The 57,671-nt window shown below is 65.7% G+C and carries 51 protein-coding genes and 1 tRNA gene (2 of these 52 only partly in view); 27 read left to right on the top strand and 25 right to left on the bottom strand.

Features of this window, described 5'->3' with window-relative positions; translation table 11 throughout:
• The 3 genes in view from CH262_RS21215 to CH262_RS21220 are tightly spaced (each overlapping or abutting the next) and all read left to right on the top strand, a layout consistent with a single transcriptional unit that may run on beyond the window.
• Nucleotides 1-905, top strand: partial view of a serine/threonine protein kinase gene (locus CH262_RS21215; protein WP_094718382.1) — the 3' end only. The gene continues 1,321 nt to the left of window position 1, outside the view; the window shows 905 of its 2,226 coding nt (coding positions 1,322-2,226); its start codon lies beyond the left edge, outside the window; it ends in the stop codon at nt 903-905.
• Entirely contained in the window at nt 902-1,129 is a 228-nt protein-coding gene (locus tag CH262_RS27805; RefSeq protein WP_179275074.1) for a hypothetical protein, read from the top strand. The genes CH262_RS21215 and CH262_RS27805 overlap by 4 nt, the downstream gene beginning before the upstream one ends.
• Nucleotides 1,126-2,019 (top strand): glycoside hydrolase family 16 protein, encoded by an 894-nt coding sequence (locus CH262_RS21220; protein ID WP_179275075.1) that lies wholly within the window; start codon nt 1,126-1,128, stop codon nt 2,017-2,019. The genes CH262_RS27805 and CH262_RS21220 overlap by 4 nt, the downstream gene beginning before the upstream one ends.
• A gap of 9 nt (nt 2,020-2,028) precedes the next feature.
• Here CH262_RS21220 and CH262_RS21225 read toward each other — a convergent pair whose 3' ends face one another.
• The 6 genes from CH262_RS21225 to CH262_RS21250 all read right to left on the bottom strand — a co-directional run bounded on the left by CH262_RS21225 (nt 2,029) and on the right by CH262_RS21250 (nt 11,753).
• A complete protein-coding gene (locus CH262_RS21225) occupies nt 2,029-3,081 on the bottom strand; it encodes a S1 family peptidase (RefSeq protein WP_179275076.1) in 1,053 nt (350 codons plus the stop codon).
• A 139-nt stretch (nt 3,082-3,220) separates the two neighbouring features.
• Entirely contained in the window at nt 3,221-4,519 is a 1,299-nt protein-coding gene (locus CH262_RS21230) for a S1 family peptidase (protein ID WP_179275077.1), read from the bottom strand.
• Between the two features lie 75 nt (nt 4,520-4,594).
• Entirely contained in the window at nt 4,595-6,244 is a 1,650-nt protein-coding gene (locus tag CH262_RS21235; protein ID WP_032406186.1) for an Hsp70 family protein, read from the bottom strand.
• Nucleotides 6,241-7,407 carry a hypothetical protein gene (locus CH262_RS21240; RefSeq protein WP_094718385.1) on the bottom strand — a complete coding sequence of 389 codons (1,167 nt, stop codon included), beginning with the start codon at nt 7,405-7,407 and terminating at the stop codon, nt 6,241-6,243. Before CH262_RS21240 ends, CH262_RS21235 begins: the two co-directional genes overlap by 4 nt.
• A 121-nt stretch (nt 7,408-7,528) precedes the next feature.
• Entirely contained in the window at nt 7,529-10,000 is a 2,472-nt protein-coding gene (locus CH262_RS21245) for a helix-turn-helix transcriptional regulator (protein WP_256988898.1), read from the bottom strand.
• 7 nt (nt 10,001-10,007) lie between these two features.
• On the bottom strand, nt 10,008-11,753 hold the full coding sequence (locus CH262_RS21250) for an Hsp70 family protein (RefSeq protein ID WP_094718386.1): 1,746 nt from the start codon (nt 11,751-11,753) through the stop codon (nt 10,008-10,010).
• 256 nt (nt 11,754-12,009) lie between these two features.
• On the opposite strand from CH262_RS21250, the gene CH262_RS21255 reads away from it, so the two are divergent.
• From CH262_RS21255 to CH262_RS21265, 3 genes are all read left to right on the top strand, one after another.
• On the top strand, nt 12,010-14,598 hold the full coding sequence (locus CH262_RS21255; protein ID WP_032386777.1) for an IniB N-terminal domain-containing protein: 2,589 nt from the start codon (nt 12,010-12,012) through the stop codon (nt 14,596-14,598).
• A 152-nt stretch (nt 14,599-14,750) separates the two neighbouring features.
• Entirely contained in the window at nt 14,751-16,559 is a 1,809-nt protein-coding gene (locus tag CH262_RS21260) for a dynamin family protein (protein WP_032386484.1), read from the top strand.
• Nucleotides 16,556-18,016 (top strand): dynamin family protein, encoded by a 1,461-nt coding sequence (locus CH262_RS21265; protein ID WP_027495651.1) that lies wholly within the window; start codon nt 16,556-16,558, stop codon nt 18,014-18,016. The genes CH262_RS21260 and CH262_RS21265 overlap by 4 nt, the downstream gene beginning before the upstream one ends.
• Here the strand turns inward: CH262_RS21265 and CH262_RS21270 are convergent.
• Both CH262_RS21270 and treS read right to left on the bottom strand, forming a co-directional pair.
• A complete protein-coding gene (locus CH262_RS21270; RefSeq protein WP_094718387.1) occupies nt 18,005-18,568 on the bottom strand; it encodes a hypothetical protein in 564 nt (187 codons plus the stop codon). The two genes, CH262_RS21265 and CH262_RS21270, sit on opposite strands and share 12 nt — an antisense overlap.
• Nucleotides 18,569-18,608: 40 nt before the next feature.
• Nucleotides 18,609-20,789, bottom strand: a complete 2,181-nt coding sequence (treS, locus tag CH262_RS21275; RefSeq protein ID WP_027495653.1) for a maltose alpha-D-glucosyltransferase — start codon at nt 20,787-20,789, stop codon at nt 18,609-18,611.
• 316 nt (nt 20,790-21,105) lie between these two features.
• On the opposite strand from treS, the gene CH262_RS21280 reads away from it, so the two are divergent.
• The 6 genes from CH262_RS21280 (at nt 21,106) to CH262_RS21305 (ending at nt 27,064) form a co-directional block, all read left to right on the top strand.
• Nucleotides 21,106-21,606, top strand: a complete 501-nt coding sequence (locus CH262_RS21280) for a hypothetical protein (protein ID WP_032366878.1) — start codon at nt 21,106-21,108, stop codon at nt 21,604-21,606.
• A 336-nt stretch (nt 21,607-21,942) separates the two neighbouring features.
• Nucleotides 21,943-23,787: a molecular chaperone DnaK gene (gene dnaK, locus CH262_RS21285; protein ID WP_094718388.1), complete on the top strand. Its 1,845-nt coding sequence runs from the start codon at nt 21,943-21,945 to the stop codon at nt 23,785-23,787.
• Nucleotides 23,784-24,443, top strand: a complete 660-nt coding sequence (gene grpE / locus CH262_RS21290) for a nucleotide exchange factor GrpE (protein WP_032371877.1) — start codon at nt 23,784-23,786, stop codon at nt 24,441-24,443. Before dnaK ends, grpE begins: the two co-directional genes overlap by 4 nt.
• Nucleotides 24,444-24,474: 31 nt before the next feature.
• On the top strand, nt 24,475-25,653 hold the full coding sequence (dnaJ, locus tag CH262_RS21295; RefSeq protein WP_032371878.1) for a molecular chaperone DnaJ: 1,179 nt from the start codon (nt 24,475-24,477) through the stop codon (nt 25,651-25,653).
• On the top strand, nt 25,653-26,069 hold the full coding sequence (locus tag CH262_RS21300) for a heat shock protein transcriptional repressor HspR (RefSeq protein ID WP_094718389.1): 417 nt from the start codon (nt 25,653-25,655) through the stop codon (nt 26,067-26,069). Before dnaJ ends, CH262_RS21300 begins: the two co-directional genes overlap by 1 nt.
• 248 nt (nt 26,070-26,317) lie before the next feature.
• The gene (locus tag CH262_RS21305; protein ID WP_032386480.1) at nt 26,318-27,064 is read left to right on the top strand and encodes an FAD-binding oxidoreductase; all 747 of its coding nucleotides are present in this window, start codon (nt 26,318-26,320) and stop codon (nt 27,062-27,064) included.
• Nucleotides 27,065-27,111: 47 nt separating this feature from the next.
• Here the strand turns inward: CH262_RS21305 and CH262_RS21310 are convergent, their stop codons facing one another.
• Together CH262_RS21310 and CH262_RS21315 are read right to left on the bottom strand one after the other, a co-directional pair.
• Nucleotides 27,112-27,513, bottom strand: a complete 402-nt coding sequence (locus CH262_RS21310; protein ID WP_032386479.1) for a MarR family winged helix-turn-helix transcriptional regulator — start codon at nt 27,511-27,513, stop codon at nt 27,112-27,114.
• Nucleotides 27,510-28,925 (bottom strand): MFS transporter, encoded by a 1,416-nt coding sequence (locus CH262_RS21315; RefSeq protein WP_032386775.1) that lies wholly within the window; start codon nt 28,923-28,925, stop codon nt 27,510-27,512. The genes CH262_RS21310 and CH262_RS21315 overlap by 4 nt, the downstream gene beginning before the upstream one ends.
• Nucleotides 28,926-29,083: 158 nt before the next feature.
• Here CH262_RS21315 and CH262_RS21320 point away from each other — a divergent pair, with 158 nt between their 5' ends.
• The gene (locus tag CH262_RS21320; protein WP_027495662.1) at nt 29,084-29,314 is read left to right on the top strand and encodes a hypothetical protein; all 231 of its coding nucleotides are present in this window, start codon (nt 29,084-29,086) and stop codon (nt 29,312-29,314) included.
• A gap of 1 nt (nt 29,315) precedes the next feature.
• Here the strand turns inward: CH262_RS21320 and rsgA are convergent, their stop codons facing one another.
• The 3 genes from rsgA to CH262_RS27810 all read right to left on the bottom strand — a co-directional run bounded on the left by rsgA (nt 29,316) and on the right by CH262_RS27810 (nt 32,180).
• Nucleotides 29,316-30,365, bottom strand: coding sequence for a ribosome small subunit-dependent GTPase A (gene rsgA / locus CH262_RS21325; protein WP_032386478.1), 1,050 nt, complete (start codon nt 30,363-30,365; stop codon nt 29,316-29,318).
• Between the two features lie 140 nt (nt 30,366-30,505).
• The gene (locus tag CH262_RS21330) at nt 30,506-31,954 is read right to left on the bottom strand and encodes an alpha,alpha-trehalose-phosphate synthase (UDP-forming) (protein WP_027495664.1); all 1,449 of its coding nucleotides are present in this window, start codon (nt 31,952-31,954) and stop codon (nt 30,506-30,508) included.
• 52 nt (nt 31,955-32,006) lie between these two features.
• Nucleotides 32,007-32,180, bottom strand: coding sequence for a hypothetical protein (locus CH262_RS27810; RefSeq protein ID WP_008710019.1), 174 nt, complete (start codon nt 32,178-32,180; stop codon nt 32,007-32,009).
• Between the two features lie 105 nt (nt 32,181-32,285).
• On the opposite strand from CH262_RS27810, the gene CH262_RS21335 reads away from it, so the two are divergent.
• The 5 genes from CH262_RS21335 (at nt 32,286) to CH262_RS21360 (ending at nt 38,803) form a co-directional block, all read left to right on the top strand.
• The gene (locus tag CH262_RS21335; protein ID WP_179275078.1) at nt 32,286-34,034 is read left to right on the top strand and encodes an ABC transporter ATP-binding protein; all 1,749 of its coding nucleotides are present in this window, start codon (nt 32,286-32,288) and stop codon (nt 34,032-34,034) included.
• Complete coding sequence (locus tag CH262_RS21340; protein ID WP_027495666.1) at nt 34,031-35,779, top strand: ABC transporter ATP-binding protein; 1,749 nt, start codon at nt 34,031-34,033, stop codon at nt 35,777-35,779. Before CH262_RS21335 ends, CH262_RS21340 begins: the two co-directional genes overlap by 4 nt.
• Before the next feature lie 69 nt (nt 35,780-35,848).
• Nucleotides 35,849-36,421 (top strand): TetR/AcrR family transcriptional regulator, encoded by a 573-nt coding sequence (locus tag CH262_RS21345; RefSeq protein ID WP_032367331.1) that lies wholly within the window; start codon nt 35,849-35,851, stop codon nt 36,419-36,421.
• Nucleotides 36,418-36,906, top strand: coding sequence for an FBP domain-containing protein (locus CH262_RS21350; protein ID WP_032386773.1), 489 nt, complete (start codon nt 36,418-36,420; stop codon nt 36,904-36,906). Before CH262_RS21345 ends, CH262_RS21350 begins: the two co-directional genes overlap by 4 nt.
• Before the next feature lie 475 nt (nt 36,907-37,381).
• Nucleotides 37,382-38,803 carry an HNH endonuclease signature motif containing protein gene (locus tag CH262_RS21360; RefSeq protein ID WP_052057056.1) on the top strand — a complete coding sequence of 474 codons (1,422 nt, stop codon included), beginning with the start codon at nt 37,382-37,384 and terminating at the stop codon, nt 38,801-38,803.
• Between the two features lie 107 nt (nt 38,804-38,910).
• Here CH262_RS21360 and CH262_RS21365 read toward each other — a convergent pair whose 3' ends face one another.
• Both CH262_RS21365 and CH262_RS21370 read right to left on the bottom strand, forming a co-directional pair.
• The gene (locus CH262_RS21365; protein WP_032375015.1) at nt 38,911-39,564 is read right to left on the bottom strand and encodes a hypothetical protein; all 654 of its coding nucleotides are present in this window, start codon (nt 39,562-39,564) and stop codon (nt 38,911-38,913) included.
• Between the two features lie 31 nt (nt 39,565-39,595).
• Nucleotides 39,596-40,123: a hypothetical protein gene (locus CH262_RS21370; protein ID WP_032367327.1), complete on the bottom strand. Its 528-nt coding sequence runs from the start codon at nt 40,121-40,123 to the stop codon at nt 39,596-39,598.
• Nucleotides 40,124-40,215: 92 nt separating this feature from the next.
• On the opposite strand from CH262_RS21370, the gene CH262_RS21375 reads away from it, so the two are divergent.
• Nucleotides 40,216-41,025 carry an alpha/beta fold hydrolase gene (locus CH262_RS21375; RefSeq protein ID WP_032386477.1) on the top strand — a complete coding sequence of 270 codons (810 nt, stop codon included), beginning with the start codon at nt 40,216-40,218 and terminating at the stop codon, nt 41,023-41,025.
• A gap of 90 nt (nt 41,026-41,115) precedes the next feature.
• The gene (locus CH262_RS21380; RefSeq protein ID WP_027495672.1) at nt 41,116-41,376 is read left to right on the top strand and encodes an MbtH family protein; all 261 of its coding nucleotides are present in this window, start codon (nt 41,116-41,118) and stop codon (nt 41,374-41,376) included.
• A gap of 10 nt (nt 41,377-41,386) precedes the next feature.
• Here CH262_RS21380 and CH262_RS21385 read toward each other — a convergent pair whose 3' ends face one another.
• Nucleotides 41,387-42,850: a threonine/serine ThrE exporter family protein gene (locus CH262_RS21385; protein WP_027495673.1), complete on the bottom strand. Its 1,464-nt coding sequence runs from the start codon at nt 42,848-42,850 to the stop codon at nt 41,387-41,389.
• Nucleotides 42,851-42,939: 89 nt separating this feature from the next.
• Here CH262_RS21385 and CH262_RS21390 point away from each other — a divergent pair.
• Nucleotides 42,940-43,011: transfer RNA gene (locus tag CH262_RS21390), tRNA-Thr, on the top strand.
• A gap of 367 nt (nt 43,012-43,378) precedes the next feature.
• Here the strand turns inward: CH262_RS21390 and CH262_RS21395 are convergent.
• Nucleotides 43,379-43,789, bottom strand: coding sequence for a nuclear transport factor 2 family protein (locus CH262_RS21395; RefSeq protein WP_032386476.1), 411 nt, complete (start codon nt 43,787-43,789; stop codon nt 43,379-43,381).
• Between the two features lie 95 nt (nt 43,790-43,884).
• Nucleotides 43,885-44,445, bottom strand: coding sequence for a PadR family transcriptional regulator (locus CH262_RS21400; protein WP_032386475.1), 561 nt, complete (start codon nt 44,443-44,445; stop codon nt 43,885-43,887).
• Between the two features lie 93 nt (nt 44,446-44,538).
• Between CH262_RS21400 and CH262_RS21405 the strand changes: the two genes are divergently transcribed.
• A complete protein-coding gene (locus CH262_RS21405; protein WP_032386771.1) occupies nt 44,539-45,315 on the top strand; it encodes an SGNH/GDSL hydrolase family protein in 777 nt (258 codons plus the stop codon).
• Between the two features lie 34 nt (nt 45,316-45,349).
• On the opposite strand, the gene CH262_RS21410 is transcribed toward CH262_RS21405, so the two are convergent.
• The 3 genes from CH262_RS21410 to CH262_RS21420 are packed head-to-tail and all read right to left on the bottom strand — an operon-like array spanning nt 45,350 to nt 48,510.
• On the bottom strand, nt 45,350-46,666 hold the full coding sequence (locus CH262_RS21410) for an esterase/lipase family protein (protein WP_143547150.1): 1,317 nt from the start codon (nt 46,664-46,666) through the stop codon (nt 45,350-45,352).
• 54 nt (nt 46,667-46,720) lie between these two features.
• The gene (locus CH262_RS21415; protein WP_052057055.1) at nt 46,721-47,707 is read right to left on the bottom strand and encodes a phytanoyl-CoA dioxygenase family protein; all 987 of its coding nucleotides are present in this window, start codon (nt 47,705-47,707) and stop codon (nt 46,721-46,723) included.
• Nucleotides 47,698-48,510 (bottom strand): class I SAM-dependent methyltransferase, encoded by an 813-nt coding sequence (locus tag CH262_RS21420; RefSeq protein ID WP_032386474.1) that lies wholly within the window; start codon nt 48,508-48,510, stop codon nt 47,698-47,700. Before CH262_RS21420 ends, CH262_RS21415 begins: the two co-directional genes overlap by 10 nt.
• A 63-nt stretch (nt 48,511-48,573) precedes the next feature.
• Between CH262_RS21420 and CH262_RS21425 the strand changes: the two genes are divergently transcribed.
• Complete coding sequence (locus tag CH262_RS21425; protein ID WP_032386473.1) at nt 48,574-49,434, top strand: methyltransferase domain-containing protein; 861 nt, start codon at nt 48,574-48,576, stop codon at nt 49,432-49,434.
• Between the two features lie 78 nt (nt 49,435-49,512).
• On the opposite strand, the gene CH262_RS21430 is transcribed toward CH262_RS21425, so the two are convergent.
• Entirely contained in the window at nt 49,513-50,829 is a 1,317-nt protein-coding gene (locus CH262_RS21430) for a DUF1214 domain-containing protein (protein ID WP_052057054.1), read from the bottom strand.
• A 157-nt stretch (nt 50,830-50,986) separates the two neighbouring features.
• On the opposite strand from CH262_RS21430, the gene CH262_RS21435 reads away from it, so the two are divergent.
• Nucleotides 50,987-51,319, top strand: a complete 333-nt coding sequence (locus CH262_RS21435; RefSeq protein WP_230591148.1) for a YidH family protein — start codon at nt 50,987-50,989, stop codon at nt 51,317-51,319.
• Nucleotides 51,316-51,687: a DUF202 domain-containing protein gene (locus tag CH262_RS21440; protein WP_080731919.1), complete on the top strand. Its 372-nt coding sequence runs from the start codon at nt 51,316-51,318 to the stop codon at nt 51,685-51,687. The genes CH262_RS21435 and CH262_RS21440 overlap by 4 nt, the downstream gene beginning before the upstream one ends.
• Nucleotides 51,688-51,759: 72 nt before the next feature.
• Here the strand turns inward: CH262_RS21440 and CH262_RS21445 are convergent, their stop codons facing one another.
• Nucleotides 51,760-52,806, bottom strand: a complete 1,047-nt coding sequence (locus CH262_RS21445; RefSeq protein ID WP_032386470.1) for an ABC transporter substrate-binding protein — start codon at nt 52,804-52,806, stop codon at nt 51,760-51,762.
• Nucleotides 52,807-52,972: 166 nt separating this feature from the next.
• Here CH262_RS21445 and CH262_RS21450 point away from each other — a divergent pair, with 166 nt between their 5' ends.
• Nucleotides 52,973-54,337: a DUF1254 domain-containing protein gene (locus tag CH262_RS21450; RefSeq protein ID WP_032386469.1), complete on the top strand. Its 1,365-nt coding sequence runs from the start codon at nt 52,973-52,975 to the stop codon at nt 54,335-54,337.
• A 34-nt stretch (nt 54,338-54,371) separates the two neighbouring features.
• Here CH262_RS21450 and CH262_RS21455 read toward each other — a convergent pair whose 3' ends face one another.
• Nucleotides 54,372-55,391 (bottom strand): NADP-dependent oxidoreductase, encoded by a 1,020-nt coding sequence (locus tag CH262_RS21455; RefSeq protein ID WP_032386468.1) that lies wholly within the window; start codon nt 55,389-55,391, stop codon nt 54,372-54,374.
• A 104-nt stretch (nt 55,392-55,495) separates the two neighbouring features.
• Here CH262_RS21455 and CH262_RS21460 point away from each other — a divergent pair, with 104 nt between their 5' ends.
• Nucleotides 55,496-57,076, top strand: coding sequence for an MFS transporter (locus CH262_RS21460; RefSeq protein ID WP_143547152.1), 1,581 nt, complete (start codon nt 55,496-55,498; stop codon nt 57,074-57,076).
• A 26-nt stretch (nt 57,077-57,102) separates the two neighbouring features.
• Here the strand turns inward: CH262_RS21460 and CH262_RS21465 are convergent, their stop codons facing one another.
• Nucleotides 57,103-57,671, bottom strand: partial view of an ABC transporter substrate-binding protein gene (locus CH262_RS21465; RefSeq protein WP_032386767.1) — the 3' portion only. The gene runs 451 nt beyond the window's last position; only the last 569 of its 1,020 coding nucleotides appear in the window; its start codon lies beyond the right edge, outside the window; the stop codon is at nt 57,103-57,105.

The raw sequence follows: 57,671 nt of genomic DNA on the forward strand, positions 1-57,671 counted from the left end.
GACTGCTGTGGCTGTTCGCGGTCGCGCTGTTCGTGGCCTGGTTCAGTTACGGAGCCGTCGACTACTGGAAGGGCCACCTCGCGTACGTGCTCGGCGATGTGGGTCAGGTGTCGGGCGCGGTGCAGGGCGGCGTCAGCGACCGGATCGGTGCCGATCCGCTGTACCAGAAGATGCAGTATCTGCGGTTGGCGGCGTCGGGCGCGCTGCTGATGTTCGCGTTCGCCGGTTGGCTGACCTATCGCCGACGCAAGACGTGGCTCATCGGCGGCTTGCTCTGCATGGTGCCTTTCGGTTTGGTGCTGGTGCAGAGCTACGGCGGTGAGGTGGTGATCCGGTGCTTCGTGCTGGCGTCGCCGTTCATCGCGCCCTACGCCGCGGACGCGTTGGTGCGCACCTTCGCGATCATTCGACGGTTCACGGGTCGATCGGCCCAGCCGCGGCACTGGTCGCGCACCGTCGCCGCGACCGCGGCAATCCTTGGAATTGCCTTGATACTGACGGCAACTCGCGGGTTGAACACCTCGTTCGAGCACACCGACGAGGATCAGATCCGATACGGAGACGCATTGATGCGGTCGGTTCCGCAGGGCTCGGAAATCATGGTCATCGGAACGGCGGCCGGGCTCGTGTCCGCACGCTACTTCGACGACGTCAGAGTGGCGACCATGGAATCGTTCGAGTGCCTCGACGATCTCAGCGGGTGCGTTCGAAAGGAGAACCCGGACTTCGTGTTCACCACTCGACAATCGTCGGCGCAGATCTACCTGCAGTACGGATATTCGCAATCGGTCGTCGACCAACAGCTGGGCATGCTGGTCGGATCCGACGAGTATCGCGTGGTTGTCGAAACCGCCGACCTGACCATTCTGCAGAATGCGTCCACCCCACCGGTGGTGCTCAAATGACCGATCTGTGGCTCGGCTTCCTCGCATTCGGTGCCCTGTTCGCGGCGCTGATCGTCTCGTCGGTACTGCGCGAACGCGAGGTGCCCTCCGACGGTGCGATCAGGCGCGGCGGCAGCGGACGCATCAACCGCGCGGTGGTGCTCTCCGCGACACTGATCGTGTTGTTGCTCCTGGCCGCAGTCGTCGTGATCGTGCGGTTCCAACAGATCGCGATCTGGGAGTGAGAATCGGACGCGGCCTGTCGGTGGCCCTGCTGGTCGTGGCGACGACGGTGTCCTGTGCGCAGTCGAGCGGACCCGGACCCGCGTTGGTCAGCAGCGAACGGTGCGACCCCATGGCCGACGACGTCATGTCGGGTGAAGCCGTGCCCCGGGAGGACCTACCGGGGTGGCGGCAGACCTTCGTCGACGATTTCGACCGGTGCGATCTCGGTGACGACTGGGGTGCGTACTACGGCCAACCCGGAGGCGACCCGGCCAGTTGGTGGGAGTACGAACAGGCCTCGGTCACCGGTGGCGCACTGCGGCTGCGCGCCGAGCAGAAGGACGGCCGCTGGGTGACCGGCGGCGTCTCGAATTCGCCTGTGTCACAGACGTACGGTAAGTGGGATGTGCGGATGCGTGCGGACCGATCCGACGAGATCAGCTACCACATTCTGCTGTGGCCCGCCGACGAGGTGTGGCCACCGGAGATCGACATCGCCGAGAGCGCCGACGGGACCAGGCAGACGATGTCGTCGTTCCTGCACTGGAGCGGTCCAGAAGGAGACCGTCACTTCTCACAGGCGAATCTGCAGTTGGACACCAACGACTGGCAGACCGTCGGAGTGGAATGGGACCCCGAGCAGATCAGGTATCTGGTCAACGGAAAGGTCTGGGCGCGAACACCACTGGGAGCATCCATCCCGGACAAGCCGATGTGGTTGGGTATCCAGGCCCAGGCGGGCGCCTGCACCAAGCTCGAATCCTGGGGTGTCGGAGAATGCGGCCTGGCGGGAACACCCGACGTCGCGAACGTGGATGTGGACTGGGTGTCGGTGTACGAATCGGACGGGACACCGTCCGCCGTGGAGGACACGCCGTCGGGATCGGTTCTGCTGGAACAACAGAACTGACCCGCCTGCCTACGACGTACGAACCGTCAGGCCCGGGTTCTCGGCGAGAATGTCGTTGATCGGCGTCGCGAACAGTTCCGGACGCTGACCCTGCAGCATGCTGACGACGGTCGCGATCTCGCACGAGGGTTGATCGCCCACGTTCGACGCGTTCGCGATGCCCACGGCGAGCGTGCCACTGACGATGGGGCCACCGCTGTCGCCGCGCAGCGCGCAGATCGACGTGGAGAAGCTGCGGTCCAGGACATTGCCGCCCATGGTGACGTGCTGGCCCGTCGACAGGATTGTGCCGCAACTGAATCCGGTGGTGGCTCCGGATTTGCAGACCGGCGCGCCGACGACCGGATCCACCGTGCCGGTGATCAACAATGGGCCGGACCCGGGAACTCGCATCGCGTTGCTCTCGAATTCCCCGGTGTTGCCGTCGTCGATGTCGATGAGCGCATAGTCGTTGTGCGCCCGGCTGGTTCGATAGAACGAGCCGAACTTGGAGCCGACGAGGCTGCCGTACATGGGGTACGCGCCCGTCGTGACGGCTGAACCGGTGCTCGACTCGCCCGGATCGCAGTGTCCTGCAGTGATGTTGACGGCACCACGCGTCGGATCGACGGCATTGAAGCCCAGTGAGCAACGCAGACCGGCCCCGGCCGGGGTGCCGGCGAGAAAGCTGTCGCCGCCGAGATACGAACTGGCACGAATGGGCCCTGCGGTGAGCGAGGGATCGAACGGCACCCGGTCGAGGAGCGGACCGAAGGCATCGAGGACGGGGGCCGGGAGATCGAATACAGCCGGGTCGATCACGAATCCGGCCGCCGTCGCCGCGTCGACCACATCCGCGTGGGACGGTCCGTCGGCGACCGCGACGACCGGCAGCCCGGCCGCGTCGAGATTGCCACGGACCGCCGGGCCGACGGCGGCGGTGAACTCGGCCAAGCGGCGCGCTGCGTCGGCGCGGTCGAGAAACTGCTGAGGGCTGAGCCCGAGATCGCGTGCCACAGCGTCGGCCAGTGACGCCGGTTCGGGCGGTGCCGCAACGGCAGTGGGAGTGGATACCACCGTCATGAAGAGCAACGAGACAGCAGTGACCGATAGTGCACACGCACGGCGACGCATAACGACCTTCCCCCCGGGCATCGAACGATGTGATGCCGTTCACTTCGCACACGAACTATAGGGGGTCGGAGGCCTCGCGCGTACCGCTTTACCCGGTTCGGACAGTAGCTCCGGTCGCGCTCGTGACCTGATCGATGGGAATGCCCAGGCTGGCGGTGCCGCCGAACTGCGCCAGCGCGAGGTTCGCCTCGGTGCAGTCGGGTGCTCCACCGCTGTTGGATCCGCTGGTGATGCCGAGTGCCAGCGTGCCGGTGACGATGGCCCCGCCGCTGTCACCGGCCAATGTGCATGCGGTGCTGGCGAAGCCGCGCACGGTGCGCGACGTGCCGTCCTCCATGAAGAGCTGCGTCTCGACGCGATCGGCAGCCACCACTCCACACGTGAACGACGACGACTGCCCGGATTTGCAGACGGGTGCGCCGATGACGGGGGATGCCGTTCCGGTGACGGTGACGGTGCTGCCGTTGGCCCCGCGAACGGTGGGACGGTCCAGCCCGGCCTTCTGTCCGGCGGCGTCGAGGCCGATGACCGACCAGTCGAGGCCGTCCGGTGCTCCCAGGCTCGAGCGATCGAACGAGCCGATCTGGGAGCTGCGCGCGATGTCGGCCGGATCGGGCAGGTACACCGGTGCTCCGCCGGCGCCCGTGGCCTTGTTCGGATTGCAGTGTCCCGCAGTCAGATTGACGGCACTACCGTCGGCGTCGACGGCATTGAAGCCGAACGAGCAGATGCTGATCTCGGTCGGCGGTGCGTCGGCAATCGGCCCGGCGGTGGTGACGTACGTGTCGCCGCCCATCGGTGCCGGGTCGGCCGGCTTGTTGCCACCGGGGGAGAGCATCACCTTGATGTTGGCCAGCAGGGTCGGCAGGTTCAGGGCCTTGCCGATCGGACTGTTCGCCACATTCAGCACGATCTGGTTGTCGATGAAGTCGATGGCTGTGCCGTTGATCTGCTCCGAGATCTCACGCGGGAGGCCGGCGATCCACGAGTTCAGATCTGCCAGCGACTTCTCCAGCCCGTCCGCGGACACCGGCGACTGCGCGGTGGCATAGCCGTCCTTGGCGACGGCCTGCGCGGCCGCGGGAGAGGTGACGGCAACGACGGCATTACCGTCGGGCCCGATCCAGGCACCGGCGAAATCGGCGGGTCGGCTCGCCCGGAAGTCCGAGGCGTAGGCCGACAGCTCCTGTGCACGCGCCGCACGATCGAGGTATTCCTGCGGGGAGATCTTCAGATCTCGCTGCACGGCTTCGACGAGCTCTCGCGGAAGCTGATCGGCGGGCGACTGAACCACAGGTTCGGCTGCCGCTGTTCCGGAGAACGAAGCAAGAAGTACGAAAGCCGTCGAGCACAGCACTGCAGTACGCAGAGCCCCGGTGTTACGCATGAAATCCCTTCATCGGGTGCTTGGCATCAGCGCCCCACCCTAGGGCATGCGCTACCGGACCAATGTTTTCCCTGCTCAGGGCTCCGGGTTCGTTGCTGAGGTGGTCGTCGTGGTCGTCGTAGTGACCGGAGTCGTCGTTTCCGCCGGCGTCGTCGTTTCCGGAGTGGTAGTCACCGCGACGGGCGGTGTCGTGACCACCGGAGGCGGTGCCGGTGTCGGTTCCGGAGCAGGCGGCGGCGCAGGCAGGGGAGCCGGTTGGGGCGGGGTGTACTCCTCGGCCGTCGGCTCCTGCACCACCTCGGGAGCGGCCGCGGGAACCGTCGTCGTGGTCGGTGCGGTAGACGGCACCCGCGCGGAGGTGGTGACCGGTGATCCCGCGTCGGTGACGGTGGGCGGTGTCGTGGCGGGTCCGCTGCTGAACACCCCACTCAGGGCTGCGATGACGAGAACGATGACCACGCCCGCACCGGCACCGGCGATGATCGTGGTGACGGTACGCGAGCGCTCGCTGCGTTCCTTCTTGTTCTCGGTCGCCGCACCGGCGAACGCGGTTGCGGCGTACTGCTGGGTCGCCGTGTCGGAACCGTCGGGATCTCCGGCCGGAACGATGGGCTCCGAGCGCAGCTGGGACGGGCCGAACACCGGTGCCACCGCCGGTATCGCCTCGGAGAACGCGAGGGGCGGCGGCGGAGCGACCACCGGGATCGCGTCGGTATCGAGCGAGTCCGTGCCGTCGTTGCGAGTGACCACCGGCGCTGCGCCGGTCACCAACGAGTTGCCGTCGACGTCCTCGATCTCGGCGATGTTCAGTGCGCCGCGAGCCGCAGCGAGCGGCTCGACGAGCAGCGCGCCTGCGGTGCGCTCGCCGATGTCGGCGACCACCGAAGGTAGGGCAGCACTGCCGCCGGTGAGCACGACCGTGCCGGTCGACGGCACGTCGAGCAGGCCCAACGTCGGCGCGATCAGGTCTGCGAACTCGGCGCGGGTGACCGTCGTGGTATCCGAGACGCCGGGCAGCTCCACCGCGATCGTGGCCACGTCCGCGGTGCTCAACGTGTGTTTCGCCTGCTCGCAGGACGCGACGACACCGGTGAGAGAAGCCAGGACTGCGGCGTCGGACAGGTCGAGGTGTTCGCGATCGGTCACCACGTGATCGAACAGGGCATCGGTGAACACGTCACCGCTGACCGCGGTGGTGCGCTCGGTGCCGCCGCCCGGATACGTCGAGATGTCGGTGCCGGTGGCCCCGATGTCGATCACCGTGACGGCAGCCCCCGGGCTCGGCTGAGCGAACGCGCTCGCGGCCTTGGCCTCGGGAACCAATGCGACGTCGGTGAGACCGGTGTGATCGAGGGCGTCGCGCAGCAGAGCGATGTTCTCGCGTGGCCATCGCGTCGGGTACGTCATCGTCGTGACGGGCGTGGACGCTGATTCGGACGTCTCGGAGAACATGCTCACGAGGCAGTTGGCGGCGTTGGCCATCAGATCCTCGGCGCGATACGCGTCGGCATCGGGTTCGAGATCTTCTTGCTTGCCGACCAGATCGACGAAGCGAGTGAACGGCGCGGTGTCGACGGACTCTCCGAGATGGGCGCGGCCGTCGTCGTCGAACCTCAGTGTCGTCGGCAGTACGACGACGGTGGGTTCGAACGCGGTCGAGTCGCGATACACCGCAACGGACCTGGTGTTGCCGATTGTGATTCCGAGATGCCCGGCACCGCTCATGGAGTGCCGCCCGTCGTGGCTCCGGCCGGAGCTCGGTCCTGCGGAGCGAGACGTCCGGCCTGGGTGTTGTCGTCGGCGTTCTCGTCGGGGGTGGGCTTCGGCGGGTCCTCGGCGGGTTCGTCGTCGGGCAGCTCGGGTCCGACTGGTTCGTCGTCGGTCGGCGGCGTCGTGGTGGGGTCCTCGGTCTCGGTGGCCTCCGGAAGGTCGACGGCGGGTCGCGTGTCGACCTCGGCCGCGTCGCGTTCGGAACGTCGCTCTCGGGTCGGGTCCGTAGCCGTGGTCGTGGTCTCCGGCGTGATGATCGGTGCGGGCGGGACGGCAGGGACGAGTTCGGCTGCCGGTTCGACGACGGCGGTGGGGAAGTCGATCGGCCCACCCGACCGGATTCCCGACGTCGTCGTCGGGGGAGCCACCTGAGCGTTCTCGATGGTGGGCACCGGGGTGTCGGCGGATGTGCCGAGCTGCAATGCGATCACACCGGCACCGACCGTCAGCGCCGCTGCGAACGCCGCGGCGGCGAACAGTGGGGCGGTGAACAGGGGGCGACGGTCGGCGCGGGTCGGTGCGCCGACGACGGCGAGGCGTTCGGTGACGGCGTCGACCGGGTACCGGGCAGCCAGAAGCGCTGCACCACGAGCCGCGGCGACGGCGGTGTCCTTCTTCTCCATGGTTGCTCGCATCGACGAGTTCCAGGCGGCCAGCGCCTCCTCTTCCGATACGAGCCCAACGTGCGCCAACCCGTGCCCGTTCATGGCCGCACGCAGGGCGAACACCTGCTCGGCGGTCCAGCGGGCCGGGTAGGTGGCGGCCGCAGCGAGATCGCCGGGGCGCAGATCGATCGACGACGCCACCTCGGTGAGCAGGCACAGCAGCGCCATCGACGTCAGCTGCTCGGCGGGGAAGACGGTGCCCCGGCTACCGGTGACGCCGTCGCCGAGCGCGTCGAGGAAGTGCGTGTACGCCTCGGAGTCATTGGCGGTGGCGTCACCGAGTGAGACGGTGCCGTCGGGGTGAGTGTTGAGCACGGTCGAGTGCAGGGACGCCAGATGCAGGGAGGTGCCGGGCGCGATGGGGCGCGACACGGCCGCGACGGCCTGGTCATCGTCCAGATAGAGGCCGACGTCCGGTGCGCCGATACTCGCCCCGCCGGGCTGCTCGGTCATGCGGGCTGCTCGGTCATGGGGATATCTACCTGTCCTGGGCTCGGAGTCGATGTTCGGTCGTTATGTCGCTTCGGATCCTCACACAGTTACACCCGCAGTAGGGGGCATCAGCGTGCCGAGGTCAGGTGGTCGATGTTCCGTAGCCCATCGCCCGCAGCATCGAGATCAGTTCCGAGCGCGACCCGGCTCCGAGCCTGCGGCGGATGCGAGCCACATGATGTTCGACGGTTTTCGGGGAGATGTAGAGCCGGCTGCCCACCTCGCGGTACGTGACGCCGAGAACCAGCAACTCTGCCACCTCGGCCTCCCGTTCGCTCAGAGATCCCGACGGCTGCGGCGTCGTCCCGTCGGTCTCCCGCTGATGCGAGCTGGGCTGACGCAACGACCGGGCGATGTGCAGTAACGAGGTGGCCGTGGCGGTGTCGGCGACGGTCAGCGCGGCCTCGCTCGCCAACCGGGCACCGTCCCACGGCAGGCCGAACGCGGTGAGGGTGCGCGCCGAGAGTTCGACCTCGGCGGCGTCGGGCCTGCCCTGTAGAACGCCGAGCCACGCCCGCCCCGCCGCGGCGAGTGCGGAACTGTACGGGTGCGTCGGAGCGGCGGACGCGAGGGCCTTCGCGTGCGGCACCAGGGCTTCGGGCGTCTGCGCCACGATGGCGGCCTGCACCTGATACCAATGCAGCGCCGATGCCCAGACCGGCGGATCGCCCAACGCGGCGAGCAGCGTCGTGGCCTGCGACACGAGGTGCTCGACGCGATCGAACTGGCCCACTCGTGTTGCGGCCAGCACCAATTCGCCGAGGGGCAAGAGCGAGAACAGGTCGATCGAGTACGCGGCGACGACGTTCTGCGCCTGGGTCCACGCCGTGACGAGAGATCCGGCGTCCCCGGACCTGCGGGCCAACCCCACTCGAATGCCGTGCAGGAACAGGTGATTGCGCACGTGCGAGTCGGGGATCTCGAGCGGGTCGACCAGGTGGCAGGCCTGCGCGGCGTCTCCTCTCAGCATGGCCGCCCAGCCGCCGATGAGAACGAGCCGCGTGTGGGCCTCGGATCCCGGCCGCAGCTCGGGTAGCGCACGAGCGATGACGGAGTCGACGCGGGCGAGATCACCGCAGTGCACGGCATGCAGAGCGGCCACCGCGGCCGCCGAATCCGGAGCGCACCAACGATCGGACGGCGCGGCCGTCAACGTGACCGCGCGCATCAGCGAGTTCGTCGCCGCACTCGACGCCGCAGCGCTGCGTGAGTCGATCGAACCGAGGACCCCGTCGACGAGCAACGCACCCGACGCCGTACTCGACGTCGGTGCCAGCGATGCCACGACACTCAGTGCGCGGTCGGCAGCCGGGCGGTCGCCTGCGGCAGCGGCCGACAGGGCAGCCCAGACCGCATCGGTCCCGAGTCGATCCGTCCCGAGCCAGGCGAACAATTGCGCACTGCGCGAGACCATTCCGCGCTGCGCGGCGACCGACGCCGAGACCCTGACTGCCGTGCGTAGATCGACCTGCGTGTGATCGGTGGCCGCGTCGAGGATCTCGTCGGCGCGACGGCCTGCCTCGTCGAGGTGTCCGGTCGCGGCGGCCACCTCTGCCCGCCGCGCGGCGAGCGCCGACGGGTCGAATCCCGCCGCTGCTGCCGCGTCGTACAGCTGGCCAGCGGACTCTACGGGAGTCGAATCGCCTTGTCCAGCAAGGAAATCAGCAAGGTCTGCGCGTACGACCCCGTGCGTCGCCAACGCCCGCGCGGCCGAGGCGTCGAGCAGACCGGATTGCGCCGCAACCTCGGTGATGCGGTCGAGCAGCACCCGGCATCGACGCTCCCCGATCATCTCGGTCAGGGGACCTTCGGCGGACGGAATCAATGCGCCCGTGGCGTCGAGAAGACCGGAGCTGCAGGCGATATCGACGACCGTCTCCGCGTCGGCCGGCCGCGTCACGAGCTGCGCCGCCGTAGCCGGGTCCGGGACGACGCCGAAGCGAGCCGCGAGCAGCACGGCGCGGGTGTCGTCGGTGGTGTCGACAAGTATCCGGCGATGCTGTTCGGCAACGGATTCGGTGACCGCACGCAGCGGTGTGGGGTCGGACCGTTCGCCCCCGAGCGCGGCCAGTGCTGCGTCTACGGCGACGAGCAGCCCTCCGGTGGACTTTGCGATCGCGCTCGCCAGCGACGCGGAGATCGGCCGAGCGACTGCGGCTGCCCGCGTTGCGATCGACGTCTTGTCCAGCGGTACCAGCGTCAGGCGAGCGGCACCTGCGGACGCGACGAGCTTCTCGATCCGGGAATCGTATCGGCGCGGGGCCGTGGCGAGAACCAGCGTGATGTCCGAACGCGTTGCCGCAGCGGCAATCTCGTCGACGCGGTGGTCCGGCAACAGATGGGCGTCGTCGACCAGAACCGTTGCACCCGATGGCGCATCGGTGACAGTGCCTGCATGCACCGTCGTCGCGGCGGCCGCGACCGCACCGAGCACCGCGGAGCGACCGGAGCCGTTCACCCCGACGACAACATGCACACCGGTGCTCGACGACGCGTCACGAACGAATCGATCGGCGCGCTCGACGCCGACGAGAGCGGATGGGCTGTTGGCCACGGTCGGTCTATCGACCGGTCAGGCCGCCGACGACCCCACCGAGTCCGTCACCCAAGCCCTGACCCACACCTCCGACGACACCGCCGAGGCCCTGCCCGACGCCCTGCCCGACGTCGCCGAGGGTCGGGCCCTGGTACGTCGGTAGCGGTTGTGGCGTGAACTGCGGTGCTTGCGGGACCTGCACGGCCGGGGGCTGGTAGTTGGGCACCGTCGGTGCGGCGATCGACGGGATGGTCGGCACGGTGGCGGCCCCGTTCTGGCCGGGGACCGCGGCCGGCGCTCCGGCGACGGGTGCCCCGGCAACAGGAGCCCCGGTGGCCGGATCGATCTGGGTGACACTGCCGTCGGCGTTGACCACCGTGGTGGGTGCACCCGTGGAGCCGACTGCTGCAGAACCGGTCGGACCGGTCGTGGACCCGACTTCTGCCACCGCGGCCGTGCTGCCGGGAGTCTCGGTGCTCGAGATCTCGGCGTTGGATTCGGCCGGAGTGGTGTTGTCCGAGGTGAGGGCCGTTCCGACCGACAGTCCGCCGCCCGCGAGAAGGGCGAGCACGACGACGGATCCGGCGACCAGGCCTGCCTTCTTGCGTCCGGACATCCCCGATTCCGACGCCACTGCCGTCGGGGTCGGGGCGGGACGCGGGGTAGGACGGGGCATCGGCGCGGCAACGGCGGTCGCGGCGGGAACCGCAGCCAATGCTGCTGCGTCGTCCGCGGCGGTGGCGTCGGCGATGTCGCTGCCGAGGATTGCGGCGCCGATCGCGACGGTCAGTTCGGGGCGAGGCCCGGCCACGACCGGTACTCGCAGTTCGGTCGAGACGAGCTCGGCGACGAGCGGGATGGCCGAGCTGCCGCCGGTCAGCACCACCTGATCGATGTCGGTGACCTCGAGGCCTGCGGCGGCGACCGCGTCACGCACGACTCCGATGGAGGCCAGCAGCGATGCGCGAACGAGGTCTTCGATCTCCGAGCGCACGAGTCGTACTTCGGTGTGCAGCCCCGGCAGGTCCACGGTCAGCGACGTGGAGGTGTCGTAGGACAGCTGTTCTTTGGCCTCGCCGCAGCGGGCGCGCAATTCGACCAATGCACCGACGGTGTCGGGATCGAAGGGATCGAACTCGAACGACTGACTGCCCGAGACGGTGTCGAGTACGTACTGCATGATCTCGTGGTCGAACTGAGCGCCGCCGAACTCCTGCGAATGAACGCCGGTTCCGACGACGCCTGCGTCGGACCCGGTCCGCATCAGCGTGACGTCGAGAGCCGTCGCGCCGAGGTCGTAGACGACCGCGAGACCATCGGACTGGGTTCCACGGGTGACTTCGAGCCAGCGCATCGTGGCGACCGACTCGGGAACGAGCGTGACGTCGGTCAGGCCTGCGCGATCGAGCGCGTCGCCGAGCACCTCGACGGTGTAGGCGGTCCAGCGTGTGGGGTGGGTGACCACCACGGAGGGGGAGGAGTCGACACCGGCGGAGACGTCGGCGACGAGGGCACGAGTGGCGGTGGCGTACAGGTCTTCGGCGCGGTGACTGCGGCCGTCGTCGTCGATCAGTTCGACGGGGTCACCGACGCGATCGGCGAATCCACTGATGAGATGGCGCGTCGAGCGGTCCCACAGGTCGGCGAGACTGGGGGCCGCACCGGGACGAAGATCGAGGGCCGAACGCTTGACCACCGAGGTCACCGGGTCGGTATCCAGGGCGGCGACAGCCGTCACAGTTCCGATCCGTATGCCGAGCCCTGCGTTCATCTGCCGCCACCTTCTTGTCGCACTGCCCTGGTTCCCACCGCCGTTACCCGCACTGTCGGCTCGGTGCCCCGATTCGTTACGTCTCACAGCAGGTTAGAGCGTGCAACGAGGTAAATCCCCTAAAGCGCTCAGATCCCCTAATGCAAGTCCCCTGGCGACCCCCGGGGGAGTAGGGGGATCGTCCCCGTTGGGCGGGGGCTCTTCGGACCATAGCTTTGTGATCAACCACGAAGCATCACTCGTCAAGGAGACTCACATGGCTACCAACGCCGTACTCGATTTCATTCTCGGCCTGCTGCGCGACGACAACGCCGCTGCTGCCTACTGCGCCAACCCCGAGACGACGTTGGCCGCTGCCGGCCTCGGCGGCGTCACCCACGCGGACATCGTCGCGGTGGCCCCCTTGGTTGCCGAGTCGGGACTGTTCGCCGGTGCAGGCAGCCAGCTCTCCGCCATCCTGGGTGCAGGCGGATCCGCAGGCCTCGACGGCGCACTCGCCGGAGGCGCGAGCCTCGGCGGCGGACTGTCGGCCGGACTCGGCATTGCCGCAGGAGCGGTAGCCGGCGGCGGGCTCGCCGCAGGTGGTGCGCTGACCGGTGGAATCGACGTGGCGGGCGAGATCGAAGCGTCGCTCCAGGCAGCTCTCGCTGCAGCTCTGGCCGTCGGTGGCCAGATCGGCCTCGAACTCGGAACCGCATTCGGTGGCGCTCTCGACGCACTCATCGGTGCCGGTGCGGGCATCGGCGGCGGACTCGGTGGCGGAATCGATCTGGACCTCGACGGCCTTCTCGGCGGCACGGTCGGACTCGGCGCTGCGCTCACCGGACTCATCGGAGCAGGCGCAGGAATTGGCGGCGAGATCAGCGCCGACCTGGCGGCGCAGCTGCAGGCAGCCCTCGACGCCGCGATCGGTGCCACCGGCGCAGTCGACCTCGCCGCGCTGGCCGACATCCAGGGCGGACTGTCCGGCGCGCTCGGTGCCCTCTTCGCAGTCGGCGGAACCGTCGGAGCCGAACTGGGCGCTGCCGTCGGTGGCGTCTTCGAATCCGTGCTCGACGCCGGAGCCGGACTGGACATCGTCGGCGGCCTCGGCACCGCGCTGACCGCAGGCATCGGCGGCGCTCTCGCCGGGCTCGGAACGGTCGGTGCGGACCTCACCGCAGACATCGCAGCAGCCCTCAGCGGATCCGCCGAAGCCGGAGCCGCGCTCGTCGGCGACATCGCCGGTGGCATCGGTGGCAGCCTCGGCGGACTCTTCGCCGTCGACGGTGCCATCGCAGGATCCATCGGAACCGCACTCGGTGCAGTACTCGACGCCGGTGCCCTCGCTGACATCGACGTCGACGCACTCCTCGCAGCCGGCGGCAACATCGGCACGGTCGTCAGCGGCGCCCTGGGCGGCGTCCTCGATCTCGACGCCGGAGTCGTCGGAGACCTGGCCACGGCCATCGACACCGCGATCGAGGGAACCCTCGGTGCCGGTCTGGGCATCGGTGGCAGCATCACCGGCGAACTGGCGGGTGAGCTGACGGGTGAGCTGACCGGCGGAATCACCGGCGCGCTGACCGGCGGAGTCACGGGCAGCCTCGAAGGAATTCTCGGAACCGCGTTCGGCGTGGGCGGTGCTGCAGGCGCACAGCTCGGCACGGCCGTCGAAGCAATCGTCGACGCCGGAGCCACACTCGACCTCGGAGCCGCACTCGGCGCGAGTGCAGATCTCAGCGCTCAGCTGGCCGGTGCGGTCGACACGGCCGTGTCCGCAGGTGCCGATCTCACCGGCACCGTGGAAGGCACCCTCTCCGGACTCGGTGGCCTCGGCGGCGGCCTGACCGGCGGCCTCGCCGGACTCGGCAACGTCGGCGGAGACCTCACCGGCGGCCTGGCCGGACTCGGTGGCCTCGGCGGCGGCCTGACGGGTGGCCTCGCCGGAGTCGGCAGCGTCGGCGCAGGTATCACCGGTGGCCTCGCGGCCGTCGGCAGCGCAGGAGCAGATGTGACCGGCGGCCTCGCGGCGGTCGGCAACGTCGGCGGCGACGTGGCCGGTGGACTGAACGGGCTCGTCGACGCGGGCACCAGCCTGACCGGCGGACTGGCCGGACTGGGCAGCCTCGGCGGCGGAATCGCAGGCGGTGTTGCAGGTGGAGTCGAGGGCGGTGTCTCGACCGGGATCGACGCGGCAGCGCAGGCCGGCGCAGGACTGGAAGGCACCCTCACCGGTGCCGTCGACGGCGGAATCGACGCGGCAGCGCAGGCCGGTGCAGGACTGGAAGGCACTCTGACCGGCGCTGTGAACGGCGGAATCGACGCCGGTACGCAGGTCGGTGCAGGACTCGAATCGGCAGGTGACCTCGCCGGTTCCGCCGCGGGTGACCTGGCCGGAAACGTCACCGGAGGACTCGAGGGCACCGTGGGCGGCGTCGTCGACGCGGGAACCTCGGTGGGCGGCGAGATCGCGTCGAACATCGGCGGCGGACTGGATGCCGGCGGCTCGATCGGCGGCGGACTGGCCTCCACGGTGAGCGGGGGTTTGGATGCTGGTGCGGACGCTGCGGGTTCCGTGGCCGGCGGGTTTGACTCCGCCGCGCAGCTCGGTGGCCAGGTCACCGGTGCAGTGCAGTCGGGCGCCGAGGGATCTTTCGAGTCTGCGAGCTCCTTCGATTCCAGCGCGAACGCATCGGGCACGGGCTGGTCGAGCGTCGACTCCGACGTCTTCGGACAGAGCGAGAGCAGCACGGACCTGTTCGGCGAGACCGGCGGCAACCTGCACGGATCGGTCGATTCGGCAGCAGATTCGCTGGGCCACTCGCTGACCGTCGACCACGACATCGACCCGCTGAACCCCTGATCGCGTTGCCTGTGATCAGGTGACGAAGTGACGACTCGGCCCCGAGTGTTCAACGACACTCGGGGCCGAGTCGTCGCTAGAGTTTGGGAATGCGGCCTGCGGGACGAGTTGGGTTCGCGGGAGTCGACGAGATGGGTTGTGGAGACACAGGTATGGACGGGCAATCTACGGAACTGGCCGAGCTGCTCGATCGCACCGCGGAGGTAGCGACATCGGCGAGACGATCCGATCTGGTCGATCGAGTCGAGGCAGCGAAGTCGCGTGTGCTCGACCCTCGCCGTCGCATCATCGTGGTCGGACCCCTCAAACAGGGCAAGAGCCAGTTCGTGAATTCGCTGCTGAATCTGACGGTGTGCTCGGTGGGCGACGACGAGACCACCGCGATTCCGACGGTGGTGTCCAACGCGGACAGCTTCTCCGCGCAGCTGGTGCTGGCGAATCCCGGTGACGAACCGATTCGGGTCGACGTACCGCTCGAAGAGATCACCACGGTCACTCCGGCGAGTCCCCGGGCTCAGGGCCGGGAGGTGCTGCGGCTGGACATCGCGGTACCGAGCCCACTGCTCGCCGACGGCCTGGTGCTGGTCGACACGCCGGGAGTCGGTGGCCACGGAAACCCGCATGCGGCAGGGACATTGGGTCTGATTCCGTCGGCCGATGCCGTGCTCGTCGTGTCCGACGCCTCTCGTGAATTCACCGAGCCGGAATTGGCGTTCCTGCGGCAGGTGCAGGGTCTGTGCCCGGCTGTGGCGGTGCTGATCACCAAGATCGATCTGTATCCCCATTGGCGACAGATCGTCGAGGCCAACCGTGGACATCTGGGCCGTGCCGGCATCACCGTGCAGATGCTGCCGGTGTCGTCGTTGTTGCGTTCGCACGCAGTGCGTTTGAACGACGAGGAACTCAATGCCGAATCCGGCTTCCAGCAGCTGTACGCGTTTCTGCGCGACGACGTGGTGGCACGAGCCGACGTGCTGGCTCGCGCATCGGTATCCCTCGACGTCCGCTCGGTGACCGAGCACCTGACACTGTCGTTCGGCAGTGAGCTTGCGGCGCTGAAGGATCCGGAGCGCGCGGCCGCCGCAGTCGCCGGGCTCCAACGCGCCAAGTCCGCCGCCGAGGAACTGCACAAGAGGTCCTCGCAGTGGCAACAGACGCTCGGTGACGGGATCGCCGATCTCGCGTCGGACATCGATCACGACCTGCGCGACCGACTGCGACGCGTCACCCGGGAGGCCGAGGAAACCGTCGACGAGGGGGATCCGGGGAAGGACTGGCCGCAACTGGGCGAATGGCTCGAAGAGCAGATCGCTGCGTCGGTGGGCGACAATTTCGTGTGGGCGCACGAGCGGGCTCTGTGGTTGTCGGAGTTGGTGGCCGAGCACTTCGCGTCGTCCGGCGCGGCGGCCCTGCCCGATCTCGATCTCGGCGATCTCGACAATGTGCTCGAGCCCGTGACGTCACTGGCCGATCTGGAATCGGGTCGGGTGGGTATCACGCAGAAAGTGCTCGTCGGAATGCGTGGATCCTACGGCGGCGTATTGATGTTCGGTCTGATCACCACGTTCGTCGGTCTGAGTCTGCTCAATCCGATCTCGATCGGAGCGGGCGTACTGCTCGGCACCAAGGCGTACAAGGAAGACAAGGAGAATCGCGTCAAGGCGCGTCGTTCCGAGGCCAAGATGGCGATTCGCCGCTTCACCGACGACGTCAGCTTCCAGGTGGGCAAGGAGTCGAAGGATCGGCTGCGTCAGATTCAGCGGGTGCTGCGAGATCACTTCACCTCGATCGCCGAGCAGACATTGCGTTCGCTCAACGAGTCGTTGCGCTCGGCGCAGGAAGCCGCTGCCGCCGACAACACCGATCGCACCGCCCGGATCGCGCAGCTGGAGAACGACATGCGGCTTGTCTCTGAATTGAATGCTCGCGCAACGCGTCTGGTGAAGGAAGCCGCGGTATGAGCGTGACGGCACTGGCCCGAGCGCGCGATCTGATCTCGGCAGCGCGGTCGACGTACGCCGGCGACGCCGAGGCGTCCTGGATGCTCGACGAATGTCTCTACCGTTTGGACGAGCCGCTCCGGGTCGCGCTCGCGGGATCGCTCAAGGCAGGCAAGTCCACTCTGCTCAATTCGCTTGTCGGGCAGGATATTGCGCCGACCGACGCCACCGAATGCACCAAGGTCGTCACGTGGTATCGCAACGGCGTCTCACCCAGTGTGACGGCCTGGTACGACGGCGATCGGGCGGCGAACGTTCCGGTGCAACGACGCGACGGGCGGCTGACGTTCGATCTCGGTGCGTTGACGGCGGCGCAGGTCGATCGCCTCGACGTCGAATGGCCGGCAAGTACTTTGGCGCAGACGACGATCATCGACACACCCGGCACCTCGTCGCTCTCTCGCGATGTCTCGGCGCGCACGTTGGCGATGTTGACCCCCGAGAATTCGTCGTCGGGGGCCGACGCGGTGGTCTACCTGCTGCGCACCCTCAATGCCACGGACGTCTCGTTTCTCGGGCAGATCGGGGCACACGTCGGCGGTGATTCCGGGCCGCTAGGGGTAATCGGGGTGGTCTCCCGGGCCGACGAGGTCGGCTCGGGCCGCATGGACGCGATGATGTCGGCCAAGGAGGTCGCGGCACGGTTCGCGTCCGAGCTCGAAGCCACCGGGCTGTGCCAGGCCGTCGTCCCGGTGGCAGGGCTGTTGGCGTTGGGAGCAGAGACGTTGCGGCAGAGCGAGTTCGCCGCATTCCAGATGCTCGCGACGGTACCGACCGAGGATCTGCAGCTGGCGATGCTCTCGGCCGATCGGTTCGTGCGGGCGGAGAGCACCCTGCCCGTCGATGCCGCTCTGCGCGCCAGCATCGTCGACCGCTTCGGCCTGTTCGGGATTCGGATGGCCGTGACGCTGATTCGGCTCGGTGTGCGTGATTCGCCGACACTGGCGGCCGACCTGGTCGAGCGCAGTGGACTGTCCGAACTTCGCTCGGTCATCGACGTGCAATTCGGCCAGCGAGCGGATCAGCTGAAGTTGCACTCGGCTCTGGTTGCGCTACAACGAATTCTGGAGTTCCGGCCGGAGTCGCATGCGCTGCGTACCGAAGCCGGCAGGATGCTCGCCGACGTGCACGGGTTTGCCGAACTACGGTTGCTCGGCCGATTGCGTTCGGTCACACCGACATTGCCCGACGGAGGACTGCTCGATCTGCAGCGCATCATCGGCGGCTTCGGTATCGCCGCCACCGAGCGTCTCGATCTGCCGCCCGATGCGGGGCACACTCAGCAGCGCGACACGGCACTGGCTGCGGTGCGTAAGTGGCGATCCCTCTCGGAGCATCCGCTTCTGGACCGGTTCACGTCGAATTCGTGTGCCCTCGCCGCGCGCAGTGCCGAAGGGATTCTCGCCTCACTGACGTGAGGGGCGTCGAGGTAGCAGCGCGACGACCGTGGCGGCTGCGGCAGCGCCTGCCACGACGAACGGACCCCATTGCAGCACGCCGCCGAGCAGGGCCGAGGCGTCGGAGACGAAGGTCGAGAACGTGACGGCCGCCCCGATGGTCAGAATTCCTACCGCGCCCATCAAGACTTTGGACGACGTGGCTGCGCCGCGGAGCAGGTTCAACGAGACGAACCCGAGTAGTACCAGCACGGCGGCGGCAGCACCGCTCGAGATGAGGGTGGCCGACGCCGTGTTCCGGACGTCTGCGGCGCTTGCCGTCGAATCCTGCTGAGCCACGGCGGTTTCGACGCCCGACAGAACGACGTTCCAGTTCAGCGCAATGACGGCGGCCAGCGCCAGGATCAGTGCGGCGGTCGCCGCCCACAGCCCGGTCGCGATCTTCGGCAGACGGGAGTCTGCGGTGGATTCCTGTCGTGGCCGAAGAGGTTCGACGGACAGCTCCGGCCGCGGTGGTTGCGGTCGGGCAGGCCGAGGCCTGTGCGCTGTCGGATCGTTCGGTTCTTCGGCCACGGTGCAGGAGTCTATCCGTCAGCGGTGCTGCGACGCCGTCTCACCGCAGCACCACCGCGACGCCCTCGTACGGACCGAGGTTCATCGGGAAACTGTGCAGTTCGTCGACCGTCGCGATCTCGTTGTCGTCGAACACATCGATGGCGCAGGTGCCGGGCACCAGGTGCTTGGACTGAATGGTTGCGCTGATCTCGTCGGACGAGAAGTTCAGCACCGTGGCCTGGATGGTGCCCTGGCCGAGCTCGTGCACCATCACCAACAGGCTCTTGTGCGAGACCGTCGGAATGTCGATCTGCTGCGCCGTGGCAATTCCGTACTTGTTGCGCAGCTCGATGATTCGAGCCAGCTGCCGAGCGAACGACTGCGGGTCGGCCAACTGTTCCGGTAGCGACCCGTACAGGCTGCGTCCACGGGGGATGCCCGATTCCGAGCGCACGGCGTCGGGGAAATACCCCATCAGGTCGTGTGCGCCGCGGTTGAGCCAGCGAGTGTCGCCCTCCTTGATGAGATCCTCGACCTCGTCGGCGGCGATCGGAAGAATGCCCAGCAAATCCCAGCCGGACAGCGCGAACACGCCGGGCTGCAGTGCGTTGTACATGGCGAGCAGCAGGTGCGCTCGTTTGACGGTCTCGATGTCCTGCTCGTCCATCCGATCGAGATCGCGGATGCCGAGCGACGCGGTGATCACACTGGCTGTGGTGCAAGCGATTCCGTTGGTGGTGAACGTTCGGTTGTACGGTGCCCAGCGGCCGGTGAGGCGATCGGTGAGTTCACCGCGAATGCGATCGCCCAGATCGCAGCCCTTGACCGACTCGCCGCCGTAGGCGAACTCGTCTTCTGCGTGCAGTGTCGCGAAGTGGATGAGCTCGAACGTCATCTCGTCGTGGTTCTGCAGCGCGTGCACCAGCGACGCGGTGTCCACACCGTGGTCGCGAGCCAAAGTCATGGTGAGCCTGAGGAATTCGGTGTTCCCCATGACCAACGCATGCTGGTAGGCCGGGCGGTTGATGAAGTCGTACGACAGATCGGCACCGTTGGTGCCCATCGCCTTGATGTCGTCGATCGTCAGGTTCAATTCCTGGAAGGTGAACCCGCCCATCTTGCGCACCACACTGGCGATCAGATGATTCGCGGCCTCCGAGAGTGGGTGTCCCTCGGACCAACCCGGACCCTCTGCACGACGTTCGACGCCGAGGAAACCGTTGGCGTCCAAGCGCAACGCGCCGGCACCGAGATCGGCGATGGAATGGCAGGCGTCGCCGATGACGAGACGCATTCCTGCGAACGATGGATCGAGCCAGTTGATGGACGGCTGACCGGCCTTGAAGTAGTGCAGGTACACCCAACGCCGCTCGACGCCGTCGATGCCGACGACGGGAGGCGTTGCGCTCCAGTTGGTTTCCTTGACGCCGAGCTCGTAGAAGATCACTCGCTGCAGCTGACCGATGATGTAGCCGGCGCGAGCGAGATTGGCCTCGGCCTCGGCGTCGATGTTCTGCGAGTCGGCACCGGCGCGCACGCGGGGGAGCAGGTGCCAGTCCTGCGGCTCGATCTCCACCATGTGGTAGATGCCGGGGTAATCGGCGACGGCCATCTCGGCCAGCCGGAAGTCCGCACCCTTACCGGTGTGGCCGGGAACGATGTCGTCGATGACGATGCCGTCGTACGCGGAAGCCACGACGCACAGGCGTCGGAACTCTTCTTCCGAGCCGAAGGCGGGGTCGATCTGCATACCGATGCGGTCGAAGTGGCCGTCGACGGACGGGGTGGGACGCCACCCGTGGATGCCGCCCGCCACCTTCACCGGTCCGGTGTGCACGGCGGTGACCCCGATTTCGGAGAACGCCTGCCACAACTTCTCGTCACCGAGGGTGCTCAGGAAGCTGGTCTGCGGAGCGTTGATCACCGAGATGGGGTAGGCGGTGAACCACACGGGTGCTCGCTCGACGGCAGCACGCGGGTCGGGATCGGCATACGGGTTCTGCCACATGCTGCCCTTGCCCGACAGCTGTTCGGCAATGAGCTTGGCATCTCGCAGCATCGACTGTTCGGTGAGCCAGTCCACGTACTCGGGATTGGACGCGACCGGCTCGCTGTCCGGTGTGGGACCACTACTTCGGTTCGCACGGCGCACGGACGGACGAAGCGGTTTCGGCCGAGCCGGGTAGAACTTCTCGTCGTAGGTGATCTCGCTCGGTTCGTGCTGCACTTCGGGATCCATGTGCCTCCGTAGCCTCGCTTTTCCTCAACCCTACGTAGGGCGCGGCCGATCCGCAGGGTTGTGGTTCCCCTCTTCTTCGACCAGCGAAACCTAGCGTGTGGGCGCGCCGGGCCCGGCCCGTCGATCGGTGAGCGTCGGCCGAATCACACGAATGTCATTCGGCCCGACCGGTTTTGTTCGATATGCGAACGTCATCGAATCGAGACCGCCTGGTGTGGAATGTCTGAATCGGATAGGCCATAGTGAGGAAGTACCAACTGTCCCTTCAGTCACATCAGACTCACGGGTCACATCCCCTCAGCCACAGGAGTTGTCCATGCGACGTCTTGCCCGCACATCGATCCTGGCCTCGACGGCCGCCCTGGCCGCCGGCATCGGTGCGGTCGTCCTCGTACCCATGGCCTCGGCCGAGCCCGAGACCGAGCCAGCGATGCCACTCGGCTCCGCAGTTCTCGAAAGCCCCGACCTGGTGGTCTCGATGGCCACTGTCTGCGACACCGCAGTCGAGAAGGCCCCCGAGGGCGGCGTCGTCGCACTGCAGGTCAAGGTCGAGAACAAGGGTGCCGACGACGCGTCGAACGTCAACGTCAACTACGGCGCACTGCCGGGTCTGCAGGGTCAGAACACCGAGAAGACCATCAAGGCGGGCGAGGCAATGACCTACACCGTGCCGTCGGCCGATCGCGAATGGGTCGCTCGCCCTGCCGGCGCAGCTGCCTTCGCCAGCGCACTCGATGCCGACTTCATGAACAACATCACCGGCGGACTGCTCAGCTACAGCTGCATCCCCGCACCCGCCACCGAGCCTGCCGAGTAATTTTCGTTCTGCACTTCTCTCCCGCTGCGCCGCGACGATCCCCGCTGATCGTCGCGGCGTACTGCTGTGGAGGGGCTTCGCCCCATGTGCGTGGAACTTCGTAGCAGGGGTCGAGTTTCCACTCACCTGGGTCGTTCCGCAGGCTCCACTCCTACTCACATGCGGCGTAGCCGCTCCCTCGGGAACAAATTCGTCACACCCTCCGTTGTGCAGGTCAGCAGCCTTGAGTGGATGAGGCTCAAGTTGGAAGTTGACGCGATAGATCGCGTTGTGCAAACTTGAGCGGAGTTCGCTCACCCAGGGACTGGAACCCACGCAACAACAGGAGGAAACATTATGGCTCGTGCGGTCGGTATCGACCTCGGGACCACCAACTCGGTCGTGTCCGTCCTCGAGGGCGGCGAACCGGTTGTCGTCGCCAACTCCGAGGGATCACGCACCACCCCGTCGATCGTCGCTTTCGCCAAGAACGGTGAAGTGCTGGTCGGCCAGCCCGCGAAGAACCAGGCGGTCACCAACGTCGACCGCACGATTCGTTCCGTGAAGCGCCACGTCGGCACGGACTGGACCGTGGAGATCGACGGTAAGAAGTACACCCCTCAGGAAATCTCCGCGCGCACGCTGCAGAAGCTCAAGCGCGACGCCGAGGCCTACCTGGGTGAGGAAATCGCCGACGCGGTCATCACCGTTCCCGCGTACTTCGAGGACGCACAGCGTCAGGCCACGAAGGAAGCCGGCCAGATCGCCGGCCTCAACGTCCTGCGCATCGTCAACGAGCCCACCGCGGCAGCTCTCGCATACGGCCTGGACAAGGGCGACAGCGAGCAGACCATTCTCGTGTTCGACCTCGGTGGCGGCACGTTCGACGTCTCGCTGCTCGAAATCGGCGACGGCGTCGTCGAGGTCCGCGCGACGTCCGGCGACAACCACCTCGGTGGCGACGACTGGGACGAGCGCATCGTGACCTGGCTCGTCGACAAGTTCAAGGCTCAGAACGGCATCGATCTGACCAAGGACAAGATGGCCCTGCAGCGTCTGCGTGAGGCTGCCGAGAAGGCGAAGATCGAACTGTCCTCCGGGCAGAGCACCTCGATCAACCTTCCGTACATCACGGTCGACGCGGACAAGAACCCGCTCTTCCTCGACGAGCAGCTCAGCCGCTCGGAGTTCCAGAAGATCACCTCCGACCTGCTCGACCGCACCCGTGCGCCGTTCCAGGCAGTGGTCAAGGACTCCGGCATCGCCGTCAAGGACATCGACCACGTCGTGCTCGTCGGTGGTTCGACGCGTATGCCCGCAGTCTCCGAGCTGGTCAAGGAACTCTCGGGTGGACGCGAGCCCAACAAGGGCGTCAACCCGGACGAGGTCGTGGCCGTCGGTGCTGCACTGCAGGCCGGTGTGCTCAAGGGTGAGGTCAAGGACGTTCTGCTCCTCGACGTCACGCCGCTGTCCCTCGGCATCGAAACCAAGGGTGGCGTCATGACCAAGCTCATCGAGCGCAACACCACCATCCCGACGAAGCGATCCGAGACCTTCACCACCGCTGACGACAATCAGCCCTCGGTGCAGATCCAGGTCTTCCAGGGTGAGCGCGAGATCGCATCGCACAACAAGCTCCTCGGCTCGTTCGAGTTGACGGATCTGCCCCCGGCTCCGCGCGGCGTCCCCCAGATCGAGGTCACCTTCGACATCGACGCCAACGGCATCGTGCACGTCACGGCCAAGGACAAGGGCACCGGCAAGGAGAACACGATCAAGATCCAGGACGGCTCCGGTCTGTCCAAGGAAGAGATCGACCGCATGGTCGCCGACGCCGAAGCTCACGCAGACGAGGACAAGGCTCGTCGCGAAGAGGCCGAGGTCCGCAACCAGGCCGAGTCCCTCGTTCACCAGACGGAGAAGTTCGTCAAGGACAACGAGGACAAGGTCGACGCCGAGCTCAAGGGCCGCGTCGAAACCGCCATCGCCGACGCCAAGACGGCACTCGCGGGCAGCGACATCTCGGCAGTGAAGACCGCCGTGGAGAAGCTGTCGAGCGAGTCGCAGGCTCTCGGCACCGCCATCTACGAGGCTCAGGCCAAGGAGCAGGGCGGCGCAGAGGGTGGCGCGCAGGCCGCTGACGACGGTGTAGTCGACGCAGAGGTTGTCGACGAGCCCGCCGACGACACGGACAAGAAGTGACGTCGGGTAACTCCGAGCAAGAACCGGTCACTTTCGTGGACAAGCGGAAGATCGATCCCGAGACCGGTGAAGTACGGGAAGGTGACGCAGTTCCGGAGCCCCTCGCGGGCACCGGTACTGCGCCCCAGCCCGGCTCGGTGGACGAAGGGACAGGCGAGATCGTGGTCGAGGCGGAGGACACAGAAGATCCGCGCGACACTCAGGTCGCAGAACTCACTGCCGATCTGCAGCGCGTGTCGGCCGAGTACGCCAACTACCGTCGCCGCACGGATCGGGAGAAGCAGACGGGAGCGGAGAACGCGAAAGCGTCCGTCGTGTCCCAGCTGCTCCCCGTCCTCGACGATCTGGAGCGAGCTCGCCAGCACGGCGATCTCGAAACCGGACCGCTCAAGGCCGTGGCGGACAAGTTGGCGGGGGTGTTCTCGAACATCGGCCTGAGCACCTTCGGGGCCGAGGGCGACGCCTTCGACCCGGCCATCCACGAGGCCGTCTCCCATGAGGGCGACGGCAGCAATCCGGTCGTCGGCACGCTGATGCGTCCGGGCTACAAGCTCGGCGAGCGCGTGCTGCGTACCGCGATGGTCGGCGTGGTCGACAGTGCTTCCGAGGGCACGGCAGCAGAAGAATCGGACGCACCCGCGTCCGACGAGCAGTAAAAAGAAATAGCGCGAGAGGAGGAAACGCCCGGTGAGCCAGCGGGAGTGGATCGAGAAGGACTTCTACAAGGAGCTGGGCGTTTCCTCCAGCGCTACTGCAGAAGAGATCAAGAAGGCGTACCGAAAGTTGGCGCGGGACAACCATCCCGACGCCAATCCCGGCAACGCCGCGGCCGAGAACAAGTTCAAGGCGGTCAGCGAGGCGCATGCCGTTCTCGCCGACCCGGCCAAACGCAAGGAATACGACGAGGCCAGGCGGCTGTTCGCGTCCGGTGGCTTCGGTAGTCGCGGCGGAGGCGGATTCTCGCCCGGCGCAGGCGGATTCGGCGGCGGCGGCGGCCAGACCTTCGACGTGGGCGACATCTTCGGTCAAGGCGGTGGCGGCGACGGCGGCATCGGCGATCTGTTCGGTGGCCTGTTCAATCGCGGCGCAGCCCAGCGCCCGCAGAGCAACCGTCCCCGACGCGGCAGCGATGTGGAAACCGAGACGTCGCTGCAATTCCGTGAAGCAGCGCAGGGTGTGACGGTCCCGTTGCGGTTGACCAGTCCGTCCTCGTGCACCACGTGTCACGGCAGCGGTGCGAAGCCCGGAACGAGCCCGCGGGTCTGCCCCAAGTGCAACGGCCAAGGTGTCGTCAACCGAAACCAAGGCGCGTTCGGGTTCAGTGAGCCCTGTGACGACTGCCGCGGCACCGGATCCATCATCGACGACCCGTGTGTCGACTGCCGCGGCACCGGTGTGCAGAACCGCACCCGCACCATCACCGTGCGAGTACCCGCAGGCATCAGCGACGGCCAGAAAGTACGACTCGCAGGCCAAGGCGAGGCCGGGCTTCGCGGAGCACCGTCCGGCGACCTGTTCGTCACCGTTCGAGTCAAGCCCGACAAGGTCTTCGGCCGCACCGGCGACGACCTCACGGTGACCGTGCCGGTCAGCTACGGCGAATTGGTCCTCGGCACCACGCTGTCGGTGCCCACCCTCGAAGGACGCGTGGGCGTCAAGGTGCCACCGGGCACCGTCGACGGCCGAGTGCTACGGGTGCGTGGACGCGGCATCCCGAAGAAGTCCGGCGCAGGCGACCTGATGGTGACCGTCAAAGTTGCCGTCCCGCAGAAACTCGACGATGCTGCTACCGACGCTCTGAAGACCTATCTGGAAGCCGAGAAGGCCAGCGGATTCGACCCGCGGGCCGGGTGGGCAGGTGTGTGATGTCGGTCCCTCCCGAGGGCGGTTCCGCGAAAGCCGGTGGAGCACAAGGTGATCCCGACGCGCAGGTCTTCGTGATCTCCGTCGCGGCTCAGCTGGCCGGTATGCATGCGCAGACGCTGCGCACCTACGACCGACTGGGCCTGGTCATCCCGCACCGCACCACCGGCGGGGGTCGACGCTACACACCGCGCGACGTCGCACTGCTCCGTGAGGTGCAGCGACTCTCGCAGGACGAGGGCGTCAACCTCGCCGGGATCAAGCGCATCATCGAGCTCACCAACCAGGTCGAGGCCCTGCAGGCCCGGGTCTCGGAACTGGCGCAGGAGGTCGCGAACGTGCACGCGAGCTATCGCCGCGACCTGGTGCCGATCCAACGCAACGCCCTGGTGGTCTGGAAGCCGAAGCACCAGCGCTGAGTTCGTCGCCTTCCCCGCAAACGCGCGCGCATTTGTCAGGTGCGCGCAGATTCGCCAGTGATTCGGTCACTATTCCGCGCGCCTTCCCCGCAAACGCGCGCGCATTTGTCAGGTGCGCGCAGACTTGCCAGTGATTCGGTCACTATTCCGCGCGCGTTCAGCAAACGCGCGCGCGTTTGCGGCACCGGCAGTGGCGAACCCCGCGCGCGTTTGCGAGACACCCGGCTTCGGGCCCTATCCTGGTGCGCATGCAGGCGTGGAATTCGACAGTCGTTCAGTACCATCGCCTTCTGAACGACCTCGCGGTGATCAGGCTCGAGGGCGACGCGATCCCGTTCAGGGCCGGGCAGTCGGTGTCCGTGATAGTTCCTCAGAACACTGCTCTGACGCGGCGATATTCGCCCGCCCTGCCGCCGTCGCTGGACGGCAAGCTCGAATTCCATGTGCGCGCGGTACCCGCGGGGTGGGTGAGTGGGTCGATCGTCAACGAGACCCGGCCCGGTCATGTCTGGCAGATCAGCGATCCGCAGGGCGGTCTGCACGTCGACGACTCGGGCCGCGACGTCGTCATGATCGCGGGCGGTACCGGTCTCGCTCCGTTGCGCGCAATTCTGCTCGACCTCACGCGCTGGGAGCGGCCGCCGAATGTGACGCTGTTCTTCGGCGGCAAGTCGCCGCGCGATCTCTATGCAAGCGACATGCTGTGGTTGATGGCGGCCGAGTTGCCGTGGCTGACCGTCGTTCCCGTCGTCGATCAGCTGCACGAGCCGTGGGCCTCGGACCGCTGGAATGATCGCATTCACGAGGAAATAGGTTCCACCACATCGTTTTTCGAGCCCGAGCACTGCTGGGAGGGTGCCATCGCCGACGTCGTTGCCGTGCAGGGGCCGTTCCCCGACCGTCAGATCCTGGTGTGTGGTTCACCCGGCATGGAGGCCGCCACCATGCGCGCCCTCGTCGAGATCGGAACCCCGCTCGCAGACATTCGCCGCTGAAGCCGAAGCCGAAGCAGAAGCCGAAGCAGAACCGCCGCCCCACCACATCAGGGCAGTCGCAGTATTCGACGCAGATGCGCCAGGTCCTCCGGCGGTAGTGCCGTGAATTCCGGCGGCGGGGCGTCGGCGATCGTGCGGGCTTTCTCGGCGAGGCGGCGTCCGGTGTCGGTGAGTCCGATGATGCGTCGTCGACGATCGTGGGGGTCCTCGGTGCGCACCACCAGGTCTCGCTGTTCGAGTTCGCGCACGTTCAGAGACACGTAGGGCACGTCGGAGGCGAGCAGATCGGCGAGTTCGGTGACCGTCCGATCGCCGGCCAACAGCTTGATCAGCAGTTTCGCCCGCAAGAAGCTCATTCCAGTGGCCTCGGCAACGGCCCGTCGAGTGTCGTGTACCTCGAGCATCAGTGCTCGCATCTCGCGCCAGATCTGCGCTGCTTCGCTCGTCATACGAGCACCGGCTGGTCGATACGTTCGGCGGTCGATCGTGCCCATCGGCCGGTGGTGACCAGCGCGAGCACGGTGACGACCACGCCGGCACCGGCGATGACGAACCAGGCGGGCACGGCGGCGGCGGTGAAGCCGTCGGAGATTTCTCCGACGATGCTCGCGGTGACGATCGATCCCATGACGGCCACACCGAGCGACTGACCCACCTGCCTGCTGGTCGACGCGATGGCCGAGGCCACGCCGGCTTGGCTCCGCGGCATCCCGGACACGGCGGTGTTGGTGATCGGGGCGTTGACCATGCCGAAGGAGATTCCGAAGATCACGTATGCCGTCGCCAACCAGGTGAAGGATGTCGTCGGCGTCGTTCTGGTGAGCATCAGCGCCGAGATCACGAAGCCGAGGCCGGCCACGAGCAGGGGGATGCGAGCCCCGAGGCTGCCGACGATGCGTCCCGATATCGGTGCGAAAATCAGCGTCATCAGTGCCATCGGCAGAGTGTAGAGACCGGCGTGCAGCGGTGAATAGCCGCGAACGTCCTGCAGGTACAGCGTGTTGAGGAACAGGAACCCGCCGAGGGACGCGAACGCACACACGGCGATCACCGTAGCGCCACTGAACGGTGCGCTGCGGAAGAACTTCAGCTGGATCAGCGGTTCATCGATTCGCGATTCGACCACCAGCAGCCCGACGAGAGAGCCGATCGCGACGGCACCCGTGAACACGATCAGCGGTGATCCCCAACCCTTCGCGGGACCTTCGATGATGGTGAAGACCAGGGACGCGAGGAACGCGAAGATGAGGAACTGACCTACCGGATCGAACTTCCGCGCGTGCTCGGCCTTGGATTCCGGGACGAACTTCAGTGTCATCGCCAAAGCAAAGATCCCGACGGGGACGTTGATCCAGAAGATGGACTGCCAGCCGGCGCTGGTGACGAGCACGCCGCCGAGTGCCGGTCCCGCGGACATCGAGATTCCGACGACGGCACCCCACATGCCGATCGCGCCGGCGCGCTCTTTGGGGTCGGTGAAGGTGTTGGTGATGATCGACATCGCGACGGGATTCATCATCGAGCCGCCGACGGCCTGCAGCATCCGGAAGGCGATGAGCCAGCCCAGCGACGGTGCGACGCTGCACAGCAGCGAGCCGAGCACGAACGTTCCGGTGCCGATCAGGAAGAAGCGTTTGCGGCCGTACTTGTCGGCCATCGACCCACCGAGCATCAGCAGAGATGCCACGACCAGCGTGTATGCATCGATGATCCATTGCAGACCCGATACCGATGCATTCAGATCTGCGCGCATCGACGGCAGCGCTACGTTGACGATCGTGTTGTCGGTGCTGACGAGAAACAGGCTGAGGCAGCAGATCCCGAGCACGAGATATCGGTGTCGTCGAGTCAGCTCGGCCACGTGCACCTCCGCATATTTGCTTGTACATCTACAACTATTACATGAGTACTCCTAACTTGTTCGACGAGCAAGTGGCGTCGGGCTGGTCGGCGCCCGATAGGGTGTGTGTCACAGACTTGCTCGACCCCCGATACCTGCTCGGTGAATGGAGAACAACAGTGGCTTCCGAGATCGCACCAGGCGACCTGGTTCAGGCGTCCGGGCATGCAGGCCCGTGGAAGGTGCTCGAGATTCGTCAAGGGTTGGCGTTGCTCGAGCATCACGACGGGCATCGGCTGTCGGTCCGTACGACGACGGTCGAGGTGGTGCGCAAGGCGTCGCCGCGCGAGGGCTCGGCTCCGCTGGAAGAGGCCGAGTCCGAGAGCCCCTCGCTGTTCGACGAGAGCTGACCTAGCGCCGCCCACCGTCGGCTGCGTACTTCTGGCGTAGCGACTTGGTCATCTGCTTGTATTCCCTCAACTTCTCGCTGCGCGCCCGCGCGTCGTGGCGTGACGTTGTCCAGGCGTTCTCCCGCAACAGCTTTCGGTAGTTACCCAGCCGGCGTTCGGAGAGTTCGCCTGTCTCGACGGCGGCAAGAACGGCGCAACCGGGCTCGTGTGCGTGCGCGCAGTCGCCGAAACGGCACAGTGCGGCCAGCTCGTCGATATCCGAAAAGGCGCTCGCCACTGCGTCTTCCGATCCTTGTACACCCACCGATCTCAATCCGGGAGTATCGAGCAGGGTCAGTCCCAGTCGTGGTACCGGAATCAATTCCCGACGCACCGTCGTGTGTCTGCCCTTGGCGTCCGCCTCGCGAGTGGTGCCGGTGGCGAACGCGGTGCTCCCGATCAGAGCGTTGCCGAGAGTCGATTTACCCGATCCCGACGGCCCGATGAGCGCGACCGTGCCGTGCAGATGTGCTGTCAGCGAGTCGATTCCGTCGGCCGACACCGCGCTGGTGCTGCAGACGGTCACACCCGGCGCGGCGGCCAGGACGGACTCTTCGGTGACGCGTCCGCTGTCGGTCTTGGTGATCGCGACGACGGGCACACCGCCGCTGCCCCACGCCAACGTGAGGTAGCGCTCGACGCGACCGAGATCGAGGGCAGTGTCCGACGCGACGGTGACCACGACAGTATCGACGTTGGCACCGAGAACCTGTGCGGCCGAGGTCGATCCGGCGCTGGCGCGAACTATGGCCGTCCGGCGGGGCAAGATGTCGATCAGCCGGAACGATTCCGCGTCCAGTGCCACCCAATCCCCGGTGCAGATGCCGCCAGGAGTGGAGCCTGCGGAACGACCGCTGACACTGCCGGTGCCGCGCGCGATTCCGTGCTCGGTGATGGCGTCGAATTCGCCGCGGTCGACGCGAACCACGCGGGCGAGAACTGCGCTGTGAGAATGCTGTTCGAACTCGTCACGCCAGTGTTGGTCGAGTCCGTATTCGAGTAGAGAAGACATGCGAGAAGTCCTTCGTGGAGGAGGTGTGAGGGCTCGGGTGTGTTCTCGTCCAGGTGGCCACGATGCCCACCTCCTCACTTCTCGCATGCACAAAACCGTCGACGGCAAACTAGCAGCCGTCGACGGTGGGGTAAAGCGATTTATCTGACGAGGTTGGTGCCCTCGGCCGGTTGTGCCAGAGCGGACAGGAACGATCGAGCCCAACGGTCGACGTCATGGGCGAGAACCTGCCGACGCATGGCTCGCATGTGACGCTTACCTGCCTCGGGTTCCTGTTCGAGCGCTCCGGTGATGGCGTCCTTCACGCTGTCCAGATCATGGGGGTTGCACAGGTACGCCTGGCGCAATTCTGCTGCAGCACCGGTGAATTCGCTGAGAACCAGCGCGCCACCGAGGTCGCTGCGGCAGGCCACGTACTCCTTGGCGACGAGGTTCATGCCGTCGCGTAGGGGAGTGACCAGCATGACGTCGGCAGCCACGAAGTAGGCGAGCAGGTCCTCACGGGGAATGGGACGGTGCAGGTAGTGGACCACCGGGTGGCCCACCTGGCCGTACTCGCCGTTGATGCGTCCCACCTGCTGTTCGATCTCACCGCGCATGGCGACATAGCTCTCGACGCGTTCACGGCTGGGCGTCGCCAATTGCACGATGACGTTCTCGGCCGGATCGACTCGGCCTTCTTCGAGCAACTCTCGAAATGCGTTGAGCCGAACGTCGATTCCCTTGGTGTAATCCAGTCGGTCGACGCCGAGCATGATCCGTTTCGGATTGCCCAGGTCTTTGCGCAGTTGCTTGGCGCGGTCCCGGACGGCCTTCGTACGCGACTTGGTGTCGAGGTCACCGGAGTCGATGGAGATCGGGAACGCTCCGACGCGTACGGTCCGGAACCCCACCTGCACGACGCCGAGCTTGGACCGCACACCGACGGTTCCGCGTGAGGTGGTTCCCCCGGCGAGGCGTCGGGCGAGGTAGAGGAAGTTCTGCGCGCCGCCGGACAGATGGAAACCGATCAGGTCGGCTCCGAGAAGTCCTTCGACGATCTCGGTGCGCCACGGCATCTGCATGAACAGCTCGATCGGCGGGAACGGGATGTGCAGAAAGAAGCCGATGGTCAGATCGGGCCGCAGCATCCTCAGCATCTTCGGGACGAGCTGGAGCTGATAGTCCTGAATCCACACCGTCGCACCCTGCGCGGCTGCCTCGGACGTCTTCTCCGCGAAGCGGCGGTTGACTTCGACGTAGGCGTTCCACCAGTCGCGGTCGTACTCGGGCTTGACGATGACGTCGTGGTAGAGCGGCCACAGCGTGGCGTTGGAGAAGCCCTCGTAGTACTGGGTGTATTCCTTCTCGCTGATCGGCACCGGACGCAGGTGCAGGTCGTCCTCGACGAACGGCTCCACGTCGACGTCGGATACGCCGACCCATCCCACCCAGGCACCCTTGTTGGCGCGCAGGATGGGCTCGAGCGCGGTGACCAGCCCGCCGGGGCTGCGCTTCCATCGCGTGCTTCCGTCGGGAAGTGTCTCGAGATCGACCGGCAACCTGTTGGCTACGACGACGAAATCCGAACCCTGCGAGGCGTCAGCCACAACTGTCCAATCCGCTTGTTGATCCCTGGGTAATCAGCCCTGCGAAAACCTGTCAGTCGGTCTTCGCTACGGGGTCTATACCCAGCATCGACAACAACATGCGGCACTCGTCTGCATCGGTCGCATAGGCGGCGACGACGCGCTGGGCCTGACTGGCGGTCTCGTACTCGAGTGGGACGATGTCTTCGTCGGCGATGTCGTTGTCGGTCGATGTCTTGGCAGGCATGGTGATCTCCGTACTCTCTGCTGGACTTACTCGGTGTTCGCTGGTGCCAACTCTATGTAAATGTGACACCCCATCGCCACTTCCCGATGCCATAGGCTGCAGCGAATGACCGATTCTGTCTCGCTTCACCATGCTCGAAACGTGGTGGAGGCACCTTTCCCGGCCACCGGTGGCGCGATTCTGCGCCGCACCGTACGACGTCGTCGCACCCGCTTGATCGTCTCGTCCCTGCTCTTCGGGGTGCATCAACTGTGCGAAACGATGGTTCCGGTCGCGATCGGTCTGATCGTGTCGCGGGCGATCGACACCGGCGACGTGACGGCGATGATTATCTCGTTGGTCGGTCTCGCGGCTCTGTTCGTCACACTGTCCTACGCCTGGCGCATCGGTGCCCGCATCATCGTCGTCGCCATCGAGCGTGAGGCCCACGATGTGCGGGTGGAGGTAGCCGGCCGCGTTCTCGACCCACGCGGACTGCGCACCGATCTGTCGGCCGGGGAATTGCTGACGGTCTCGACGTCCGATGCCGAGAAGGAATCGTGGATTCTCGATCTGATCGCCCGAGTCTTCGCGTCGGCAGTGGCCGTGGTGGCGTCGGCGGTGGCACTGCTGATCATCGACATTCCCCTCGGCCTGGCCGTCGTGATCGGTACTCCGGTGATTCTGATCGCGCTCCAGCGTCTCGCCCCGTTGCTCACCCGCGCGGCCACCGCACAGCAGGCCGAGATCGCCGGGGTATCGGGAATGGCCACCGATCTGGTCAGTGGAGTGCGTCCGCTGCGCGGAATCGGAGCAGAGGACGCCGCGACCCAGCGGTTCGTGACGTCGAGCCGAACGGCACTGGCGGCCACGCTGAGGTTGGCCCGCGCCAACAACGTCTATCAGGGCCTGGCGGCGGCGGTCAACGCGTTGCTCGCCGTCGGAATCGCCGGTACCGCAGGCTGGTTCGCGTTGCAGGGTCGCATCTCGGTCGGCGAGTTGATCACCGTCATCGGGCTCTCGCAATTCGTCATCGAACCGCTGACCGGGTTGTCCAAGGTCCCTGGCGTGGTGGCGATGGTGCGTGGCTCTGCCGACCGGCTCGCACTCGTACTCGGTGCCGACCACGTTCTGCCGCAATCGGATTCCGCTGTGCCCTCGGGTACCGATCTCACCGTCGACGAGGTCGGGTTCCGTTCGCTCGACGGCCTCACCTTCTCTGCTGCACCCGGCGAGATGCTCGGGATCGTCGCCTACCGGCCGCAGGACGGGGAGGCACTCGCCCAGGTGCTCTCCGGTCAGATCTCCGAGTCCGACTACACCGGAACGGTACGGATCGGCGGCATCGCAACAGGGGACATCGATCTCCGACGCGCCCGCGAGACCGTGCTCGTCGAGCCGCACATCACCGACCTGTTCGCCGGTACCGTCCGCAGCAACGTCACCGCAGGTCGCGCGCAGCCCGACGCCGAACTCGACCGCGTGCTCGAGGCCTCCGCGGCCACCGACGTCGTCGAACTGCACGAAGCCGGACTCGACCACGCCGTCACCGACCGCGGTGCCAGCCTCTCCGGCGGCCAACGTCAACGGGTCGCGTTGGCGCGGGCCCTGTCGGTCGACGCCCCGGTGCTGGTGCTGCACGACCCCACCACCGCGGTCGACGCCGTCACCGAGCACACGATCGCGCGCGGCATCGCCGAGCTTCGACACACCGGCAGCGCCGCGCAGACCACGATCCTGATCACCACCAGCCCTGCGCTGCTGTCGGTGACGCATCGCGTGCTCGTCGTCGACGACGGCCGCGTCGTCGCCGAAGGAACCCACCACGATCTCGCGTCCTCGGACGCGCAGTACAAGGAGACGGTGCTGCGATGACCGCCCCCGAACTTCTTCCCATCGCCACCGGTGCCCGGTCGGGCCGCTGGCTGTTGGAACAGCTGAAACTACGACGGGCACGAACGGCAGTGACGCTGCTGCTCGGCGCAATTGCCGCGGCGATGTCGCTGGTGCCCGTCTACGTGCTCGGTGTCTTGGTCGACCGCGTCCGCGACGGGGCCGACTCGTCGACCATCGTGGGGGTCGTCGTCGTGATCGCGGTGGCAGCGGTCATCGGCGGTGTCGTCACCGGTTTCAGCGGCTACCTGATCAGTACCCTCGGCGAGGGCATCCTGGCGTCGCTGCGTGAGGCCGTCGTGCGACGCGCTCTCCGCCTGCCGGTGGCCACGCTGGAGCGAGTGGGCAAGGGCGACTTGCTCTCCCGCGTCGGCGACGACGTCGCAGTGATGGCAAAGTCGATCGGCGAAGTGATTCCACAGCTCGTCGGAGCTTTCCTGCTCGTGTGCCTGAGCATGATCACGATGCTCGGAATCGACTGGCGTCTGGGGCTTGCCGGTCTGGTGGCATTGCCGATGTACGTGCTCGCGCTGCGCTGGTATCTGCCCCGATCGGCTCCGCTGTACGCGGCCGAACGAGTCGCTATGGGCGAGCGAGCCCAGTCCTTCGTCAGCAGCATGCAGGGCGCAAAGACTGTGCGCGCCTACGGACTCGAAGCCGAGCACCTCGGTGAGGTGGATCGAGCGTCGGCGAAAGCCCGCGACATCGGCGTCGACGTCTTCCGCCTGTTCACACGTTTCGGCTCACGCAGCAACCGCGCCGAATGTGTCGGCCTGTCGGTGATCCTGCTGGCCGGATTCCTGCTCGTCCGAGGCGATTACGTGACCGTCGGCGAGACCACGGCCGCGGCGCTGCTGTTCCATCGCCTGTTCAATCCGATCGGCACCCTGCTCTTCACGTTCGACGACATCCAGTCTGCCGGAGCTTCTCTGGCCCGACTGGTCGGTGTCGTCGACATTGCCGACGAGCGGCCGGTGGGCGACGGTTCCGTGCCTGCCGACGCCACCCTCGATGTCGTCGACCTGCGTCACTCGTACGACGGGGGTCACGAAGTACTGCACGGGGTCGACCTGCGTGTCGACGCAGGTGAGACGGTCGCGCTCGTGGGATCCACCGGTGCCGGGAAGTCGACGATCGCGGCCATTGCGGCCGGGTCCATGGCGTCGACGTCGGGCACGGTTCGTGTCGGCGGCGCGTCCCTGGACTCGTTGGGCCACCAGGGTTTACGCCGGCATGTCGCGATCGTCAGCCAGGAAGTGCACGTCTTCGCCGGCCCACTGATCGACGACGTGTTGCTCGCGGCACCGGACGCCGGCCGCGACGACGTGGAAGCCGCACTGCGGACCGTCGGTGCCTGGGGATGGGTCGAGGCGCTCGAGAACGGCCTCGACACCGCCGTCGGCGAGGGCGGTCACCAGTTGACCGCGGCGCAATCGCAGCAATTGGCTCTGGCGCGGCTGGTTCTCGCCGATCCGGCTGTCGCGGTGTTGGACGAGGCCACCGCCGAGGCCGGCAGCTCCGGTGCCCGTGAGCTCGAACTGGCTGCGGAGGCGGCGACGAGAGGCCGCAGCACATTGGTCGTGGCGCATCGCCTCACCCAGGCCGCTGCAGCGGACCGCGTCGTTGTGCTCGAGCACGGGAAAATCGTGGAGCAAGGTCCGCACGACGAGTTGGTCGCTGCCGGTGGGCGTTACGCAGAGCTGTGGGAGGCGTGGCAGGGTCGCTGATTGCTATAGCAATTTGCCTATAGCTATTAGTTTTGGCTACGGTGTCCTCGGAAGATGGAGGAGGCCGACATGGCACGCGCAGGATTGACCGCGCAGCGCATCGTGGCAGCAGGAGCGGATCTGGCCGACGAGGTCGGCTTCGATCGCGTGACTGCCAGTGAGTTGGCGCGACGCTTCGACGTCAAAGTGGCGAGTCTGTATTCGCATCTGAAGAGCGCGCATCAGCTCAATGTCGGCATCGCTCTGCTGGCGTTGGAAGAGCTGGCCGACCGGGTAGCAGAAGCGTTGGCAGGCAGGGCAGGCAAGGACGCGTTGGTGGCAGTGGCCGACGCGTACCTGGTCTATTCGCGCGAGCATCCCGGGCGATACGCGGCGACCCAATTTCCTCTCGACCACGAGACGGCGATCAACAGTGCCGGGGTGCGGCACTCGGCAATGATGAAGGCGATCCTTCGTGGGTATCACCTGAGCGAGGTGGATCAGGTACATGCTGTTCGATTGTTGGGCAGCGTCTTTCACGGTTTTGCCAGCCTCGAAGCGGCCGGCTCGTTCGCTCACAGTGCACCCGACTCACAAGAGTCGTGGGCCCGAATCCTCGACGGAATCGACACACTCCTACGGCAATGGAGGCAGGAACCATGAAGCCGATCTCCGAACGCGACATCAGATCGTCGTTCGTCAACTCGTCCAAGGGTGACGCCACTCGGCTTTCCCTCCCCGATATGTTCGACGAAACGCCGTGGGAGGATCTCGATTTCCTCGGCTGGGGCGACCCGAAGCTGGCGGGACGGAGCTACATCGTCGTACCGCAGGAAGATCGACTCCGTGCAATTGCGTTGCGATACAAAGCGGGTGGACCGCGGACTGCGCAGATGTGCAGCATCTGTCTCACCACCCACGCCAACGGCGGTGTGTCGCTGATGGCCGCTGCGAAGGCAGGGGAGTCCGGGCGACGCGGCAACACCGTCGGTACCTACATCTGCTCGGATCTCGCATGTTCTCTGTACGCACGCAAGAAGAAAACACCGGCCCTGGGACGACAGTTCAAGGAGGACTTCGACGTCGAGACCCGCACTGCGACGGTGAGGGAGAACATCGACGCATTCCTCGCTCGTGTCCTCGGCTGAATGTCGCTGCGCGCATGACCTAGCTCTTTTGGCTGGACCGCTGTGGCCGCAAAGCTGTGAAAAGCCAGGCCGCTGCCGCGACAATTGCCAGACCCCAGCCCGCGATGCCGGCCCATGGCAGATCCAGTCGCGGGATGGCAAGAACGCCGAAGATCACCAGGGTGGCGAACAGCGGGGAGAGTCTGTGCCGGGCATGGATAAGTCGAGTGGACTCGGTTCCCGTTCGTCGCATGCGCATCTATTCGCCTCGTCGATGTGTTTGGTGAACCTACAGTAAACCGGTAGGTCGGTCTTCAATGGCGCGCCCCGGTTGATACCCATGGAGTGTGGCGCAACGGTCGTAGCGCGTCCGAGGATTGGTGATTTGCCTAGCACGGGCCACCGACAGGTTCCGGTTCGCGAATCCTTATGCACAGCAATAGTTTTCGATTGCATCATCATTGTGCATCGAACACCTGTTCGATACACTTGGTCCATGACCACGGAGATCTGGCAACTGAGCGAGAGTGAACTCCTCGCCGACGCCGCTGCGGTCTCCCACAAGATCCAACTGCTCGAAGCACGCCGCATCGCCCTCGTCGCCGACATCGACACCCGCGTGAGCAGGGAGAAGCTCGGCTTCCCCGGACCCGCAGGGTGGCTGACCTCCACCACCCTCCTCACCCCGAGCAAAGCGAACAAGATCGTGGCCCTCGCTCGCGGGTTGAAGAACTTCCCCGACATCGCCGACGCCGTGAACACCGGCAGCATGACCGTCGACCACGCCGCCCTGATTCTCACCTTCGCCGAAGCACCACCGAAGAACCTCCCCCAAGAGGGTCGCGATATCGCCCGCTCCGCGATGATCGCCGCCGCCACCGGGCCCGGGGCACGCACCGACAATATCCGCGAAGCGATCACCAAACTCGAAGACACCTACGGCGGCAACAAGCCACCACCGGAAGACACCGACCGCAACGAACTCTTCGCCTCGAAAACCCTCAACGGACGTCTCGTGGCGAAGATGGATTTCGATGCGATCACCGGAGAAAAGCTGCTCACCGCGCTTTCTCCGTTGACCGAACCCCGCCCTGCCGCCGACGGCACCCAAGACGAACGCAGTCCCGCACGGCGACGCGCCGACGCCTTCGGACACATCCTCGACCGCTACCTCGCCTCTAGTGACCGCCCCACCGAAGGCGGCGAAAAACCCCACGTCAACCTGCACATCCGGTTGCAGGACCTCACCGACCTCCGCGACAGTGCCGACGACATAACAGATGACGAAACCTCGCGCGCAGCAACAGAATCCGACACCGAGACCGACGCAGCAGATCCGGTCGACATCAACACCGGCGACCCCATCGACACTGACGCAGCAACCGAACCGGACCACGAAAACGGCAGCGGCAGTGGCGATCGCGGTGGAGGTGATGCTGCAGCCGACCGCGGCGCATATCGGGACCTGTTCGGTGACGGCACGTCGGTCGGGTGGCTGCCCTGGATGGGACCGCTCTCCCGCAACACTTCCCGCCAACTGGCGTGTGATTGCCTTCTCACCGCCATCGTGATGGACGAGAACGGCAACCCACTCAACCTCGCCCGCACCGCCCGGACCGTCACCGCGAAACAGAAACGCGCGCTGACTGCCCGCGATCACGGTTGCGCGTTCCCGGGCTGCGGCAAACCCGCCGCCTGGACCGAAGGTCACCACATCTGGCACTGGGCCGATGGTGGCCCCACCGATATGGACAACCTCGTCCTCCTCTGCGGATTTCACCATCGACTCGTCCACCACTCCGACTGGGAAGTGTTCATCGGAACCGATCAACACCCCTGGTTCGTACCGCCGGCATCCGTCGACCCCTACCGACAACCTCGACAATCCCACGCCCGAGCAGGCCCCCACATCGCATAGGCTCGCGCAAACACACACCCGCCCCACACAAACACTCCAGCCCCGCACCGAGAACACGGTGCGGGGCTGGAAGAGGTTGTTGCTGAGCTCGATTCGCGAGCTGAGCGTCAGTCCTTGTTCTTCTCCGCGATGAACAGCTTCTCGATGCGCTCTGCCTCGTCCTTCTTGGCGTCGGCTTCCTCGGATCGTTCTGCGGCCTCGGCCAATTCGGCCTCGGACGGTGCTGCTGCCAACTTCTCCTGCTTGTCGACCTGAGCCTGCTGAGTCTTCTTGCGGTCCTCAGCTGCCTTGGCCGCCGCGGCAGCTTGCTCGTCGGCCTTCTTCTTCTTTGCAGCCGCTTCGCGTTCGGCTTCCTGGGCGGCCTCGCGCTTGCGCTGCTCGGCTTCCTGTCGCGCGTCGCGGGCGGCTTCCTGGGCTGCGGCGTCGGCGGCCCGCCGGTCCTGCTCGGCGGTCTCACGAGCCGTCTTCAGGTCGGCGTCCGCGGCAGTCTTCTTTGCACGTGCCTCGGCGTCCAGGCGTGCTGCTTCGGCGCGGTTCTCGGTGCTGTCGACCAGAGTCTCACCGCGATCGGCAAGACTCCTGTCTCCCAACAGGTTTCCGACAGCACGATCGAGGGATCCGAGCGTGTGCTCGTAGGCGAGCCGTGCCGGCGATTCCGCATCCATCTTCACCACGACGTTGGTCTCGATGAGCTGCAACGGAATTCGGGCGATCCTGTACTGAATTCTCAGGATGGTCAGTGGTAGGGCCAAAACACTCATGTAGTCGAACTCCTAGATCAGCAGTGGTGGGTCAAGCCTGGTTGCGAAGCTCTTCGGCTTTCTTGCGGTCGGCCTCGGCCTGCAGCAACGCTTCCTGGTGCTTCTGCGCAGCCACCATTTCGTCCGCATCTGCCGCGGCCTGCTCGGCTTTACGCTCCTCGGTCGCTTCGATCTGTTCGGCCGTTGCGTCGACCTCGGCTGCCGCTCGTTCCTGCGCCACGGTCTCACGCTTGTTCTGCTCGGCCGCGGCCACCTGGGTCTCTCGAACGCGATCTGCGTTCGCCTCGGCAACTGCTGCGTTCTCCTCCGCGGCCTCGCGTCGACTGTCTGCCGCAGTCCGCACGTCGGCCAGCTCCTCGGCGGCCTCGGTGGCCTGTGCATCGGCGACGCGTTCGGTGGCCTGCGCCTCCTTGCGTTCGCGGGCCTGAGCGGCCTGCAATTGGCCCTCGGCCGTCAACGAGTCGTTGCCGGTGACAGCGCCGACGACCTCTTTGGCTTTGCCCTTGATCCCGTCGAGCATTCCTTTGCGTGCTTCGCCCGCTACGTTCTCGTCAGTCATGTAACTGCAGGTACCCACTGGCTGTTCGAGTAACCCCACGTCGACCTCGGACGATACGATCGCCGACGAAAGCATCAGCAGTGAGGAGACGTATGCCTATCGCAAAGATCAACGGCATCGACGTGAACTACCAGGTCAAGGGCAGTGGAGACCTGGTCGTTCTGATAATGGGCACCGGCAGTCCCGGCCGAGTGTGGGAACTGCATCAGGTACCGGCCCTCCTGGCGGCCGGCTACCGGGTGTGCACCTTCGACAACCGCGGTATCGCGCCGTCGTCGGAAAGTGCGACCGGTATCACCATCGACGCCATGGTCGCCGACACCGAGGGCTTGATCGAACTGGTCCGCGACGGTGCCGAGAAGGCCTTCGTCGTCGGAACGTCGATGGGCTCTCGCGTCGCGCAGGAGTTGGCTCTGAAGCGTCCCGATCTGGTTCGCAAGGCGGTATTCCTGGCCGGGCACGCGCGGGTCGACGAGTTCCAGAAGACGCTCGCCCAGGGCGAGCGGGCGCTCTACGACAAGCGCGTCGAGCTGCCGGGCACGTACTCGGCCGCGGTGACGGCGGTGATGAACCTGTCGCCCGCCACGTTGCGTGATGCGCGAACGGCTCGCGATTGGCTCGACCTGTTCGAGTTCTCGGCATCCTCACCATCCGCCGGGGTGCGCGCGCAGCTGGGCATGGACGACGATTTCGACCGCACCAACGCCTACCGGGCAGTGTCGGTGCCGTGTCTGTCGGTCGGGTTCGCCGACGATCGGATGATCCCCGCCTACCTGGGCAAGGAGCTCGCCGACGCCATTCCGGGGGCTCGATACGTGGAGATCGCGGACGCCGGGCACTACGGATATCTCGAGCGTCCCGAGGCCGTCAATGCGCACTTGCTCGACTTCTTCAAGGCCTGACGCCACCTGAGCACGACCTGCGTTGCTAGGGTCGTGTGGCACCTCACGGTGCAGACTTACCAATCAAACGTTCGCGACGAGTGAGGCGAGATGAGTACCAACCCGTTCGATGACGAAGACGGACGCTTCTTCGTGCTGGTCAACGACGAAGATCAGCATTCGCTGTGGCCGACGTTCTCCGAGGTCCCTCAGGGGTGGCGTGTCGTCTTCGGTGAAGACACCCGCGCTGCGTGCCTGGAGTACGTCGAGAAGAACTGGACCGATATGCGTCCGCGCAGCCTGCGTGAGGCCATGGAGGCCGACGCAGCTGCCCGCGCAGGTGCTGAGGGAACCCCCAGCACCGAGGCTTGAGTTCCGCCTTCTACGAAGGACTTGTACCGCGCCGCCGACGAACCGTCGGTCGGCGCGGTTCTTCTCTGCGGCGAAGCGTCGGGCGTAGTAGTTCCTCGGTTCGTGCCAGGATCCGGGGTCGACGCAATGTTCGCGCACCCCACTCACCCAATGTGACGCCCGCAGCCAGGCCACAGCCGATGCCGAACGCCGCGAAGAGCGAGCTGATACCGAGCAGCAACTGGTCGTTGAGAATCGCGTACAGACCTCGGTAGAGCGAGAGACCGGGCAACAGCGGTGTGATGCCGGCGACGGCGACGATGAGCGGCGGAATGAGCGCTCGACGCGCGAGGAGACCACCGGCGAATCCGACGACCGTGGCTGCGATGGCAGACGCGATGATCGGACCCACAGCCAACGTCTGTGACATCAGGTAGACGAGCGCGCCCGCGAAGCCGCCCATGAATGCAGCCGTCAGTGCGCGCCGCTCGGCGTAGCAGGCGAGAGCATAGAACAGTGACGCGGCCGCGCCGGCCAGGACCTTGGTGGGCACCTGTGTGATGTCCGGGGGAGGCAGGTTGCTGATCTGCGGCAGATCGCTCCCGATCAGCGCCGCCAGCCGCAGCGACGTGGCGACGCCGGCGATGATGCCGCCCGTCATCATCAACACCTCGAAGAATCTGGCCGACGCGGTGATCGGTGCTCCGGTGATCGCGTCCTGTACCGAGCCGACGAGCGAAAGCCCCGACAGCAGCACCGTCACCCCGGCACCGATGATCACCGACGGGGAAATGTCGATATTGAGCTGATCCTGAAAGTTGTACAGAGTGATCGCCGGGGTGGCAGCGACGAATCCGCCGACCACCTGCTGAAAGAAGAAGGGCAGTCCGGCGCGGTTGAGGATGCGGCCGATTCGGTCGATCACCATCGTCGTCAGGAAGCTGACGACCGCGACCAACGCGCCGCCGCCGAGCAACACACCGATCGCCGCCGCCATGCCGGCCCACGCGAAGGTCGCGATCCACCGGTTGTACGGGTGCGGGGCCGAGGTGATCTCGTCGAGGCGGTCACGCGCGATGCTCGCCGGGACCACCTTGACGCGCACCGAGCGAATGAGGCGGTCGACCGCGGCCAGCCGTGTGAAGTCCATCGAGCGGTAATGGACGATGCGCATCGTCGACGCAGGCGGTCGCGTCGGACCGCGATGTGCGCTCAGCGTGATCGAGTTGTACGTGACGTCGACATCGCATCGCGCGAGGCCGTACGTCGCGGCGATGAACTGCACCTGCGTCGCCGTATCCACCGCAGACGTGCCCGACGCCAACAACACCTCGCCGACACGAACCGCCAGCTCGAGGACCTCGGCGACCGTCGCGTCGTCCGTCAGATCGATAGGGCGAAGAGGTGACGGCGCGGCGGTCGGTGTATCGATGGTGGCCCGACGCTCACCGGTGAGACGGCTCAGCGAAGCCGTCAGGTCTTGCAGGAAAGTCATGACCGTCTTTACGTTGCTGGGGTGATCCACCGACAAGGTACCTGTTGTCGCTGAGCGTCCGTTGAACGGTATGCTTGGCTCGCTTCACTGCCTCCTTAGCTCAGCGGTAGAGCACTCGCCTTGTAAGCGAGCGGTCAACGGTTCAATCCCGTTAGGAGGCTCTCTTGGCTCCGATTCCGTCCCTGGGATCGGAGTTTTTGCGTTTTCGTCTCGAGCGGACGGCCCGCATCTACGCCCTTCGTCGGAATCCACACCCTTCGTAGGAGGTGTCGATTCCGATTGGGGGCGTGGAGTCAGGTCATCGATGCGCGACCGCGGGCCCACCGCATCGCCACGAGGCGGAATACGAAGAGCCGAGTCGTCGTTGACTCCATCGACGGTGTTCGATCCCAATGCCCCGGGTACCAACCATCAGCCGCTACGAGCGGCCACCTGCCGAGAGGCGCACTGGCGAACACCGTCACCCAAATACTGATCAGAGCCGCGCACCCAGAGGTGCGCGGCTCTCTTCGTTCCACAAGTCCTGAATCACTGCTTGTCTTGCTTCTCCGCGGGAGTCATCGAACCCATTTCGGCGGCGAACTCTGTCGCCATGGCCTTGGAGAGTGCCTGCGCAGCCGACAGCGGACGCACCATCACGGTGAAATTGTCGATCAGGCCGTCGGAGTTCAGGTGGAGGATGTCGCAGCCGTGGACGGTCACGTCGTCGATGCGGGTCTCGAAGAACAGGACGTGATCACGGCCGCCGATGTCTTCGACGGTTTTCACGTAGCGGAGGTCCTGGAAGACGCGCGTGACGGCGCGCAGTATCGCCGCGGTCAGCTCCTTGCCGCGATACGGCTTGAATGCGACGGGGGAGCTGAAGACGACGTCGTCGGCCAGGGTGGCGGCCATGGCGTCGTGGTCGTTGGCCTCGACGGCCTGTCGGAACTGCTGCACGCGTCATCTCCTGGGTGGGGCCAGGGCCTGAGGCGCCCTCGGCTGGTGACCGAAGACTACACAACTTTGCGACTATGAAAGGGTGTTCGGCGGGATCATCCGCGTTCAGCGCGGGTGTCGAGTACTTCGAGGACACGGGCACCCCAGCGAAGCGATTCCTCCTCGAACATCCGTCCCCGCATCAGGGTGAGGTACGGGCCGATGCGATCGGCGGTGGCCAGGAACTCGGTCTCTGTACGTCCGTCGAGCAGGCGGTGCGCCATCCGGTCGTACCGAGCCAGCTTGTCTCGTGAGAGCTGCATTCGTTCTCGGATCGCATCGGTCATTGGCTCGAGGTCCCCGGCTTCGAGAGCGTGGATCGCCACCAGGTGCTCGTCGCGAATGGCCGGAAGCTTCGGTTGCCGATGGCTCACCTGGCGCAGCGCTGCGCGTCCCTTGTCGGTGAGGCTGAACAGGCGTTTGTTGGGTCGACCGTCCTGTTCGACCAGTCGCGCCGAGATCACCTCGTCCTGGTCCATTCGATCGAGCTCACGGTAGAGCTGTTGGGGAGTGGCGGTCCAGAAGTTGGCGACAGTTGCGTCGAACGCCTTGGACAGGTCGTAACCCGACATCTCCCCGTCGACCAGTGCGGCGAGCACGGCATCACGTAGCGACATGATCCAGGACAGTACCCGTCGCGAGGCGGCGGGCAGGCCAGGTATTAGGCAACTTGTTGTATATTGACGTCGAGCGAAAGAACGGTGGACGTGGTGGATCGGACGAAACAATTGCGATACGTAGCCCTGGGCGACAGCCAGACGGAAGGGCTGAACGACGGCAACGACGACACGGGCTTTCGTGGTTGGGCTGATCGGCTCGCCGAGCTCATGGCCGAGAGCGCAGACGAGGTCGTCTATGCCAACCTCGCGGTACGTGGTCGTAAGGCCGCGCAGGTCAAAGCCGAGCAGTTGCCGGCCGCTTTGGCGTTGAAGCCGACGGTCGCGTCCGTCGCTGCCGGTGTCAACGACATCTTGCGTCCGCAGTTCGATGCGCGGACCGTGGCAGGTGAAGTGGGCGCAATGTTCGCCGCGCTCCGAGCGGCCGACTGCACCGTGATCACCATGACGTTCCCCCGCCTCGCTCACCCGGTCCCCGGAAGGACCGTCATCGCCAGGCGTATGACCGAGCTGAACGCCGAGATTCGCAGAGTCGCAGCCGAATCCGATGTCGTCGTGATCGACCTCGAGAAGCACGCTGTGGCCTCCGATCCTCGGCTGTGGAGCTGGGACCGCCTGCATCTGAACGAGACAGGGCACGCGCGACTCGCTGCGGCCGCCGCCTACGCCCTCGGTCTACCGGGTGCCACCGACGCATGGAATCTTCCGTTGGCACCGCTTGCCAGACCGCGCCTGCACTCCCGAGTTCGCGCCGACCTCACCTGGGCCGGAATGTTCCTCGCGCCGTGGTTGACTCGTCGGATTCGTAAACGCTCCTCGGGGGACAGTCGTACGGCCAAGCGGCCGGAGCTGACCTCGGTACTCGGGTAGAGCCGGGCGAACCGAAGCGAGCAGACCTGGTGAATCAGAATCCCGGGCCAAGATCTGCAGTGTTATGGACCAAGCTGCGCCGCATCCAGCTGTACACCCTCTTGTCGTTGAGGAGAGTGAAATGGTGAGCACTGTAGATCGCGAGACCGTCGTCCGGTCGAAGTCCTATGTTGCGGAGCTTGTTTCGACCTCCGGCGCTGTCGGTACGGACCAGACCGTCGCCCACGAAGACTCCGACCGGGTTGCGCGGACTTCCGGTGACGACCGCGGACGCGTGATGATGACGCACCCGTTCCGGAACCGAGATGTCCATGGCTGCACCGACATCGAAGCTGTCGGTGTACCGAGCATGACCGTCCTCGTCGGTGATCGCTCCGTGGATCAAATCACGGATACCGGCACTTCGACGCGCCAGTAGGTTCGCGAACGGCCGGGTCTCGGGTACGAGTGCCATTGCGGCCGCGGCGACGTGGACGCCGTGAGCAAGTGGCGCGCCCAGATGTGGTGTCCCCAGAGTGAATACGTCCGTCAGCAGATCCACCCATCGTAGACCGCCTTCGGCAGCGTGGTGAGCAGCGCTGCGTGAGACCAGCCCGCCCATGGAATGTCCGACCAACGTGATCCGGTGTACCCGGACGGGCCACGCCGGTACGAGCTGCTCCAGCAAGTCCGACAGGTCGGCACCATTGGCTGCAATTCGGCGTCCGGTGTTGTAGCGCAGAAAGATCGAGGTCGTCCCGGCTTCGGCGTCCAGCCGCTCTCCGTATGTGGGCCGCCCACCGAGCCGCCATGCGTATTCCGTTTCGACCAGCCCATGGACGAACACCACGAGGTGCGCTCCCGCAGTAGGAAACCCCGCGGCCAACGCTCGGTACTCCGGCGGTACAGGGCGTCCGTCGACTCGAATCGACATCGGATGGGCCAGTACCCTGGCTGTTCTCTCCATGTCGTCGCCGATGAGACCGTTCAGAACGGCGATGGTCTGCGCGCCACGGCTGGTGTGCGACGGTGACGGCCGCGAGTTGTCCTCGGCCACGTCGTCGCCGTCGGTCAGGGAGCCGTCAGCCAGGGAGCCGTCGGTCAGGGAACCGACGATCTTGGCTGCGCCGGTGCAGGCGGCCGCGATGCTCGCGTACGTGCCGGCGGCGATCGCGTCGTGCATCAGTTGTGTCGGCAGGGCGGCGGGACCGATACCGAGCTTCACGGCAGCAAACGTGCGTCGTGCAATTGCCGAGTGGACCGCGCGAACGCCACCCGCAGCCGACGCCAACTCGCGAAGTGTGAGCTCGCCGAGCTCACCCCACTCCTGTGTGCGCCGAGATTTCTTCCCCGGTCCAGGTTTCGTCCCCACCGGATTCAGTGTACGCACGTCCACTGAAACTGCTGGCCCCGCAGAATCGGCGTCTCAGTCCCGGCGGCCGACCAGCGGGTTGAGCTCGGAGTTCGCGAGGCCACCGGGCTCGATGCCGGGGAGGAATTCGCGCCACGTGCCGCTGATCAGGGTCGGAGACTCGACGACGCGGGTGCCGTCGGCGAAGTAGGTGGTGGCCAGTGCGCGACGCGGCTGTGTCGTCCGGTTCGGGCCGGCGGTGTGGAAGCACAGCGCGGAGTGGAACGATACGTCTCCCACGGCGAACGGCTCGGACTCCACCGCCACGTTGCGCGTGCGGAAGCGCTGGGTGACGGCCTCGTCGTAGGAGGTGCCGACCTTGTCGAATTCCAGGTCGGCGACTTCGCCGAGAACGTCCCGGCCGCGCGCGAACGACAGTGGACCCATCGGGCCCGGAATGGCCGACATCGGCATCCAGGCGGTGACAGCGTCGGTGGTCTGCAACGGGAAGTGCTCGGCGTCGTGGTGCCACGGTGTGCGTCCGCAGCCGGGTTCCTTGGACAGCGCATTGTCGTGGTACAGCCGAACGCCGGGCACGTCGAGCAGTGCCGCGGCCAGGCCGCCGATCCGGGGTGACAGTGCTGCGGCACGCATCAGGTTGTCGTGGAGCCACATCTGCTCGAGCGCGGTGAACCGGCCCGCAACGTCGTCGCCGTGCTCGGCTCGCAGTAACTCCTCGAGGCGCTCGGCGAGTCGACGTACGACGGCAGGCGAGAACACCGCGGGCAGCCGCACGAAGGCGTGTCGCGCGAATGCGTCGACGGCAGCCGGGTCGAGATCGTAGGGCTCGGCGAGTTCGTGCTCGACTTGTTCGTCCGTGGCGGCCTCGACATCCGGCAGTCCAGGGCCGTCGACGAGTTCTGCGGGTGCGGCGTCGTTGGCGGCCAGCGTGACGTACCAGTCCCACCAGTCCTGATCGTTGCCCGCCCAGTCCTGGTCGATACCGCCCTCGCGATTGCGTTCGGGCAGAAGCTCGTTGGTGGCAGGGTTGTTCAGAGCCACAGCAGGGCCGCCTCGTGCGAGAAGGTGTAGGAACCGGACGCGTCGCGGCACGAAGCGAGGTAGTCGCCGAGCACGGGGGCCGCCTCCATCTCGTCGAGTGACACGGAGTCGTCGAAGGCGCACCGCTGCAGAAAGCCTTCGGCGACAGCGCGATCGGACGTTCCGGTGGTGTAGGAAACGCGCTGCTCGCGCACGTCCGCACCCGCGCGGATCAGCGCGTCGCGCACCTGCTCGGCCGTCGTGTACGGCGTTGCTTCGCGCACGCCGGCGCGGAAGGCATCGTAGAAGGCGATGTAGTGGGAGGCTTCCGTTGCCTGCGCGACCAGACCGAGACCACCGGGAGTCAGTGCGGCCACGAATCTTTCGGCCGCGGCATCCAACTCGGCGGGCGGAAGGGCGTAGAGCGCGTGGGTGGCCCACACGACGTCGTAGCCTGCGTGATCGGCGGGCAGATCCTGCAGTGTCATCACCAGATCGTGCCGGGCGACGAAAGGCGCGGCCAAAGCTCCGCGTGCCTCGGCCACCGAGAATTCGGATGGGTCGAGCAGGTCGTAGGCGACCTCGGGTACCGCGGACAGGTCGGTGTACCGGCGGAGCGCAGTGGGGAATTTACCGCTGCCGCAAGCCACGTCGAGTAGCGACCAGCCCTCGTGAGCCCGGCCGGCGAGCAGCGTCGGCCAATCGGTTGCCAACGCCAGCTGGTGATAGTCCTCGGTGGCCAGAGCGTAGAACGCCTCCATACCCGTGCGGCCCGCCTCGCTCCAGTGCTCGAGACTGCGTTCGGCTGTGTCTCCGCTGCTCACGAGATTCCTCCTAGGAAGCCAACTACGACGCACCGGACGGGGCGTCGTGGTTGACTCGGTCCAATGTCCAACATAGCTCCGAATTCGCCGACCGACACTGCCGTCGTGCTCATCGACGGATTGCGGGCGATGCGGCGCGGGGCCGAGGCGCTGGCGGGCCTGCCGCCCGAGTCCTACGCCGAGCACCATGCCGCCTTCGAGATGCTCTCCGATCAGCGCGGTCTGATCGCCCAGCACTTCGCAGATCGGCTGGCCGGGATGGGGAACGGACCGCTCTCGGTGCTGTCGGTGGGCTGCGGGGACGGTTCGCTCGATGCCAGGCTTGCAGCGGGCCTGGTGCTGCGGGCACCCGGCCGTACGGTCCGGTACGTCGGCATCGACCCCTGGATCGGCAGTACCGAGCTCTTCGCCGCCACGATGGCGGCGCTCGAGGCCGCCGACCTCGACGCCCACGCGTACGTTGCATCGTTCGACGACGCACCCGTCGACGAGACTTTCGACGTCGTGATGTTCGTGCACTCGATGTACTACGTCGCAGACTTACGAGCTACGTTGCGTGCCGCGCTCGCCCTGCTGCGACCCGGCGGCGAACTGTGGGTGGCGATTGCGCCGACGGCCGCGCTCAACGCACTCGTCGAAGTTCTCGCCCCTCCGCTCGAGGGCCATCGGCAATGGTTCAGCGCAGACGTCGAGAAAGCATTCGTCGACGCCGAGATCGTCCTCGACGACACGATGACTCTCGATGCGCAGGTCGATCTTTCCGCCGCGAGCGCCGACGTGCTGAACTTCGCGGTGCAAGCCCGGTTGACGCCCGAGCTGCACGAGCCGGTGCGGGCCTACCTCGCGGCGGTATCGGTGCCCGGTGCCGACGGCGTCCCTCGGGTGCCCCACCCGGTCGATGTATTCAGAGCGACCCGTCGCTGACATCGTTCTCGACGATTCCCCGTCAGAACGTAGGTGGTTGTCTCGCAGCGCTTTCGAGCTATGTGGGCAGGACGTCGGTCACTGCTGGCGAACCACCGGCGGGGGAGACCAACGGCTGTCCGGTTTCGGGCCGTAGAGCCTGAGCATCAGCCGGAAGGCACCGGGTGGGCACGGCAGCCAGTTGGCCGTGTTTCCGTTTGTCGGGCAACTATTTTGCACCCTGACGGTGAGTGAGCCGTCCGCGTCGTAGTGCAGATTCGGTGTGCGGTCGGTGATGGCGTAGCGGTCGAGTTCGTTCGCGTACAGCAGTCCGCGTGCGTGGTAGACGGTCATCGACCAGAAGAACTCGGCAGGAGGAAATTCGCCGGCCCGGAAAGTGAAGGCATAGTCGTTCGCCCCGTCGAGTGGACGGCCTTCTTCGTCCTGTTCGCATACCGGGTAGGACGCCTCGGCGGCGGGATTGATGTAGATCTGGGAATAGGCGACGGCGGCCCGCAGGAGATGGTTCGCACCGAAGTCCGCACCTGCATCATTGATCGCCCAGCCGTTGACGGAGCGACCCATCGATTTGACCTGTGCAGCAATGTCTTCCGAGCCGGATCGCAGACCGTCTGCGATCTCACGTTCGGCGGCATCACGGCCGGCTGCCGCGTCGAGTGCGTCCATCAGGCGGCGGTGCGTCTGCCCGACCCAGCGCGGTACGTCCGAATCGCCGAGGCTTCCGATCGCGTGATCGAGGGCACCGAGAAATTCGCGAGGCCGCTGCAGTTCGTCAGAACGTTCGACAGTGCAGAGGGCGAGCTCCGCATGCGCAGTCGGTGGTGCAGGCGGACCGGTCAGAACGATGTGCTGTTGTAATCCGTTGACCGCGAGTACGTCTCCGGGTCGGGATGGATCGACCAGAATCCGAATCGCGATCATCACGAATCTCGACCGACACGCAATCCATCCGTCCGCATTCTCCGTGTTCGCAGGCTTCGATGCCTGTCGGTACAACGTGACCGGAGGGATGCGGGACCCATGAGTCCTCCGACCGATGACCGTGTTCGTGGACGAGTCCGCCTCACCGATCTGCACGCTGTAGTAGCGATCGGCGAAGTCCGGCAGCCGGAGCTCGAAGGTGCCGGAATCGAGGTCGACGAAGGCCAACGAGTACAGGGTGTCGACATTCGGGGCGACACCCGCGGTCAGCGCGGGATTCGACAATTCTCGTTGGTGTCCCAGGGTATTCAGAGGAGCGCCGGCCGACGCGGGAGGTCGCTGCGCGTGCGGATTCGCTGGATCGGTGAACCGCAGCCGGAGGCGTTGGGCAAAGATCACCGGGAATCCCCAGACCTGGAGCGCGCTCGCATCGTCGCGCAGGTCGGTTTGTTCCGGCTGGGTGCGGTTCGGCATAGGACCCCTTATGTGAACTGAATTCACCTTGACTGTAGCCTGGTGGGTGTATCGGAGGGCGTGATACGCAGAGGTTCGGACACGGCGATGCTGCGATTGCAGCGGAGTTCGAGAGGTCGATGTGACAAACGACAGGCCTGGAAGGTTTCCTCGCTCGGTGTATTCCGTTGGAGCCGAGCCCGATCCGCGCTTCAGTCTCGCGAACGAGAGAACCTACCTGGCGTGGATTCGAACGTCGCTGGCATTGATGGCAGCGGGGGTAGCTCTGCAAGTATTCGATATCGGTGGCGGGTCCGTGCCGAGTGTGGTGGCCTCGGCGATGCTGATCGTGTCGTCGATCGGAGTTCCGTTGCACGCATGGTGGGGCTGGGCGCGCACCGAGAAGAGTATGCGTAAGTCCGAGGCTCTTCCTTCTCCTCGTATTGCCCTGCCGTTGGCTTTCGTCCTCGCGGCGGTCGGGGTTCTGGTGCTGTGGTCAGTCCTGCGATGACCCGTCGACGTCGGGGCGAGCCCCCAACTTCACGGCCGGGTGGGGAACTGGGAGACGGAGGCCTCCAAGTAGAGAGAACCCAGTTGGCCTGGGTCCGTACGGAATCGGCCGTGGCCGTGTGTGCAGTGATCGGCATACGCCTGAGCTCGCACACGCGCCAACCTGCGTTGATAGCGCTGGCAGTCCTCGTCGGTTTCGGTGCCGCGGCTTTGCTGGCCTCGGGTTGGATCGCGCGAGTGAGGGCCGGACGTACCGCGGAGGACAGCAGGGTGGTGTTCCCCTTACGTGCTCACGTCATCGCAGTGTTGATTCCGAGCCTCGGGCTGATCGCCCTGAGTTTTGTCGTCTGGTCTGCCTCATCGCCGTGATGGGAAAGAGTGCAGGCCGTGACGGTGTGATCCCGTCACGGCCTGCGCTCGGTTCTACTGGGCTGCAGGGCGCTAGCTCACGAACTGCTGTTCCCACTCCGCAGACTGTTGGTCGACGTACTGCTTGGTCAATTGTTCGGGGTCGGGAGCCTGGACGTCGTGTGCGTCGGCGGTCGCCCCGGCAATGCCGGGCAGTGCTGTTGCTACTCCGATGGCCTGCGCGGTCTGTCCCTCTGTGCTGACCAGGAAGTCGGCCAAGACCTGAGCCGCATTCGGATGTGGCGCGACTGCAGTGACGTGCCCGTAGTAAGGGGTTCCCCATGAAGGTTCAGGAAGAGCCCAGTTAACCGGTGCGCCGCTCGCCACCTCTTGAACCAGTGGCTGCACCATCGGGGCCACGACAACTTCGCCGGAGGTCAGTGCCTGCGCGAGCACGAGGGCGCTGGGGTAAATTCTCGGCTCTTGTGCGGCGAGCCGTTCCTGAAAATCGTCGCCGAAATTCTGTCGGTAGAAGCTGTAGAGATCGACGTAGGATGCAATGCCCACAGGGCTGACAACGCCCACGCGCCCTTTGTATTCGGGGTCGAGAACATCACGAGGATCGGTCAGGCCGTTCGGGGCCGCATCGGTGTTCCAGCCCATTCCGAAGGTAGCCGCGACGTTCAGGAACAGGCGGTTGTTCTTGATGCTGGAGTCCCGGTCGTAATCGGGGTTGTCGAAACCAGGGCCGCGTAATTCCTGGGAGTAATTGCCCGACTCCGCAGCGGAGGCGATCCACGCGGTATCGGTCACGACATGGACGTCGGCAATCCCCTTCTTGGTCTTGTTCTCGACCTCGACGCGTGGGTTGAGATCCGCGTCGGTACCCCGCACGTATTCGAGAGTGATGTTGGGATACTTCGCATTCCACGCGGCTTTGACGCTGTCGAGGATGGTGGTGTTCTGGCTCGAATAGAGCGTCACCGAGCCTTCCTCTTCGGCCGCCGACACTACGTCTTCCCAGTTTCCTTCCACCGATGCAGTGTCTCCGCCCGACGATCCGCACGCGCTGAGCGCGACGGTCGATGTGGCGACGAGTATCGCGATGATCATGTGTTTCGTCCGGACCGAATGTCGCATGTATTGTCCTCCTGTTTGAACTGACCTCAGTTCAGCAGCTATGCTGCGTGATGTCAATCACTTTCCAGTGGCTGTCCACGGCTTCGACGCGCCGAGAGGCCGCAAACAAAGAACGCGACTGGTGTTCGGATCAGCGACAGCGTCTGCGAGAAGGGACTTTTCACCGATGCGAACGTACGACCCGAGTTCGGCCGATCAGATCGCTGCAACCGATGCGGCGGATGTACACCCGTCGGACGCACTGGACCGGCAGCGCTGGGCACAATCACTGGCAATGCACGCGGTGGTCTACGGTCTGCCATCGGTGTACCAATACGCTGGCATGTGTGACGCGTGCGCCCCGGCTGCAGACGGCGAACGGTGGGCGACCAATTCGCTGGTCCACGAACGGACGATTGCCGGTGCGGAGTTCCAGGCCTTCCGGGTCCCCAATGTCGACACGCTGTATTCCAATGCTTGGCTGGACCTTTCGGATGGGCCGATTGTCATCGTTCTTCCCGATTTCGGTAGTCGGTACTACACGCTGAATTTCCTGGACGCCTACAGCAACGCCAGCAATGTCAGTCGGCGTACGCACCCCGAACAGCCGCGCGCGTTGTTCCTGGCGTGTTCGGACTGGACCGGTTCGATTCCCGAAGGTATCGAGGTGTTCAGAGTCGCCACACCGATCATGTGGCTGTTGATGCGGATACAGGCGTTCGGAGACTCGGACCTGCCGGCCGTGCACAGGCTGCAGGATGCGGTCACGATCGATGCACCGATCGCGTCGGTGCCGGCGTGGCCGGTGGTCGATCCTCGTGCGGTCGAAGTCTCCTCGGCAGCGTTCTTCACGGCCCTCGATGCGTCGCTGGCGGTGAACGGAGTGCCGTTCACCGACGTAGCCCACGTGCACCAATTCCGACAGCTCGGTGTGGGTACTGGCACTTTCTCTGTGCACGACCTCGATGAGGCCACACAGAAAGGCATGGAACAGGGCTTCGGAACCGCGATGACGATGTTGTCCCGGTCTCGATCGCTGCTGGGGCGTCGCACCGAATCCGGCTGGACCCGGGTGCTCGGCAAAGGTGCCCACGGGCACAACTTCTTTGCACGTGCGGTCATGAACTACGTCGGTCTCGGCGCGAACGTTGTCGAGGAGAACTGCTCGTACAACACCTATGTCGACGACGACGGACAGCGACTGACGTGCGAAGCCGGCGACGAATACCACATCGAGTTCATCAATTCCCCGCCAGCGCAGGCCTTTTGGAGCATCACGTTGTACGACGCAGAAACCGGCTGGTTGTACGACGCGCCCGAGAAGAAGCACTCGGCGGGATCGGCGGTCAACGGAGGCGACGGAGCCGTGGGACCGTCGACGATCAGGGTGAGCGCATCGCCGGCCACGACCGACAGTCCCGACCACGCCTGGCTTCCGGCACCCCAGCATCCGTTCTTCTTGGTCCTGAGGATCTATCAACCGACCGAGGATGCCCTGAGCGAGCAATGGACGCCGCCGCGCGTCGTGCGGTCGAACGCAGGACCGCTCTGAACCGATGCGTCAAAGGCTCACAACCGGCAGGGATTTACAGTCGGCACAGCGTCTTTCCGCTCGTTCGCCCGTTGAGTAGGTCGACCAGTGCGGTGGAGGCCTGCTCGAGGCCGTCGTAGACAGACTCCTCGTAGATCATGGTTCCGTCGACCAGTCGGCTTCCGACGGTGGATCGCATCGTGTCGTAGAGATGGCCAAATGAGCCGGCTCGAAATCCTCGTACCGACAAGCTCTTGGCTGTGATCTGAAACAGGTTCGACGGCAACGTGTTCGATGTTTCGTAGGTGGAGATCGCCCCGCACATCGCGACGCGTCCCTCGGGTCGAAGTGCGTCGAGTGCAGCCGTGAAGTGAGAACCGCCGACGTTGTCGAAGTATGCGTCGATTCCGTCCGGGGCAGCGAGCGCGAGAAGGCTCTCCATGTCGCCGTCGTGGTAATCGAACGAGCGGGAGGCTCCCAGGGCATCGACCAGATGATCGGCCTTGCGTCGGCTGCCTGCGGAAGCGATCACCGTACATCCGTGATGGGCGGCGAGTTGGGTGGCGATACTGCCGACTGCTCCTGCCGCGGCCGAGATCCAGACGGTATCGGACGGTCGAATGTCCATGATCTCGAAGAGGCCGACATAGGCCGTGAGCCCAGAACTGCCCAGCGGACCCAGGAACCACTGTGGGGGCCAGTCCTGGGTATCGATTCTGGTGAGGGTGCCCGCGCCGCCCAATCCGCCGGCGGTGGCAGAGACCACTGCGAAGTCGCGATAGCCGTACATGTGCGACACCAGATCTCCCGGCCGAAAGTTCTCGTCCCGTGATTCGACGACGACGCCGAGTGCCAACCCCACCAACGCATCTCCGATCCCCAGCGGTGGCAGATATCCCGACGGTGCCGAGTCGCCGAGGCGCAGTCGAATCGACGGATCGATCGACAGCCACGTATTTCGCACCAGCACTTCGCCATCGAGCAGTGGAGCGAGCGGGATGTCCGCCAGCTCCAGATGCTCGGTCGTGAGTTTTCCGCTGGGACGGGCGGCGAGGCAGAGTACTCGACTGATCATGGTCTTCGATGACGTCCCTTCGAATCGGGTGATGCGGAAAACGCAACAATCTTTCCACAACTGAATTAGGTTCAAGTGTAGGCCGCGTCCGAAAGGTGACACAGGTGAAATCGTCGAATCACATCAGTTTCTTTGCGCCGATGCGTATTCCGAAGTTGCGCCGGATGTTGGGCTTCGAGCTGAGCGCCAGTGTGGGCGTGTGGATCCTGGTTCTCGCTGCCCAGTGGACGCTCACCGAGTCGGGGGAGTCCGCGCTGGTGGTCTCCTCGGTCCAGTTCGCCGCCAGTGTGCCGTTCTTTCTTCTTGCTCTACCGATCGGGGCCATCGCGGAGTTCGCCGGTCATCGGTTGTTGCTCGCGGGCACCGCTATCGTCCTGCTGGTGGCGTCGATCGTCATGACGGCGTTGCAACTCGTCGGCCTGTCCTCCACGCCGGCGTTGATGACAGCGGTGTTTCTCGCCGGGTGCGGGCTCGCGTCGGTGGCAATCGTGTGGCAGGCCCTACTCCCTCATCTGGTCCCTGCCGACATGATGGCGGTCGTTCCTGCAATCGACGGTGCCATTTTCAACGGGGCGCGCGCAGTCGGACCGGTGATCGGAGGCGCGATACTCGCATGGTGGGGTTCGAGCGGTGCATTTGCGACCGTCGCCGCGCTGTTCGCAGTCTGTGTCATCGTGGCGCTCACTCAGGTGCCGCCCGAGTCCGGTAAGAAGCCCAAGACCGAATCCGTGCACCACGCTGTCGGGGTGAGTGTGCGGTTCATTCGCCATTCGCGGTGGACTCGGCGACTGTTGTTGCGCGTCATCACGTTCGGAATTCCGGCCAGTGCCCTGTGGGCGTTGCTACCGGTGGTGGCATACGAACGACTACATGCATCGTCGGTTCAGTTCGGTGTTCTCTCGGGTGCCATCGGGATCGGTGCGGTGGCCGGGACCGTCGCACTGATGCCTCTCCGTGCACGGTTGAGCTGGAACACGTTCGTAGCGATCGGTTCGATTGCGTATGCGGCGGTCCTCGCGGGCATCGTGCTCGTGCCGTCGGTGAGTGTGGTCTTCGTACTGCTGGTCATCGTGGGTGCGGCGTGGGTTGCGATCCAGAGCACCTGGATGATCGCTACCCACGCTGTGATGCCGAAGTGGATCAAGTCGCGTGTCATCGCATTCGTGATGCTGACCTTTCAGGGCAGTCAGGCGGTAGGTGCCCTCCTGTGGGGGTTTCTGGCAGACGCGGTCGGTCTCGTTGCCGCAGTGATCGTCTCGGCGACGATCATGGCCGTCTCCGCAGTAGAGATTCTCCGACGGGGAATTCTGCCGAGCGAATCGATAGCACCGGATCTGTCGGGAGGGGCAGGTCCGCCGGTACTCTCGACCGAATTCGACGGCCGCCGGATAACCGTCGAAACGACGTATGTCGTCGATCCGGAAAAGCTGACGCAGTTCGTCGACGATGTCGGACGCCTGCGATCGTCCAGACTCCGACTCGGAGCCGTACGGTGGTCCTGTTCCCAGATGTCGAGCACGAGAGCAACATTCGTCGAGCTGTGCACCTTCGAGAACTGGTCGGAGTATGCCTCCCAGGAGACGGAGAGACTGACGGTGCCCGAGCACCGCATCAGGACCGCGATCGCCTCCCATCTGACGGCCGAACCGCAGGTGCGAGTGCTGGTGGATGTGGCACCGCGATAGTACCGGGCCACCACATCCACCGACGTTCAGTTGAACTTGCTTTCCCACTCCTGCTGGAACTGCGAGACCTTCTCGGGCGTCAGCGAATCCGAATCGGGCAGCGAAATGTCTTGGGCCGACCCGACCGAGTTCTCGACATCGGGCAGTGCGCTGCCGTACCCCTTCGACAGGGCGCGTTGCCCCTCGGCCGACACCATGAAGTCGGCCAGCACTTGCGCGGCGTTGGGATGCGGAGCCGACGAGAGCACGTGGGAGTAGTACGGCGCACCCCACGCCGGATCGGGAAGTGTCCAGTCGACGGGTGCGCCTGCGTCCTTCTCCCGGACCAGTGGGGGAACCATCGGCGACGCGGCGATCTCGCCGGAGCTCAATGCCTGCGCCACGGCCAATGTGCCCGGGTACACCCGCGGTTCCTGCGCGGCGAGCTTGTCCAGAAAGCCGCCACCGGTCCAGTTCTCGTCGAAGAAGCGATACTCGTCGACGACGGCGGCGAACCCCGCAGGATTCACGACGCCCAGCCGGCCTTTCAACTTCGGATCCAACAGATCCTGCGGGGACGACAGCCCGGCAGGAACTGCATCGGTGTTCCACCCGA

The sequence above is a fragment of the Rhodococcus sp. 05-2255-1e genome, from assembly GCF_002259025.1.
Lineage (GTDB): Bacteria > Actinomycetota > Actinomycetes > Mycobacteriales > Mycobacteriaceae > Rhodococcoides > Rhodococcoides fascians.

Bases quoted from the DNA above. Each gene is read 5' to 3' on its own strand.
- CH262_RS21225 (WP_179275076.1), bottom strand. From the start codon at position 3,081: ATGACGGTGGTATCCACTCCCACTGCCGTTGCGGCACCGCCCGAACCG.
- CH262_RS21370 (WP_032367327.1), bottom strand. From the start codon at position 40,123: ATGACTGACGAGAACGTAGCGGGCGAAGCACGCAAAGGAATGCTCGAC.
- dnaK (WP_094718388.1), top strand. From the start codon at position 21,943: ATGGCTCGTGCGGTCGGTATCGACCTCGGGACCACCAACTCGGTCGTG.
- CH262_RS21445 (WP_032386470.1), bottom strand. From the start codon at position 52,806: ATGCGACATTCGGTCCGGACGAAACACATGATCATCGCGATACTCGTC.
- CH262_RS21280 (WP_032366878.1), top strand. From the start codon at position 21,106: ATGCGACGTCTTGCCCGCACATCGATCCTGGCCTCGACGGCCGCCCTG.
- CH262_RS21450 (WP_032386469.1), top strand. From the start codon at position 52,973: ATGCGAACGTACGACCCGAGTTCGGCCGATCAGATCGCTGCAACCGAT.
- CH262_RS21385 (WP_027495673.1), bottom strand. From the start codon at position 42,850: ATGACTTTCCTGCAAGACCTGACGGCTTCGCTGAGCCGTCTCACCGGT.
- CH262_RS21255 (WP_032386777.1), top strand. From the start codon at position 12,010: ATGGCTACCAACGCCGTACTCGATTTCATTCTCGGCCTGCTGCGCGAC.
- CH262_RS21305 (WP_032386480.1), top strand. From the start codon at position 26,318: ATGCAGGCGTGGAATTCGACAGTCGTTCAGTACCATCGCCTTCTGAAC.
- CH262_RS21300 (WP_094718389.1), top strand. From the start codon at position 25,653: ATGTCGGTCCCTCCCGAGGGCGGTTCCGCGAAAGCCGGTGGAGCACAA.
- CH262_RS21455 (WP_032386468.1), bottom strand. From the start codon at position 55,391: ATGATCAGTCGAGTACTCTGCCTCGCCGCCCGTCCCAGCGGAAAACTC.
- CH262_RS21335 (WP_179275078.1), top strand. From the start codon at position 32,286: ATGACCGATTCTGTCTCGCTTCACCATGCTCGAAACGTGGTGGAGGCA.
- CH262_RS21235 (WP_032406186.1), bottom strand. From the start codon at position 6,244: ATGAGCGGTGCCGGGCATCTCGGAATCACAATCGGCAACACCAGGTCC.
- CH262_RS21400 (WP_032386475.1), bottom strand. From the start codon at position 44,445: ATGTCGCTACGTGATGCCGTGCTCGCCGCACTGGTCGACGGGGAGATG.
- CH262_RS21230 (WP_179275077.1), bottom strand. From the start codon at position 4,519: ATGCGTAACACCGGGGCTCTGCGTACTGCAGTGCTGTGCTCGACGGCT.
- CH262_RS21430 (WP_052057054.1), bottom strand. From the start codon at position 50,829: ATGCCGAACCGCACCCAGCCGGAACAAACCGACCTGCGCGACGATGCG.
- CH262_RS21250 (WP_094718386.1), bottom strand. From the start codon at position 11,753: ATGAACGCAGGGCTCGGCATACGGATCGGAACTGTGACGGCTGTCGCC.
- CH262_RS21240 (WP_094718385.1), bottom strand. From the start codon at position 7,407: ATGACCGAGCAGCCCGGCGGGGCGAGTATCGGCGCACCGGACGTCGGC.
- CH262_RS21425 (WP_032386473.1), top strand. From the start codon at position 48,574: ATGTCCAACATAGCTCCGAATTCGCCGACCGACACTGCCGTCGTGCTC.
- CH262_RS21340 (WP_027495666.1), top strand. From the start codon at position 34,031: ATGACCGCCCCCGAACTTCTTCCCATCGCCACCGGTGCCCGGTCGGGC.
- CH262_RS21260 (WP_032386484.1), top strand. From the start codon at position 14,751: ATGGACGGGCAATCTACGGAACTGGCCGAGCTGCTCGATCGCACCGCG.
- CH262_RS21375 (WP_032386477.1), top strand. From the start codon at position 40,216: ATGCCTATCGCAAAGATCAACGGCATCGACGTGAACTACCAGGTCAAG.
- CH262_RS21350 (WP_032386773.1), top strand. From the start codon at position 36,418: ATGAAGCCGATCTCCGAACGCGACATCAGATCGTCGTTCGTCAACTCG.
- CH262_RS21360 (WP_052057056.1), top strand. From the start codon at position 37,382: ATGACCACGGAGATCTGGCAACTGAGCGAGAGTGAACTCCTCGCCGAC.
- CH262_RS21365 (WP_032375015.1), bottom strand. From the start codon at position 39,564: ATGAGTGTTTTGGCCCTACCACTGACCATCCTGAGAATTCAGTACAGG.
- CH262_RS27810 (WP_008710019.1), bottom strand. From the start codon at position 32,180: ATGCCTGCCAAGACATCGACCGACAACGACATCGCCGACGAAGACATC.
- rsgA (WP_032386478.1), bottom strand. From the start codon at position 30,365: ATGTCTTCTCTACTCGAATACGGACTCGACCAACACTGGCGTGACGAG.
- CH262_RS21440 (WP_080731919.1), top strand. From the start codon at position 51,316: ATGACCCGTCGACGTCGGGGCGAGCCCCCAACTTCACGGCCGGGTGGG.
- CH262_RS27805 (WP_179275074.1), top strand. From the start codon at position 902: ATGACCGATCTGTGGCTCGGCTTCCTCGCATTCGGTGCCCTGTTCGCG.
- treS (WP_027495653.1), bottom strand. From the start codon at position 20,789: ATGGATCCCGAAGTGCAGCACGAACCGAGCGAGATCACCTACGACGAG.
- CH262_RS21265 (WP_027495651.1), top strand. From the start codon at position 16,556: ATGAGCGTGACGGCACTGGCCCGAGCGCGCGATCTGATCTCGGCAGCG.
- CH262_RS21345 (WP_032367331.1), top strand. From the start codon at position 35,849: ATGGCACGCGCAGGATTGACCGCGCAGCGCATCGTGGCAGCAGGAGCG.
- CH262_RS21310 (WP_032386479.1), bottom strand. From the start codon at position 27,513: ATGACGAGCGAAGCAGCGCAGATCTGGCGCGAGATGCGAGCACTGATG.
- CH262_RS21380 (WP_027495672.1), top strand. From the start codon at position 41,116: ATGAGTACCAACCCGTTCGATGACGAAGACGGACGCTTCTTCGTGCTG.